General features: G+C 67.4%; 57 protein-coding genes and 1 pseudogene (2 of these 58 running past the window's edge). 24 read left to right on the forward strand and 34 right to left on the reverse strand.

All coding sequences use genetic code 11. The features are described from left to right. The 6 genes from tmk to AC1DFC_RS08395 form a co-directional block, all read left to right on the forward strand. Positions 1 to 152 carry the 3' portion of a dTMP kinase gene (gene tmk / locus AC1DFC_RS08370; RefSeq protein ID WP_413332652.1) on the forward strand. Its footprint begins 505 nt before the window's first position, so the window shows 152 of its 657 coding nt (coding positions 506–657); its start codon lies off the left edge, out of view; its stop codon occupies positions 150 to 152. Next, positions 149 to 1,162 (forward strand): DNA polymerase, encoded by a 1,014-nt coding sequence (locus AC1DFC_RS08375; RefSeq protein ID WP_056518515.1) that lies wholly within the window; start codon positions 149 to 151, stop codon positions 1,160 to 1,162. Before tmk ends, AC1DFC_RS08375 begins: the two co-directional genes overlap by 4 nt. After that, on the forward strand, positions 1,159 to 1,539 hold the full coding sequence (locus tag AC1DFC_RS08380) for a PilZ domain-containing protein (RefSeq protein ID WP_007827708.1): 381 nt from the start codon (positions 1,159 to 1,161) through the stop codon (positions 1,537 to 1,539). The genes AC1DFC_RS08375 and AC1DFC_RS08380 overlap by 4 nt, the downstream gene beginning before the upstream one ends. Positions 1,540 to 1,623: 84 nt before the next feature. Next, positions 1,624 to 2,430 carry a TatD family hydrolase gene (locus AC1DFC_RS08385; protein ID WP_007827710.1) on the forward strand — a complete coding sequence of 269 codons (807 nt, stop codon included), beginning with the start codon at positions 1,624 to 1,626 and terminating at the stop codon, positions 2,428 to 2,430. Beyond that, entirely contained in the window at positions 2,427 to 3,107 is a 681-nt protein-coding gene (locus AC1DFC_RS08390; protein ID WP_007827713.1) for an ankyrin repeat domain-containing protein, read from the forward strand. Before AC1DFC_RS08385 ends, AC1DFC_RS08390 begins: the two co-directional genes overlap by 4 nt. Beyond that, positions 3,101 to 3,313: a DUF4124 domain-containing protein gene (locus AC1DFC_RS08395; protein ID WP_007827714.1), complete on the forward strand. Its 213-nt coding sequence runs from the start codon at positions 3,101 to 3,103 to the stop codon at positions 3,311 to 3,313. The genes AC1DFC_RS08390 and AC1DFC_RS08395 overlap by 7 nt, the downstream gene beginning before the upstream one ends. Before the next feature lie 116 nt (positions 3,314 to 3,429). Here AC1DFC_RS08395 and AC1DFC_RS08400 read toward each other — a convergent pair whose 3' ends face one another. The 4 genes from AC1DFC_RS08400 to AC1DFC_RS08415 form a co-directional block, all read right to left on the reverse strand. Then, complete coding sequence (locus AC1DFC_RS08400; protein ID WP_478178959.1) at positions 3,430 to 4,155, reverse strand: hypothetical protein; 726 nt, start codon at positions 4,153 to 4,155, stop codon at positions 3,430 to 3,432. Between the two features lie 174 nt (positions 4,156 to 4,329). Next, on the reverse strand, positions 4,330 to 4,863 hold the full coding sequence (locus AC1DFC_RS08405; RefSeq protein ID WP_478178960.1) for an NUDIX hydrolase: 534 nt from the start codon (positions 4,861 to 4,863) through the stop codon (positions 4,330 to 4,332). Positions 4,864 to 4,873: 10 nt separating this feature from the next. Beyond that, positions 4,874 to 6,316 (reverse strand): trypsin-like peptidase domain-containing protein, encoded by a 1,443-nt coding sequence (locus tag AC1DFC_RS08410; protein ID WP_007827720.1) that lies wholly within the window; start codon positions 6,314 to 6,316, stop codon positions 4,874 to 4,876. Beyond that, on the reverse strand, positions 6,317 to 6,739 hold the full coding sequence (locus AC1DFC_RS08415; RefSeq protein ID WP_007827722.1) for a universal stress protein: 423 nt from the start codon (positions 6,737 to 6,739) through the stop codon (positions 6,317 to 6,319). Between the two features lie 194 nt (positions 6,740 to 6,933). On the opposite strand from AC1DFC_RS08415, the gene AC1DFC_RS08420 reads away from it, so the two are divergent. The 3 genes from AC1DFC_RS08420 (at position 6,934) to AC1DFC_RS08430 (ending at position 9,406) form a co-directional block, all read left to right on the forward strand. Next, positions 6,934 to 7,461, forward strand: coding sequence for a flavodoxin family protein (locus tag AC1DFC_RS08420; protein WP_478178961.1), 528 nt, complete (start codon positions 6,934 to 6,936; stop codon positions 7,459 to 7,461). A 229-nt stretch (positions 7,462 to 7,690) separates the two neighbouring features. Then, positions 7,691 to 8,980 (forward strand): trypsin-like peptidase domain-containing protein, encoded by a 1,290-nt coding sequence (locus AC1DFC_RS08425; RefSeq protein ID WP_007827726.1) that lies wholly within the window; start codon positions 7,691 to 7,693, stop codon positions 8,978 to 8,980. Between the two features lie 51 nt (positions 8,981 to 9,031). Then, complete coding sequence (locus AC1DFC_RS08430; RefSeq protein WP_007827728.1) at positions 9,032 to 9,406, forward strand: TraR/DksA family transcriptional regulator; 375 nt, start codon at positions 9,032 to 9,034, stop codon at positions 9,404 to 9,406. Between the two features lie 257 nt (positions 9,407 to 9,663). Here the strand turns inward: AC1DFC_RS08430 and AC1DFC_RS08435 are convergent, their stop codons facing one another. Continuing rightward, the gene (locus AC1DFC_RS08435; protein WP_413311937.1) at positions 9,664 to 10,248 is read right to left on the reverse strand and encodes a hemerythrin domain-containing protein; all 585 of its coding nucleotides are present in this window, start codon (positions 10,246 to 10,248) and stop codon (positions 9,664 to 9,666) included. 166 nt (positions 10,249 to 10,414) lie between these two features. Between AC1DFC_RS08435 and AC1DFC_RS08440 the strand changes: the two genes are divergently transcribed. Continuing rightward, positions 10,415 to 10,921, forward strand: a complete 507-nt coding sequence (locus AC1DFC_RS08440; RefSeq protein WP_413311936.1) for a universal stress protein — start codon at positions 10,415 to 10,417, stop codon at positions 10,919 to 10,921. Positions 10,922 to 10,925: 4 nt separating this feature from the next. On the opposite strand, the gene AC1DFC_RS08445 is transcribed toward AC1DFC_RS08440, so the two are convergent. From AC1DFC_RS08445 to AC1DFC_RS08485, 9 genes are all read right to left on the reverse strand, one after another. Further along, positions 10,926 to 12,464: a bifunctional aminoglycoside phosphotransferase/ATP-binding protein gene (locus AC1DFC_RS08445; RefSeq protein ID WP_478178962.1), complete on the reverse strand. Its 1,539-nt coding sequence runs from the start codon at positions 12,462 to 12,464 to the stop codon at positions 10,926 to 10,928. 16 nt (positions 12,465 to 12,480) lie between these two features. Continuing rightward, positions 12,481 to 14,958, reverse strand: a complete 2,478-nt coding sequence (locus AC1DFC_RS08450) for a cation-translocating P-type ATPase (protein ID WP_478178963.1) — start codon at positions 14,956 to 14,958, stop codon at positions 12,481 to 12,483. 59 nt (positions 14,959 to 15,017) lie between these two features. Beyond that, on the reverse strand, positions 15,018 to 15,860 hold the full coding sequence (locus AC1DFC_RS08455) for a universal stress protein (RefSeq protein WP_413334487.1): 843 nt from the start codon (positions 15,858 to 15,860) through the stop codon (positions 15,018 to 15,020). Positions 15,861 to 15,970: 110 nt separating this feature from the next. Further along, positions 15,971 to 17,332 carry an FAD-binding oxidoreductase gene (locus tag AC1DFC_RS08460; protein WP_478178964.1) on the reverse strand — a complete coding sequence of 454 codons (1,362 nt, stop codon included), beginning with the start codon at positions 17,330 to 17,332 and terminating at the stop codon, positions 15,971 to 15,973. Continuing rightward, positions 17,316 to 18,539, reverse strand: coding sequence for a class I SAM-dependent methyltransferase (locus tag AC1DFC_RS08465; RefSeq protein ID WP_478178965.1), 1,224 nt, complete (start codon positions 18,537 to 18,539; stop codon positions 17,316 to 17,318). The genes AC1DFC_RS08460 and AC1DFC_RS08465 overlap by 17 nt, the downstream gene beginning before the upstream one ends. A gap of 7 nt (positions 18,540 to 18,546) precedes the next feature. Continuing rightward, on the reverse strand, positions 18,547 to 18,705 hold the full coding sequence (locus AC1DFC_RS08470; protein WP_478178966.1) for a hypothetical protein: 159 nt from the start codon (positions 18,703 to 18,705) through the stop codon (positions 18,547 to 18,549). A gap of 124 nt (positions 18,706 to 18,829) precedes the next feature. Continuing rightward, positions 18,830 to 19,498 (reverse strand): PRC-barrel domain-containing protein, encoded by a 669-nt coding sequence (locus AC1DFC_RS08475; RefSeq protein ID WP_413334493.1) that lies wholly within the window; start codon positions 19,496 to 19,498, stop codon positions 18,830 to 18,832. 16 nt (positions 19,499 to 19,514) lie between these two features. After that, the gene (locus tag AC1DFC_RS08480; protein ID WP_413334495.1) at positions 19,515 to 19,892 is read right to left on the reverse strand and encodes a hypothetical protein; all 378 of its coding nucleotides are present in this window, start codon (positions 19,890 to 19,892) and stop codon (positions 19,515 to 19,517) included. A 64-nt stretch (positions 19,893 to 19,956) separates the two neighbouring features. Further along, on the reverse strand, positions 19,957 to 20,994 hold the full coding sequence (locus tag AC1DFC_RS08485) for a zinc-dependent alcohol dehydrogenase family protein (RefSeq protein ID WP_478178967.1): 1,038 nt from the start codon (positions 20,992 to 20,994) through the stop codon (positions 19,957 to 19,959). A 110-nt stretch (positions 20,995 to 21,104) separates the two neighbouring features. Between AC1DFC_RS08485 and AC1DFC_RS08490 the strand changes: the two genes are divergently transcribed. Then, a complete protein-coding gene (locus AC1DFC_RS08490) occupies positions 21,105 to 22,361 on the forward strand; it encodes an MgtC/SapB family protein (protein WP_478178968.1) in 1,257 nt (418 codons plus the stop codon). Between the two features lie 42 nt (positions 22,362 to 22,403). Here the strand turns inward: AC1DFC_RS08490 and AC1DFC_RS08495 are convergent. Beyond that, a pseudogene (locus AC1DFC_RS08495) lies at positions 22,404 to 22,586 on the reverse strand (hypothetical protein); the annotation flags it as partial. Positions 22,587 to 22,676: 90 nt separating this feature from the next. Between AC1DFC_RS08495 and AC1DFC_RS08500 the strand changes: the two are divergent. After that, entirely contained in the window at positions 22,677 to 23,510 is an 834-nt protein-coding gene (locus AC1DFC_RS08500) for a universal stress protein (RefSeq protein WP_478178969.1), read from the forward strand. A gap of 288 nt (positions 23,511 to 23,798) precedes the next feature. Here the strand turns inward: AC1DFC_RS08500 and AC1DFC_RS08505 are convergent, their stop codons facing one another. The 3 genes from AC1DFC_RS08505 to AC1DFC_RS08515 all read right to left on the reverse strand — a co-directional run bounded on the left by AC1DFC_RS08505 (position 23,799) and on the right by AC1DFC_RS08515 (position 25,881). Continuing rightward, the gene (locus tag AC1DFC_RS08505; RefSeq protein WP_007827752.1) at positions 23,799 to 24,185 is read right to left on the reverse strand and encodes an RT0821/Lpp0805 family surface protein; all 387 of its coding nucleotides are present in this window, start codon (positions 24,183 to 24,185) and stop codon (positions 23,799 to 23,801) included. Between the two features lie 25 nt (positions 24,186 to 24,210). After that, a complete protein-coding gene (locus AC1DFC_RS08510) occupies positions 24,211 to 25,395 on the reverse strand; it encodes a DesA family fatty acid desaturase (protein ID WP_007827753.1) in 1,185 nt (394 codons plus the stop codon). Between the two features lie 63 nt (positions 25,396 to 25,458). After that, positions 25,459 to 25,881, reverse strand: a complete 423-nt coding sequence (locus AC1DFC_RS08515) for a hypothetical protein (RefSeq protein WP_413334505.1) — start codon at positions 25,879 to 25,881, stop codon at positions 25,459 to 25,461. Positions 25,882 to 26,072: 191 nt separating this feature from the next. Between AC1DFC_RS08515 and AC1DFC_RS08520 the strand changes: the two genes are divergently transcribed. The 3 genes from AC1DFC_RS08520 to AC1DFC_RS08530 all read left to right on the forward strand — a co-directional run bounded on the left by AC1DFC_RS08520 (position 26,073) and on the right by AC1DFC_RS08530 (position 31,384). Beyond that, positions 26,073 to 28,445 carry a phosphoketolase family protein gene (locus AC1DFC_RS08520; protein WP_478178970.1) on the forward strand — a complete coding sequence of 791 codons (2,373 nt, stop codon included), beginning with the start codon at positions 26,073 to 26,075 and terminating at the stop codon, positions 28,443 to 28,445. Between the two features lie 103 nt (positions 28,446 to 28,548). Then, positions 28,549 to 29,277, forward strand: a complete 729-nt coding sequence (locus tag AC1DFC_RS08525; RefSeq protein WP_007831983.1) for a response regulator — start codon at positions 28,549 to 28,551, stop codon at positions 29,275 to 29,277. After that, positions 29,270 to 31,384, forward strand: coding sequence for a PAS domain S-box protein (locus AC1DFC_RS08530; RefSeq protein WP_007831984.1), 2,115 nt, complete (start codon positions 29,270 to 29,272; stop codon positions 31,382 to 31,384). The genes AC1DFC_RS08525 and AC1DFC_RS08530 overlap by 8 nt, the downstream gene beginning before the upstream one ends. 33 nt (positions 31,385 to 31,417) lie before the next feature. On the opposite strand, the gene AC1DFC_RS08535 is transcribed toward AC1DFC_RS08530, so the two are convergent. Further along, positions 31,418 to 32,185, reverse strand: a complete 768-nt coding sequence (locus AC1DFC_RS08535; RefSeq protein WP_413334511.1) for a Crp/Fnr family transcriptional regulator — start codon at positions 32,183 to 32,185, stop codon at positions 31,418 to 31,420. A gap of 236 nt (positions 32,186 to 32,421) precedes the next feature. On the opposite strand from AC1DFC_RS08535, the gene AC1DFC_RS08540 reads away from it, so the two are divergent. The 4 genes from AC1DFC_RS08540 (at position 32,422) to AC1DFC_RS08555 (ending at position 34,981) form a co-directional block, all read left to right on the forward strand. After that, positions 32,422 to 32,925 carry a Rossmann-fold NAD(P)-binding domain-containing protein gene (locus AC1DFC_RS08540; RefSeq protein ID WP_478178971.1) on the forward strand — a complete coding sequence of 168 codons (504 nt, stop codon included), beginning with the start codon at positions 32,422 to 32,424 and terminating at the stop codon, positions 32,923 to 32,925. Positions 32,926 to 33,062: 137 nt separating this feature from the next. After that, the gene (locus AC1DFC_RS08545) at positions 33,063 to 33,716 is read left to right on the forward strand and encodes a BON domain-containing protein (protein ID WP_478178972.1); all 654 of its coding nucleotides are present in this window, start codon (positions 33,063 to 33,065) and stop codon (positions 33,714 to 33,716) included. Between the two features lie 2 nt (positions 33,717 to 33,718). Further along, positions 33,719 to 33,892 carry a hypothetical protein gene (locus AC1DFC_RS08550; RefSeq protein WP_413311904.1) on the forward strand — a complete coding sequence of 58 codons (174 nt, stop codon included), beginning with the start codon at positions 33,719 to 33,721 and terminating at the stop codon, positions 33,890 to 33,892. Between the two features lie 99 nt (positions 33,893 to 33,991). Beyond that, positions 33,992 to 34,981 carry a zinc-dependent alcohol dehydrogenase family protein gene (locus AC1DFC_RS08555; RefSeq protein ID WP_478179124.1) on the forward strand — a complete coding sequence of 330 codons (990 nt, stop codon included), beginning with the start codon at positions 33,992 to 33,994 and terminating at the stop codon, positions 34,979 to 34,981. Positions 34,982 to 35,005: 24 nt separating this feature from the next. Here AC1DFC_RS08555 and AC1DFC_RS08560 read toward each other — a convergent pair whose 3' ends face one another. From AC1DFC_RS08560 to AC1DFC_RS08570, 3 genes are all read right to left on the reverse strand, one after another. Then, entirely contained in the window at positions 35,006 to 36,358 is a 1,353-nt protein-coding gene (locus AC1DFC_RS08560) for an MBL fold metallo-hydrolase RNA specificity domain-containing protein (RefSeq protein WP_478178973.1), read from the reverse strand. Between the two features lie 8 nt (positions 36,359 to 36,366). Then, positions 36,367 to 37,191, reverse strand: coding sequence for a universal stress protein (locus AC1DFC_RS08565; RefSeq protein WP_478178974.1), 825 nt, complete (start codon positions 37,189 to 37,191; stop codon positions 36,367 to 36,369). A 284-nt stretch (positions 37,192 to 37,475) separates the two neighbouring features. Continuing rightward, the gene (locus tag AC1DFC_RS08570) at positions 37,476 to 37,784 is read right to left on the reverse strand and encodes a high-potential iron-sulfur protein (RefSeq protein WP_478178975.1); all 309 of its coding nucleotides are present in this window, start codon (positions 37,782 to 37,784) and stop codon (positions 37,476 to 37,478) included. Between the two features lie 471 nt (positions 37,785 to 38,255). Here AC1DFC_RS08570 and AC1DFC_RS08575 point away from each other — a divergent pair, with 471 nt between their 5' ends. Next, positions 38,256 to 38,489 (forward strand): BON domain-containing protein, encoded by a 234-nt coding sequence (locus AC1DFC_RS08575; RefSeq protein ID WP_007832005.1) that lies wholly within the window; start codon positions 38,256 to 38,258, stop codon positions 38,487 to 38,489. A gap of 110 nt (positions 38,490 to 38,599) precedes the next feature. Continuing rightward, complete coding sequence (locus AC1DFC_RS08580; RefSeq protein ID WP_413334518.1) at positions 38,600 to 40,180, forward strand: oleate hydratase; 1,581 nt, start codon at positions 38,600 to 38,602, stop codon at positions 40,178 to 40,180. Between the two features lie 28 nt (positions 40,181 to 40,208). Here the strand turns inward: AC1DFC_RS08580 and AC1DFC_RS08585 are convergent, their stop codons facing one another. The 11 genes from AC1DFC_RS08585 to AC1DFC_RS08635 all read right to left on the reverse strand — a co-directional run bounded on the left by AC1DFC_RS08585 (position 40,209) and on the right by AC1DFC_RS08635 (position 50,018). Then, positions 40,209 to 40,895: a sulfite exporter TauE/SafE family protein gene (locus AC1DFC_RS08585; RefSeq protein ID WP_478178976.1), complete on the reverse strand. Its 687-nt coding sequence runs from the start codon at positions 40,893 to 40,895 to the stop codon at positions 40,209 to 40,211. Between the two features lie 2 nt (positions 40,896 to 40,897). Beyond that, a complete protein-coding gene (hemN, locus tag AC1DFC_RS08590; RefSeq protein WP_042673209.1) occupies positions 40,898 to 42,271 on the reverse strand; it encodes an oxygen-independent coproporphyrinogen III oxidase in 1,374 nt (457 codons plus the stop codon). Positions 42,272 to 42,311: 40 nt separating this feature from the next. Continuing rightward, complete coding sequence (locus tag AC1DFC_RS08595) at positions 42,312 to 42,563, reverse strand: hypothetical protein (RefSeq protein WP_007832032.1); 252 nt, start codon at positions 42,561 to 42,563, stop codon at positions 42,312 to 42,314. Further along, entirely contained in the window at positions 42,560 to 42,844 is a 285-nt protein-coding gene (locus tag AC1DFC_RS08600) for a FixH family protein (RefSeq protein ID WP_413311885.1), read from the reverse strand. The genes AC1DFC_RS08595 and AC1DFC_RS08600 overlap by 4 nt, the downstream gene beginning before the upstream one ends. An 11-nt stretch (positions 42,845 to 42,855) precedes the next feature. After that, positions 42,856 to 44,295, reverse strand: a complete 1,440-nt coding sequence (ccoG, locus tag AC1DFC_RS08605; RefSeq protein ID WP_007832036.1) for a cytochrome c oxidase accessory protein CcoG — start codon at positions 44,293 to 44,295, stop codon at positions 42,856 to 42,858. Positions 44,296 to 44,317: 22 nt separating this feature from the next. After that, positions 44,318 to 45,232 (reverse strand): cytochrome-c oxidase, cbb3-type subunit III, encoded by a 915-nt coding sequence (ccoP, locus tag AC1DFC_RS08610; protein ID WP_478178977.1) that lies wholly within the window; start codon positions 45,230 to 45,232, stop codon positions 44,318 to 44,320. A gap of 13 nt (positions 45,233 to 45,245) precedes the next feature. Then, positions 45,246 to 45,386, reverse strand: coding sequence for a cbb3-type cytochrome oxidase subunit 3 (locus AC1DFC_RS08615; protein WP_007832039.1), 141 nt, complete (start codon positions 45,384 to 45,386; stop codon positions 45,246 to 45,248). A 14-nt stretch (positions 45,387 to 45,400) separates the two neighbouring features. Further along, the gene (ccoO, locus tag AC1DFC_RS08620) at positions 45,401 to 46,039 is read right to left on the reverse strand and encodes a cytochrome-c oxidase, cbb3-type subunit II (RefSeq protein WP_007832040.1); all 639 of its coding nucleotides are present in this window, start codon (positions 46,037 to 46,039) and stop codon (positions 45,401 to 45,403) included. Positions 46,040 to 46,048: 9 nt separating this feature from the next. Beyond that, positions 46,049 to 47,488, reverse strand: coding sequence for a cytochrome-c oxidase, cbb3-type subunit I (gene ccoN, locus AC1DFC_RS08625; protein WP_007832041.1), 1,440 nt, complete (start codon positions 47,486 to 47,488; stop codon positions 46,049 to 46,051). Between the two features lie 65 nt (positions 47,489 to 47,553). Next, on the reverse strand, positions 47,554 to 47,691 hold the full coding sequence (gene ccoS / locus AC1DFC_RS08630; protein WP_007832042.1) for a cbb3-type cytochrome oxidase assembly protein CcoS: 138 nt from the start codon (positions 47,689 to 47,691) through the stop codon (positions 47,554 to 47,556). After that, complete coding sequence (locus AC1DFC_RS08635) at positions 47,691 to 50,018, reverse strand: heavy metal translocating P-type ATPase (RefSeq protein ID WP_478178978.1); 2,328 nt, start codon at positions 50,016 to 50,018, stop codon at positions 47,691 to 47,693. The genes ccoS and AC1DFC_RS08635 overlap by 1 nt, the downstream gene beginning before the upstream one ends. A gap of 101 nt (positions 50,019 to 50,119) precedes the next feature. Here AC1DFC_RS08635 and AC1DFC_RS08640 point away from each other — a divergent pair, with 101 nt between their 5' ends. Further along, positions 50,120 to 50,563, forward strand: a complete 444-nt coding sequence (locus AC1DFC_RS08640; RefSeq protein WP_413334980.1) for a universal stress protein — start codon at positions 50,120 to 50,122, stop codon at positions 50,561 to 50,563. Positions 50,564 to 50,807: 244 nt separating this feature from the next. Here AC1DFC_RS08640 and AC1DFC_RS08645 read toward each other — a convergent pair whose 3' ends face one another. Then, a complete protein-coding gene (locus AC1DFC_RS08645) occupies positions 50,808 to 51,500 on the reverse strand; it encodes a GntR family transcriptional regulator (RefSeq protein ID WP_007832047.1) in 693 nt (230 codons plus the stop codon). Between the two features lie 94 nt (positions 51,501 to 51,594). On the opposite strand from AC1DFC_RS08645, the gene araD reads away from it, so the two are divergent. Further along, positions 51,595 to 53,322 carry an L-arabinonate dehydratase gene (araD, locus tag AC1DFC_RS08650; RefSeq protein ID WP_478178979.1) on the forward strand — a complete coding sequence of 576 codons (1,728 nt, stop codon included), beginning with the start codon at positions 51,595 to 51,597 and terminating at the stop codon, positions 53,320 to 53,322. A 46-nt stretch (positions 53,323 to 53,368) separates the two neighbouring features. Beyond that, positions 53,369 to 53,654, forward strand: the 5' portion of a protein-coding gene (locus AC1DFC_RS08655) for a ribonuclease activity regulator RraA (RefSeq protein ID WP_007832051.1). It continues 425 nt past the right edge of the window; only the first 286 of its 711 coding nucleotides appear in the window; the start codon lies at positions 53,369 to 53,371; its stop codon lies beyond the right edge, outside the window.

A 53,654-nucleotide genomic window follows, 5' to 3' on the forward strand; every position in this document is an offset into this window, starting at 1 on the left:
GCCGCGTCGCCCAGGGCTACGCGGCCCGCGCGGCCGCAGATGCGAACCGCTTCGTGCGCATCGATGCCAGCCAGGCCCGCGACCAGGTGTGGCAGCAGGTCGAAACGGCATTGGTGGCGCGTGGCGTGCTGAACCGAGGAACGGCCCGATGAGCGTGCCGGCCCTGTCCCCCTGGCTGCGCCAGCCGCTCACGGAGTTGCTGCGCCAGCGCGGCCATGCCTGGCTGCTTCAAGGTCCCTCCGGCATCGGCCAGTACGAACTCGCGCTGGCGCTCGCGTCCGCATGGCTGTGCGAGCAGCCGACGCAGGAGGGCACAGCCTGCGGCCACTGCGCCAGCTGCCATGCCATCGAGGTTCGCACCCATGCCGACCTGTGCGTGCTGATGCCCGAAGTCGCCATGCAGGAACTGAACTGGCCGCTCGACGAGAAGGCGCAGGCCGACATCGACGACAAGAAACGCAAGGCGAGCCGCGAGATCCGCGTCGAGGCGATGCGCGATGCGGTCGGTTTCGCGCAGCGAACCAGCGCGCGCGGCCGTGGCAAGGTGGTGCTGGTGTATCCGGCCGAGCGCATGAACACCATCACCGCGAACGCGCTGCTGAAGACGCTCGAAGAGCCCGTCGGCGATGTGCGCTTCGTGCTCGCCAGCGAGGCCGCGTGGCAACTGCTGCCCACCATCCGCAGCCGCTGCCTGGGCTTCACGCTGCCCTGGCCTGAAACCGCCGAGGCCGAAGCCTGGCTGGCCGCGCAGGACGTGCCCGCCGCCGATGCGGCCGCATTGCTGCGCGCCGCCGGCGGCCGGCCGAGCGACGCCTTGCGGCTCGCGCGCTCGGGTCAGTCGCCCAAGGCCTGGTCCTTGCTTCCCAAGGCCATGACGCGTGGCGACGTGGGCGCGCTGGCCGATCACGCGCCGGCGCAGGCCGTCGGTGCGCTGCAGAAGCTTTGCCACGACCTGATGGCTGTCGGCAATGGCGCCGCGCCCCGGTTCTTCGATGCCGCCGACCTGCCAGCCGCGCCGTCGCGGCTGGCGCTGGCGCGCTGGTCGAAGTCGTTGGCAAGTGCCGCCAGAACCGCGGAACACCCGTTCAATGCGGGCCTCATGCTGGAAGCGCTTGTGAGCGAAGCGCGAACCACCCTAAACTCTGCCGCTCGTCGCCCATGAACCAACCTGTCGCCTCCGCCGTTCCCAACGCCACGCCCGCCCGGCCGAGCGTCATCCAACTCGCCATCAAGGAAAAGGGCGCGTTGTACGCGGCTTACATCCCTTTGTTCGCAGAAGGCGGCATCTTCATTCCGACCACGCGCGAATACCGGCTCGGCGACGATGTCTATGTGCTGCTGACGCTGCCCGAAGACCCGCAGCGCTATCCGGTGGCAGGCAAGGTCGCCTGGATCACGCCATCGCGTGCGGCAGGCAACCGGGCACCGGGCGTGGGCATCCGGTTTCCGTCCGACGAAAAATCGCGCCAGCTCAAGGCACGCATCGAGGCTGCGCTGGGCGGTTCGATGGCCTCCGACCGTCCCACGCAAACCATCTGAGTTTTCCGCCGTCCCCGTGACGCGGAACTCCGTCGACGGCGCCACCTCCCACCAGGGAGTGCGCCGCGCACTTCACCATTTCCGATGTTCACCGATTCCCACTGCCACCTCACGTTCCCCGAGTTCGCGGACCAGATGCCGCAGATCCGCGCCGCCATGGCCGCCGCGCAGGTCGACCGGGCGCTTTGCATCTGCACCAAGCTTGAAGAGTTCGACGACGTGCAGGCGCTGGCCGCCAGCTACGACAACTTCTGGGCCAGCGTCGGCGTGCACCCCGACAACGAGGACATCGCCGAGCCCAGCGTGGAAGACCTGGTGCGGCTGTCGGCCAGGCCCCGCGTGGTCGCCATCGGCGAAACCGGCCTCGACTACTACCAGATGGAGGAACGCAAGGGCGGACGCAGCATCTCCGACATGGAATGGCAGCGCGACCGCTTTCGGGTGCACATCCGCGCCGCTCAACAGACCCGCAAGCCGCTGATCATCCACACCCGCGAGGCCTCGTCCGACACGCTGGCGATCCTCAAGGAGGAGGGCGAGGATGGCGCCGGCAATGCGGCCGGCGGCGTGTTCCATTGCTTCACCGAAACCGCCGAGGTGGCGCGCGCGGCGCTCGATCTGGGTTTCTACATCTCGTTCTCCGGCATCCTGACCTTCAAGAAGGCCCAGGATCTGCGCGACGTAGCCGCTTTCGTGCCGCTGGACCGCATGCTGATCGAGACCGACAGCCCTTACCTCGCGCCCGTGCCGTACCGCGGCAAGACCAACAATCCGTCGTACGTGCCATTCGTGGCACGGCAGATCGCCGAACTGCGAAAAGTGCCCGTGGAGGCCATCGCCAAAGCCACGAGCGACAACTTCGAAACGTTGTTCAGGGACGTTAAATCATGAAGAACTACATCAAAAAATCTCTTTATCTCATTGTTTTTGCTGCATCTTTTTCAGTGCATGCCGGTTCGTTCGAAGACTTCTTCCGGGCCGTGCGTGGCGACAACGCCAGCGGCGTGCGCACGCTGCTGCAGCGCGGTTTTGATCCGAACACGCGCGACGAACACGGCCAGACGGGTTTGCTGATCGCATTGCGTGAGCCTTCGCCGAAAGTCATCCAGGTGCTGATCGAGTCGCCTCAGACCAATGTGGACCTGGCCAACGCCAAGGACGAAACCCCGCTGATGCTGGCCGCGATCAAGGGCCAGCAGGACCTGGTCACGCAACTGCTGAAGCGCGACGCTGCGGTCAACAAAACGGGCTGGACGCCGCTGCATTACGCCGCGACCAGCGGCCAGTTGACCATCATGAAGGTGCTGCTCGACAACTACGCATTCATCGACGCGCAATCGCCCAATGGCACCACGCCGCTGATGATGGCTGCGATGTACGGCTCGAGCGAGGCGGTGAAGCTGCTGCTGGCCGAGGGCGCGGACACCACGATGAAGAACCAGCTGGGCATGACGGCCGTCGACTTTGCCAACAAGGCGAACCGTCCGGAAGCGGCGTCGTTGATCACTGCGGCGGCGGCAGCCAAAGCCAATGCGCCCAAGGCGATTCCGAAGGACGGCAAATGGTGAAGCCGGCGGGCGCCATGTTGCTGGCGTTTGGACTGATGGGTTTCGCGTCCGGCGCGATGGCGCAGCACTCGATCTACAAGTGCGTACATGGCGGCAAGGTCGCTTATTCGAACGAGCCGTGCCCGGACGCGAAGAAGGTCGAGGTCAAGCAGACGAAGGGCGTGAACTACGAGGGCCGGGGTTCGGGGAGCGCGCTGAAGCGTTGATACCGGCTGGGGGCCTCGTTGTGTTCATCTGAAATAGACACAATGTGCATTATGTTAAATCATAACGGCCGATCGCCATGAGTTCGTCGTCAACGCCCTATCGCCATGGGCGTCCGTCATTCCACCGCGAACCAGTTGAAAAAGTGTTCCGCTGAGCAGTACGCGACGAGCGGCTGCAGCGGAAAGGCCCGCCACGGAAAATCAACGGTACTCGGCTGAAGTGCGTCAAGTACAAGATCGGCGACCCCGGGCTTCAACTGATGGCGATGATTCAAGACCTGTCCCCAGATGGAACTTCCGTTCAAATGGAGCGGCCCCTCTGCGGGTACGAGCGACTCGACATACGCCGGCGGGAAGAGCCGCGTATAGGCTTGAGTGTGATAGAGCCACGAGAAGCCGAGAACCTGTTGAACGTCGGGGTGCTGCCGACGAACTTCTGCGAACAGTGCTCGCAACTCCGCATGACGCTCGTGCGTACTACTGCTAGCAAGAGGGCTGCTGCGCCGATGGCGTGGATCCGGCATGAAGTGAAGTCGCAGTGTCCTGTCTGCACCGCCGGGGTCGTAGCTGAAGCATCCGAATGGTGATTGCCGGACTGTGGGCGCGGCGCTTGCAGCGCTCAGCGTCAGGCGCAAGAGATCGCGATGTTGCGCGCAGGACGGAATCTCTTGCAAGAATGCAGCCCAAGCGCGATCGCCCGCGGGCCCCCAAAGACCGAATCTCCGACGCAAATTCGTGCATTTGCCGATCGCGTCTGCAACTGGGACATCGGTCAGCGCGCAATAGCGTTCGGCGAACCGCAACTGCAGGTCAAGGTAAGCCTCCAACGGACTGATCGTCATGACGCGATTATTGGCTCGACCGTTGGATTGGACTGCGGGGGGACAAAGTAGTTGGCCGGCACCCAACCAGCTTGCGCACCGCTCGTCAACACGGGATTGCTGCTTGCTTACGGGCTCCGTTCAAAGTGATGTTCATGGGACGACCCCGTGATGGGCGGATGGGATGGCCTGCGGTCATTCTTGGGCGAGCGGCTGCGACCGACCTTGCGCAGGATCAATCCCGAGCCCCCCGCGCGGCGCAAGCACTGCATCGACCGGCCTCACTTCGTAGAGCAGTTGCCCATGGATTCCGGCCAAAGAAAGCTCTTGCGTCAGCACTGTGACAAGACTGGGTGCGCAAAACTGGGGCAACTGCTCGAATGCGGCCCAGCGGAACCCGTCCATCTCGGGGCGACGTCGTCCACGGCGGTCCATGTAGAAGCTGGAACACACGCAGGATTTCGCCCCGAAATGCCTCACCAGCACCGCAAAGAGCCGAAGCTCTTTGTCCCGGCGGTAGGGAAAAAGTCCAATCTCCCTCAGCTGAGCAGGCAGCAACCGGAGGCCGCATTCCTCGAACGCCTCACGCACGGCGGTCTGCGCGCCCTGCTCCTGCCCATCGCTTGCGCCCTTGGGGATGTCCCAATACCGGCTGTCGGTCGCATGGCAAAGCAGCAGTTGCCCTGCTGCATCGAACACCAGAACGCCACAGCTGGTCGACTTTTCCATTGCACAAGCCTCACGGCATCCGTACGGTGGCATCGCTCGCGCCTCGCGCCACGGGGGCACGTTGCGGACCGCGCGGAAGAATCGGCACGTAGCTGCGGGCCGAGCCGCGCATGACCAGCAAAGCGACGGTGTCGCTCTCTCTGATGGACTGGATCGCCGCATCGAAATCCGCCAGGCCGGCCACTTGCACATCGTTGACCGCGATCAGCATGTCGCCGTAGCGCAATCCCGCCCGCTGAGCCGAACCCGAGGCCGATTGCACAACGAGACCGGGATCCAGAAGGCTGATGCCCAGCACACCCTTTCGCTCCGAGAGTTCGAGCCCGAAGCGCGTCTCTTGCGGCAAGGCACGTGCGGCCAGCCGGGGCGCGAGGTCCGGTGGGATTTCGGCCACGCCTACCTGCATCGTCAACGGCGTCTTGTGGCGCCAGACTTTCAGTGCGAGCAGGCTGCCCTTGCGGGCTCCGGCTACACGATCCTGTATGTCGGCATAGGGCATTGCGGCAGCGCCATCGACGGCCAGCACCACGTCGCCGCTGCGAAGCCCTGCCAGCTCGGCGGGGCTGTCCGGGTCGACGCGCACCACCAGCGCCCCCAATGCGGTATCGAGCCCGAAGGCCGGCGCGAGTTCGACGGTCAGGGGCTGGATACGGGCACCGATATGCCCCCGCATCACCCGCCCGGTGATACGAAGCTCGTCCGCAATGTGCATCGCCGTGTCGATCGGCAGGCTGAACGACATGCCGGAGTACCCACCGCCGGGCGAGTAGGCCATCGAGTTCATGCCGACCACCCTGCCCCGTTCGTCGAACAACGGCCCGCCCGAGTTGCCCGGGTTGAGCGCGACGTCGGTCTGTATCAGCGGCACCCCGCTCCCACCTGACACGTAACGCGGATTGGCGCTCACCACGCCGGCGGTCACGCTGCGCTCGAAGCCGAAGGGGGCGCCCATCGCGGCGACCCATTCGCCCGGGCAGAGCTCGCTGCTGCGGCCCACGGTGACGACCGGCAAGTCGGACGCCGCGACCCGCAGCAGCGCCACGTCGGTGCGGCGGTCGATGCCAACCACCTCGGCATCGAAGCGGCGCTGGTCCTCGGTGACGATGGAGATCGCCTGGGCACCGGTCACCGCGTGCGCACTGGTCAGGATGTAGCCGTCGCGGCGGAAGATGAACCCCGACGCGAAACCGCGCTCCACGCCGCGGCCCCATTGCGTCGGTGCGCGCTGATCGCTGGCGGCAACCCAGTCGTTGCCCGTGCCCGCGACTGTCACGCTCACCACCGCAGGCGACTGACGCGCCGCGGCCGCCACGAAATCAGAGCCTTGCAGTCCCGACGACGTGCGCTCAAGGCACGACGATCGCGTCTGCGACCAGGTGCTCGTTCCGCCCGCCAGCGCGAATGCACCGAAGGCGGCCACGATCACGCCCCGTGCCAGGGTTGCGGCACTCATTCAACGCACCAGCAAGACCGGCACCGTGCACGCAGCCAGCACCTTGGTGGCAACCGACCCCAGCACCAGGTTGGTCAAGGTGCCATGGCCCCGCGAACCCATCATCACAAGATCGAACTGCCCCTTCTGCGCGAACGAAGCTATCTCCTCGGCGGGGTGGCCGATGCGGTGCTCGAAGCGGGCTTCGATGCCGTTCCTGGCCAGCAACGCGCGCACAGGCTCGAGCACCACCCGCGCATCGTCTTCGTAGTACCCGTGCACGATGTCCGGCCCTGCGAAGGCCGCGGCACGGTGCGGCACCGGCAGCACCGCATGGAAGACCGTGAAGGTGTGGCCCGCATTCGCCCAATCCTTGTGCGTGGTCAGGTAGGACAGCATGCGATTCGTGTAGTCGCTGCCATCGACGGCAAGCAGGATTTTCATGATGGTTCCTTCGGCGGAGACGTTCCCCGGTGCAAGGATGGTCCTCGCGCACCCGGCGCCTCGCCTTGCGCCAAATCAAGAAATCCGATGGCTCGCAGCACCTCGGCGCGACACCGCCGGTACTTGATGCAGCGCAAGGTCGCGGCTTCCGACGCTGCCTACATTGACTGTCCATGAACGCAGCAGAGGCAAGCATGAACAACGTCCTGGTGATCGTCTATTCCTACACGGGCACTTCCCGCCGGGTCGCGGAGCTCCTGTGCAGCCAGCAGAACTGGCACATCGCGAACGTCACCGAGGTGCGCCCTCGCAGCGGCGCCCTCGGCAGCTTGCGTTGCGTGCTCGACTCGTTCTTCCGGCGACAGCCCGCCATTCGCTACGACGGTCCGCCGCCCAGCGACTTCGATGCCGTCGTGCTGGTGTCGCCGATCTGGATGCTGCAACTCGCCGGCCCCATGCGCAGTTTCGTCGCGCGCCAACGCCAGCGGCTGCCCGATGTCGCCGTGCTCTCGGTCATGGGTGGACAGGGAGCACCGAACGCTGCAGCCGAGATCGGCAAGCTCCTGGGCCGCGCGCCGATCCTGAGCTCCTCGCTCACGATGCGCGAGGTCGACGACGGCAGTTGTGCGGCCCGCCTGCAGGCCTTCGGCAGCGCTGTGAGCAGTGCCGAAGATTCGCAGGCAGTGGTGCGCCCCGTGATGCTGTCGCCGCAATCGATCTGAAGGCCGAGTCCGGATCGACGTGGCCAATTTTCTCTTTCAGACAGGTGTGATACATCGCACCGCCCACCTCGCGTGGACGCTTGCCGCTGGCACTTCGCTGCTCTGTGCCTGCGCCGCGCCCAGACCTGTGCCTCCTTCGGCCCCTCGCGGACAGATAGCGGCCGCGACCGAGCCTGTTGCGGCGGGCACGAGTGGCTTCTCGTCCCTGGTTGCAAGTCGCAGCAAGTCGGTGGTCGATATCAGCACCCTGCGCATCGGACGCGACGAGACCCCGGAAGACATCGAACTGGAAATCGCCCCGGAGCACGACTTCGCCGACCGGCTGGCCTGGCCCCTGCCGGCGAGCGCGCGGATCAGCCAGATCCGCGACCTCGCCTCGGGCGTGATCATCCGCAGCGACGGCCTGATCCTCACGAGCGCCCACGTGGTCACGAACATCGACGAGGCCCAGGTCCAGCTGGACGACGGGCGCCGCTTCACGGCGCGCGTGGTCGGCGTCGACAAGCGCACCGACGTCGGCCTCCTGAAGATCGATGCGAGCGCCCTGCCCGTGGCCGTCATCGGCGACTCCTCGACACTCAGCCCCGGCGACTGGGTGGCTGCGATCAGCTCGCCTTTCGGATTTCACGGCAGCGTGACGGCGGGCGTCGTCAGCGCTGTCGGGCGCGTCATGGGCGGCGCTGGCGAAATCCCCTTCATCCAGACCGACGTCGCCATCAATCCGGGCAGCTCGGGCAGCCCGCTGTTCAACAGCCGCGGCGAGGTCGTGGGCGTCAACTCGATGATCTACAGCGGCAGCGGCGGCTACATGGGCCTGTCTTTCGCGGTGCCGATCAACCTGTCGATGCGCATCGCCAACCAGCTGCAGGAACACGGAGCGGTGCTGCGGGCCTACCTGGGCGCCGAATTCCAGGAGATGACGCCCGCGCTGGCCCAGTCCTTCGGCCTGCCTGCTTCAACAACGGCCGGCGCCCTGGTGGTCCGCGTCGAGGCGGGCAGCCCCGCGGAAGCTGCGGGCCTGGCGCAGGGAGACGCGGTGCTGGCCCTCGACGGCAAGCCTCTATTGCACTTCATCGATCTTCCGCAGCAGATTGCGCAACACGCGCCCGGCAGTCGGCTGCAGCTCGAGGTGTGGCGACGCGGCGCTGCCCGCGTGCTCCAGGTCGCGCTGGTCGTCCAACCCGCCGTCGCCGGCACCTCTTTCGCGGCCGCGGCGCCCGAATGGAACGACGGCCTGGGCTTGAGCGTGGGCGATCTCTCCCCCGCGCAGCGGCTGCAGTTGCGCATCGACAGCGGCCTGATGGTGCGTGAGGCCGGCGGCCTCGCGCGCAGCGAAGGCATCCGTGCCGGAGACGTGGTCGTGGCCATGAACACAACGAAGCTCTATCGCCCGGAGGACTTCAAGCAAAGCCTTGCGCGGGTGCCTCCCGGAGACACGGTCGCGCTGCTGGTGATGCGCGACCGCCGGCTCGCCTATGTGGCGATCCGCCTTCCGGCCTCGCGCCGTGGCCGCCTCTGACCGCGGCGCAACACCTCCATCGCAGCCATCGCATCTCAAGGACGACACACCATGAAACACCTCGACGCAGCCGACCGCCGCTCGCTTCATCTGCAGCTCGACATGCTGAAGCGGCAGGTTCTCGACGAACTCCGCGCCTCGGTGCCCACGGCCCAGCTCCTGGAATCCGGAGGCGGTCGCGAAGTGACGACCCATGCCGACGAAGCCGAAGCGGAGCGCGCAGCCGACGTGCATCTGGCCGAGATCGAGATCGATCGCACCAGGCTCGAAGCGATCGAACTGGCGCTCGCACGCCTGGCGGACGGACGCTACGGCGTCTGCGAAGACTGCGGTGCCGAGATTCCGCGTGCGCGGCTGTTCGCGCAGCCCACCGCCGTCCGGTGCGCGGCCTGCCAGACGAGCGTGGAAACAGGCCACCGGCACTGAAGGGGCGAAGATCCATCACTCGCCGTCGTTCTGGCGGCGGGTTCTGGCCTTCATTCCTTCTTTGACTTCTTTGCTTTCGTGCCCTTCTCCTTCCGGTCAGACAACGGCTTTCCTTCCTTGGCCTGCTGGCGGTGTACACCGTGGAGCAGCGACTTCTTGACGCCCCCGGTCCCGGCTGGGTGCGCCGCGGCGCGGCATGCCGCCGTTGTGCGACGCGCCGGGCACCTACGTGCTGGTGCGTTGAGCCGGCAACCGGCTCAGAGGGCCGGTCCCAGGCCGATGGGCGCGGGAACGATGTTCACGATGCGCGTGAAGAGCGCGTTGTATTCGAGATCGGGCACGTGTCCGGTCATCGGGTCGCGGTTCTGGGCGAAGGCTTCGTCCAGGTCGCGCCAGTCGTTCTCGGTCAGCACGCGCTCGGCCAGCGGCAGGATCTCGCGCTCCTCCAGCGCCATGTGGCTCAGGTAGAAGTCGACATACTCGCCGACCGTTTTCTCGAATTCTTCGCGCCGCGACTCACCCAGCATCTCGAACGCGAGCAGCGCGTGCTCGACGTTGCGGATCCTGCGCTCACCCTTGGCATGGTCGCCGTCGAGCTTGTCGAGCAGATCCCGCGAGATCGGCGTCCTGGCGCGCAGCTTGGGAAACAGCAACTCGGTTTCCTTGCGGTGGTGGCGCTTCTCCGGAAACTCGTCCACGTAGAAGAGCATGGCTCGCAGCGTCGCGAAATCGGGCAAAGTGCCCTGCTTGCGGTGTTGCTCGAGCAGCATGACGATGGAGCGGAGCATGGCGGCGAGCGCGGCGTGCTCCTGGCGAATGATGCGAACGGTGGCGTGGGTCATGAGGGTTGTCCTGTGCATGCCTCAAGGGTGGCGCTTTCGTTCGCGCGCAGGCTTGTTCCAGATCAAGCCCTGGCCGTCGGCAGGCCCCGCGCTTGATCAATGTCAAGCCGCGCGGAGCGCCCGTGCGGATACTGGACCGATCCACACCACAAACCGGAGTCGTGCCATGTACCAGCGAATTCTTGTTCCCATTGACGGCAGTTCCACATCCAGCCATGGCCTGGCCGAAGCCATCAAGCTGGCAAAGCTCACGGGCGGGCGCCTGCGCCTGGCGCACGTCATCGACGAGTTGTCCTTCGCGCTGGCCATGGATGCCTACGCGGGCCATGCCGGCAATTGGCTCGAAGAACTGCGCGGCAACGCCACGAAGCTGCTCGAGGCCGCGCGGGCCAAGGCAGTCGAGGAAGGCGTCGAAGCCGACACCGTATTGCTCGACAGCTTCAAGGGCACCGTGTACGACCAGGTGATCGCCGAGGCGGAAGCATCGAAGGCCGAGCTGATCGTGATCGGCACTCACGGCCGTCGAGGACTCGGCCGCTGGGTCATGGGCAGCAGCGCGGAGCACATCCTGCGCCTGTCGCCCGTGCCGGTGCTGCTGGTGCGTGCGCCCGAAAGCGCGAAGACCGAACACGAGCGTTTCACACTGCCGAGCGGAACGCTCGCCAGCCAGTGAGGGTTCAGCGGTTCGCGGTCGCGGCGCGCCAGCGCGCTGCGACCAGCGCGATGTCTACGGTGTCTTCGGTGGAGACCTCGATGGCCAGCGCGCGCTCGTTGGCTGCCAGCGGGTCTTGCCATTCGAACTGACGCTCCAGCACTGCGAGACCGGCTTCCGAGGCGTCCGTGCCTGCCGTGTCGCGCTCGGCCACGCGGCGGCGCAGCGTGGCCGGGCTTGCGCGGCAATCCAGGATCGTGAAAGGCACGCGGAGCTCGGTTGCCAGGGCTTCGAAGCTGCGTCGCTCGGCGCCGCGCAGGAAGGCCGCGTCCACGATCACCGGATAGCCCGCAAGCAGTGCATCGCGGGCGCAGGCGCGCAGCCTTTCGAAAGTCTGCCGCGTTGCCTGCGCGCCGTAGATGTCGAGCCCAAGGGCGGCGGAGCGCGCCAGCGGATCGAGGCCATACAGCCGCTTGCGCTCCACGTCCGATCGCACGCGGACAGCGCCCGCGGCGCCCAACAGTTGCAAGGCGACGCTGGATTTTCCTGAGCCCGACAAGCCGTGCGTGATCATCAGGCGGGCGCCCTCCTCCGGCTGCACCGTCATCCGCGTTGCGCAGGCCAGGTAGTCGGGCCGGGCCTCGCCATCCGGGGGCCTTGGACCCAGTCCCGTGGCCATGGCCCGCACCAGCGCCCGATAAACCTCGTAGAAGCGCCACACCTGCAGGGCCGAGTAGTCACCGCTGTGCTGCATCCAGGCGTCCAGGAAGCGGAGTGCGAGATCGTCGCGGCCGTGGGCCTTCAGGTCCATGGTGAGGAATGCAAGGTCGCTCATCACGTCGATCCAGCGCAGCGCCGGGTCGAACTCGATGCAGTCGAAAGGCATGAGCGCACCGTCGACCAGGACCACGTTGGCCATGTGCAGATCGCCATGGCATTCGCGTATCGAGCCGCCCTGCTGGCGGGCGATCCATGCCATGCGCAGCACCTGGCCTTGCTCCCGAACCCACGTCTCCAGTGCTGCAAGGGGGGCGAGGCGGCTTTCGCCGCCCTGCGCCCGCAACGCGGCCAGCGCATCCGTAGCTGCTCGAACGATCGAGTCAGGACTGCCGAAGCCTGACACCGGCGTCGCTCGCTCCGCTGCCGCGTGCAGGGCCGCCAGCCGCTGCGCGAAGCCGTCGAGCAGCGCGGGCTGCAGCCGGTCTTCCACCAGCAGGTCGCGCAGCAGCGACGACCCCGGGAATCGCAGCATGCGTACCACGTGGTCGATCACCGTGCCGGCGCCGCCGATGCGCGGCGACTCGCGCGTGCCGCAGACCGGTGCCACGTCGATGTAGAGCGAAGGAGCAAAGCGTCGGTTGAGGCGCAGCTCCTCCTCGCAGAAGTGCTTTCGGGCCTCGACGCTGCCGAAGTCCAGGAACGGCAGGCGTACCGGCTTCTTGAGCTTGAAGGCCTGCGTCCGCGTCAGCAGCACCCAGGAAATGTGCGTTTCGACCAAGACCACGGGTTGCCCGGTCTCCCGCTGGAGTTGCTCTCGCAGTGCGTTGACCAGTGTGGTGTCCATATGGCTTGTTTGCGATTCAATGACGTTTGGAGATGGCGAAAAGGCGCCAAAGCGACCAGCCCGCAGGAAGCACGACCCACAAGGCCCACGGCGAAGACGTATCCGGCAGGCCGAACAGGGCCCCCACGCCAGGCACCGCCGTCAGCATCCCCCAGACCACGCACACGCCAACCAATAGAGCATTGAACACCGTGTTGGTGTGCGTGAGCCGGACACTGGCGCCGCGAAACCACACGAGCAGCAGCAGGTTGCCGAGCACGATCGACCCGAGGCTGGCCGTGCGCAGTTCCTCGTGCGTGGCCCCCAGCGCGCGGCAGCCCCATTGCACCAGCGCCACGCCAACGAAGACCAGGGCCCCCATCGCGAACGCGCGGGCCGCCGAAGCCATCGAGAACAGCGCGTCGTCCCGGGGACGCGGCGGCACCGTCATGCTGTCGTCGGGCGCCGGCTCGGCCTCGAACACCAGCGAGCAGGCCGGGTCGATCAACAGTTCCAGCAGCACCACGTGCAGCGGCAGCAACAGCACCGGGCCGCCCATCACGACAGGGATCAGCGCCACGCCGACGATCGGCACATGCACCGCGAAGAGATAGCCCAGCGCCTTGCGCAGGTTCGCGAAGATGCGCCTGCCGGCGCGCACTGCCTCGACCAGCGAAGCGAAGTTGTCGTCCAGCAGCACCAGCGAGGCAGCTTCGCGCGCAACATCGGTGCCGCGCAGGCCCATCGCGACGCCGATGTCGGCAGCCTTGAGCGCCGGTGCGTCGTTGACGCCGTCGCCGGTCATCGCCACGATGTCCCCCTGCCGTTGCAGAGCCCGCACGATGCGCAGCTTCTGCGCGGGATCGACCCGCGCAAAGACCTGCACGTCGCGTACGCAGCGGCGCAGTGCCTCGTCGTCCATCGTGGCCAGCGCCTTGCCACTCATCACCTGCCACTCGCTTCCATCGATCAGCCCGGCTTGCTGCGCGATCGCGCGGGCTGTGAGGGCCGCGTCTCCGGTGATCATCACCACGCGAACGCCCGCGCGCCGGCATTCCTCGATGGCGCCGGGCACCTCCGCGCGCAATGGGTCCATGAAGCCGAGCAGGCCCAACGGCGCCAGGCGCAGCCCGCCGGGCAGCGCGGCGTCGTCGCCGGCTTGCGCCGCATGCCCCTCGGCCACTGCGAGCACCCGCAGGCCAGCCGCGCTCCATCGGTCGGCGGTTTCCCACAGCCGTTGCATCAGCGCCGGCTCGGCATCGCAGAGCCCGAGCACGGCCTCCGCTGCGCCCTTGACCGCCACCGTCTGCCCGGCTTCGCCGGGCGCCTGCCACCAGTGCACGACATAGGGCATGCCGTCGCGGATGCCGCGGCGCGGGCCGGGCGTCCAGCCTGCATCGCCGCCGGCCAGGCCCGCGGCTTGCGCGGTGGCGCGCACCGCGTGGTCCATGGGCTCGACGCCGCCCGTGCTGCTGGCGCGCAGCGCGCCCGCCAGCAGGCGATGAAAGCGCGCGGCCGGCTCGCCCGCGCCCGGGTTGCATTCCGCCTCCATGTCGTACAGCGCCGTGAGCGCCATGCGGTTGTGCGTCAGCGTTCCGGTCTTGTCCACGCAAAGTACCGTGGTGGTGCCGAGCGCCTCGATGGCCTGCGGCTGGCGGGTCAGCACGTTCGACCTTGCAAGGCGCCAACTGCCGAGCGCCAGCATCACACTCCACACGACCGCGAACTCCTCGGGGATCAGCGACATTGCCAGCGTCAGTCCTACCAGCAGGCCCTGCGTCCACGAGCCCTCGCGCAGCGCGAACACCGTTGCCGCGACGACGCAGGTGAAGGCCGCAAGCCAGGCGACGCGCCCCACCAGCTGGCGCAATTCCTCCTGCAGCCGGCTCGCACGGGACGCGAGCTGGGAGATCGAGCGGTGAATGGCCCCCAGTGCGGTGTGCGCGCCGGTGCCGGTCACCTCGGCCACGCCATCGCCGCGCACCACCAGGCTACCCGCGAAGAGCCGGCCGCCCTCGCCTTCGACGTTCGCGTGCTTGCCCTGCGGCATCGATTCGCCGGTGCGCAAGGACTCGTCGACCTGCAGCCCGACGGCCTCAACGATCCGCGCATCGGCGGACAACCGGTCGCCCTCGTTCACCAGAAGGCGATCTCCGCGCACCAGCTCGCGGCTCGCGATGTGCAGCGCGCGCCCCTGCCGCACGACCGTGCAGCGGGGGCTGGAGAGCTCCTTCAGCGCTTCGAGCACACGCTCGGTCCGTTGCTCCTGATAGATCGACAGCCCGCCCACCAGCAGCACCGAGAGCGCGAGCATGCCGGCGTCGCCCAGGCTGCCGAGCAGCGCATACAACGCGGCGGTCGCCAGCAGCAACAAGAACATCGGCTGCGTCAGCGCACTCCAGGCGATGCGGGCCAATCCCTTGCGGGAGACGGAGGGCAGCACGTTCGGACCGTCGCGGCGCAGGCGCTGCGCGGCCTCGGAATCGGTCAGGCCCTGAGGCGGGTTGTCGGTCACGATGGGTCCTGGGTGTCTTGCGTCAAGCGTGCCGCCATCGGCCGCCGCGGCCATCCGCGTCAGTGCGCCATCAGGACCGGCACCGTCATCTGCGCGAGGATCTGCCGCGTCACGCCGCCCAGGATCCGCTCGCGCAGGCGCGAATGGCTGTAGCCGCCCATCACCAGCAGGTCGGCGCTCAGGTCCGAAACCCGCGACAGCAACGCGTCTGCGACGTCGATTTCGGTCACCTCGGACTCGGCACGCGCCTGCACGCCGTGCCTCAGCAGGAACTGGATCATGTCCGATACCAGCAGCTGCTGCGTGTTGTCTTCGTCGCGCGGGTGGCGCAGCGACAGGAGCGTGACGCGTGTCCCGCGCCTCATCGCCGGCAATGCCGCCTGAAGGGCCATGGCGGCTTCACGCGAGCCGTCCCAGGCCGCAACGATGTTCTTCGGGATCCCCCCGAACGCACCGGCCGAAGGCACGACCAGCACCGGTCGCCCCACTTCCATCAGCACCTGCTCGGCAAGCCCGCGCACCGTGGTGTCCTTCCTGTTCGAGTCGTCTTCCTGTCCGAGCACCACGAGATCGCTCGCGCGCCCGTACCGCACAACGGCGTCCACCGTAGCGCCATCGACCAGCCGCACCTCGTACGACAAGGGCCCCGATCCGGCGATGCCTTCCCTGAACTCGCGCGCGATAGCCTCGGCTCGCCGATGCAGATAGTCGGCCGACTCGACGATGTAGTCGGTCATGCCGGTGGCGATGGCGTCGGCGGGAATCACGCCGTCGTACAGGCCCGTGGGCACCAGCCCGACCAGGTGGCTCTCGTGCGCCCGGGACCACTGGGCCGCCATCGCGGCGCACACTGAGCTGCGGACCGAATGGTCCAGGTGAACGAGGATGGTTTTGAAGTTCATGGATGCCCCGCAAGGTGGTGCGCCGCGTCCTGGCGCAGGAAATGGACGTCAGACAGATGTTTGTGCCCCGGGAGCGCGCGGGGGTTGACGGCGATCAAACCAACGCCGGGTCAGTGCTTCAGCACGCACTTGTCGTACAGATGCGGTGCGCGGCCTTCGGGGTCGTAGCGGCGCTTGAGCATGGTGTAGGTGCCCATGCCGTAGGCGCTGTCGAATTCCTCGCGGGTGAAGAAGCTGTCCGAGTAGAGCGACTTGATGCCCCCCAGGCGCAGCACTTCCTGTTCGACCAGGCGGTTGAAGTGCCCCGCTTCATGCGCTTCGCGGCGCTCGACCACGTCCCAGAAGCCGAAATTGACGTGCAGCGTGCCCGCATCGAGCGGGTACAGCGCAAAGCAGGCGCCAGGGTCCGGCACATGCAACGGGCAGATCCAGACCGGCAGGATGCCGATCTCGCGCTGCAGGAAGTCGAGGAAGGCCGGCGCCGAGCGGATCGGGACGTCGACGTCCTGGATCACGGATTCGGTGTGCAGCCCGTGACATGCTGCCAGGCGCCTTGTCACGCTCCAGCGGGCATTCAGGCGCATGAGCCGCGTGTAGGTACGGGAGTTGAGGTGCTCACGGCCGAACAGGCGACGCACCAGCGGGTTCTGCGCGCCGAAGTTGCGCGAACACCAGAACCAGTCCGTATCCCAGCGCCACAGGTAGTCGTGCACGCTGAGGTAGTCGACCGGCATCTCCAGCAGCGAGCGGTAGTAGATGCGCTCGAACTCGTAGTTGCTCAGCCAGGGGGCGGTGTTCTCGAAGCGAGCGATGTTCAGCACCATCGACCGGGGGCCGAACACTACGCCGTCGACAAAGTCGGCATCGCCCTCGCAGGCCTCGGCCAGCGCCGCGAAGAATTCCTCGGGATGCTCGTATGCGATGTGCTCCACGCGCACATAGGGCTGCACGGGCAGCGTGCGCAGCACCAGCCGCAGTGCGTAGCCGAGCGAACCGTAGGAATTCGGAAAGCCGAAGAACAGGTCGCGATGCGCGTTGTCGGGGGTGCAGTGGACGATGCGGCCGTCCGGCAGCAGCACGTCGAGTTCCAGCACCGAGTGGTGGACCAGCCCCTGGCGCATCGATGTCGCCTCGATGCCCACGCCCGCTACCGCCCCGCCCACGGTGATGGTCTTGAGCTGGGGCACCACCGCCGGCATCATGCCGTGCCGCAGCGTTGCAGCCACCAGAGCCTCGTAGGTGGCCATGCCTTCGACCTCGACCGTGCTGCATGCGGTATCGATGCCGATGACATGGTTGAAATCGCCGAGGTCGATGAGGCGCCTCGGACCGGCCTGGCGGTCGCGGAACAGGTTCGACGTTCGCTTGGCCAGCGCGATCGGCGGCGCCGGCCCCACGCCGTCTTCGCGCATGGCCGCCATGAGGTGGCTCCTGCGTTCCGCGTGAGCCAGCGCCTCAGTGCTGCGGTTCATACAGGTGCTCCCTGCCCATCGGGTAGCTCTGCGGTGTCACATTGCCCTTGCTGAAGACGATCTGGAACAGGTGCGTGTAGCCCGCCTGCGAGCGGAACATCTCGGCGCAGCCGATCAGGTAGGTGCGCCAGATGCGCCGGAAGCGTTCGTCGAAGCGCTGCGGGTCGAGGATCTGTATGGCAGGCCAATGCGTCTCGAAGCGTTCGGCCCAGGCATCGAGCGTGGGTGCGTAGTGCCGGCGCAGGTTCTCGATGTCGAGCACCTCCAGGCCGCTGCGCTCCATTTCCACGATCACGTCGGCCAGACTGGGAATCCAGCCGCCGGGAAATACGTGCTTGCGTATGAAGAGCTCCGTCTCGAAGCGCCCGACGTGGCCGATGAAGTGCAGGATGCCGAGCCCGCCGGGCTTGAGGAACTGCGCGTGCGCCCGGATCACCTCGGGCAGCTGGTCGCGGCCCGCGTGCTCCAGCGTGCCGATGGATACGACCTTGTCGTACTGCTCGTCGACGTCGCGGAAGTCGGCTTCGCGCACCTGCAGCGAGGCTTCCAGTCCGCGCCGCTCGATCTCGTCGCGCAGCCATTCGACCTGCTCGGTGGTGGTGTTGAGGCCGACGCCGGTGGTGCCGATCTTTTCCCGCGCGCGGAACATGAAACCGCCGAAGCCGCAGCCGATGTCGATGAAGCGGTCTTCGGGCTTCAGCATGATCTTGCGGCACACGTGGTCGATCTTGCGGCGTTGCGCTTCCTCCAGGCTGCGGGTGCCCTCGGGCCAGTAGCCGCAGGTGTACATCATCAGTGGATCGTCGAGCCACGGCCGGTAGAAGCCGGTGCCGAGGCCATAGTGCGCGCGTGCGTTGGCCTTGGCATGGGCCGGGTCCCGGTTGGAGTGGCGCAACTCGTGCAGGCTGTTCTCGATGCCGTTGAGCGCACCGGCCTGCTGGTCGAAGCCGGCGGTCATGCCGGCCGCCAGGGCGGCACCGAAATCGCCCTCGACGTCCACTTCCTGGTCGAAGTAGGCGTCCATCAAGCCGATGTGGCCGCGCGTCGCCGTGGCGAACAACGCGGCCTCGGTATGGAAGGTGATGGTGAAGACCGGTGGGCCCTCGCCCACGCCATGGCGACTGCCGTCGGGCATCACAACGGCGAAGCGCGTCGCGGCGCGCTGGCCGATGCCGTCGAGCATGTTGCGCAGTGGAAGGGACAGCATCGCGCGCCTAGCCGTCCAGCGGTACGCCGCCGCCGAAGCGGCAGATCCACTGGTCCGTGAGTTCGCGCTGCACTGCGCCCATCGAGCGCTGCCAGGCCGCCAGCATTTCCCATTGCTCGCGCTGTGCCAGCAACATGCTCTTGCCGACGGCCATCTGCCAATTCATCACGGATTGAAGGTAGCCGGCTCCGAATGCAGTCGGGACCGTCGGAGTTATGGAAAAGGCGTCGTTGGGCATGAGAAATGTCTCCATGAGCTGAAAGTTCGTTCTGGGCGCGGGCGATGCTTCGTCAGGCCGGTGCGCCGCGGATCGCACTGCGCAGGCGCGCCGAGGCCTGGCCGACTTCGGCTTCCACGGCCTGCCATTGCGCCGCGTCCGCGGCCTCCATTTCGGCCATCTTGTCTTCCACCACCTGCTGGCGCTGCCTCAGCTCGAGGATCTGCAGTTCCAGGTCGACCCTGCTTTCCGCACTGCGATGGGCGGAGATGCGCTCCAGCCGGGCGATGGTCTGCCGGGCCCTGTCCACATCCTTCTGCGCCTGCTCGACGATAGTGCTCTGCGTGCGGGTGATGGGGGCATGAACAAAGGCTGGCTGCGCAGCCAGCGACAGCCGGTCCGTATCCGGAAGCACAAGGCGGCTTCCGTGCACCTGCAGTTGCGCCGCGGGAACGGCGACGAGGCGCCTGGATGCCCCGAGGGGATTGCCCGTGACGACGATCAGGAAGGTCACGTGCTTGTCGGTGCCGACGATCAGGTCGAGCGCCTTGCCAAGCGTATCGCCCGACGCGTTGTACACGGGCCGTCCGAGGATGCTCTGCTTCGCGCTCCATCCAGCGATCACCTGCTCGGTTTCGGCGGTCGTGGAGCCCAGCCGCCTGGTACCGGCCACCTGCGCGCCCGCAGTACTGGCGAGCGCGAGCGCCATGCCCAGAACGGCGATGTTTCCAGCTCTCTTCATGGGAGCTCCCGGCTCATCAGGTCTTCATGGGCGTTGCCATGCCCGCATGCAGCGAGAAGTAGCGACGCGCCAGCGCGATCAGTTCGTTGGTGCTCATGTGCCCCACCGTCTCCCAGCCAACGATGTGCTGCGCCAGTTTGGGACGGTGCTTCTCGACGTAGTGGCGGAAGTCGGTTTGCGCTGTATGGGAGCCGGCAACCAGTACTTCGGCGACCCCCTTCATCGCATCGCACACCTCGCCGAAGAACTCGTGCTCGCTGCGCACGTTGCTGCCATGCTGCCGCGTGCAGTGGACATGCTCCCTGACCTGCTGCGCAAGAACCTGCGAAGCGTCGAACTGAAGGACTTGCGCTGCGTGGTGATCGACCCAGGCGACTGCATGAAAAAGCGACATTGAAGAACCCGTTGGAAAGAGGAAATGGAAGAGGCGGAAGAAAAGTCCGGCAGGCGCAAGGGCCCTACGCTTCGATGATCACTTTGAGCGCATGCGTCTCGGCGGCGCGCCCGAAGGTGTCGTAGGCATCCAGCACCTGGTCCAGCGTGAAGCGGTGCGTGATCAGCCGGGCCGGGTCCACCTTGTGGGACTGCACCGTCTTCAGCAGCATCGGCGTGGACACGGTGTCGACCAGCCGCGTGGTGATCGCGATGTTCTGCGACCACAGCCGCTCCAGGTGAAGCTCGGCCGGGTGCCCGTGAACGCCGATGTTCGCGATGGTGCCGCCGGGCGCCACGATGTCCTGGCACAGCACGAAGGTGGCCGGTATGCCGACCGCCTCGATCGACACGTCGACGCCGCGGCCGCCGGTCAGCGCGAGCACCGCCTCGGCCGCCTTGCCGTCGGTGCTGTTGATCGTGTGCGTCGCGCCGAAGCGGCGCGCAACCTCCAGCCGGCCGTCGTCCAGGTCGATCAGGATGATCTGCGACGGCGAATAGAACTGGGCCGTGAGCAGCGTGGCCAGTCCGATCGGCCCGGCGCCCACGATGGCCACCGTGCTGCCGGGCGCGACCTTGCCGTTGAGCACGCCGCACTCGAAACCGGTCGGCAGGATGTCGCTGAGCATCACCAGCGCCTCTTCGTCCGAGCCAGGCGGAACGGGATACAGGCCGGTGTCCGCATGCGGAATGCGCACGTACTCGGCCTGCGTGCCGTCGATGGTGTTGCCGAGAATCCAGCCACCGGTGGCGCAATGCGAATACATGCCGCGGCGGCAGTTCTCGCACTTGCCGCACGAAGAGATGCACGAGATCAGCACATGGTCGCCAGCCCTGAAGGCCGTGACGCCGGCGCCGACGCTCTCGATCACACCCACACCCTCGTGCCCGAGGATGCGGCCCGGCGTGCAGGTCGGCACATCGCCCTTGAGGATGTGCAGGTCGGTGCCGCAGATGGTCGTCTTGAGTATCTTGACGATGGCGTCGCCCGGCGCCTGGATCTCCGGCTTGGGATGGTCTTCGAGCGATTTGAGGCCGGGGCCCCTGTATACGAGTGCTTTCATGCCACCACGTTATGCGTCCCCGTTCGCGCGCCCCTTGAGATAGCGCAAGGAATGCCTGCGTCGCCGTGCAGATGCCTTGACGCGCCGCCACGCCGGAGGACACTGAATGCATGAACACCTTCAGCCCATCGGCTGCGATCGTCGGACTGGCCGTGGCGCTGGGCATCGGCATGATGGTCGGCATCGAACGCGAACGCCGGAAGGGCGACGGCGACCGGCGCGCGGCCGCGGGGCTGCGCACCTTCGCCGTCGTGGCGCTGGCGGGTGCTGTCGCGCAGATTCTTCCCGTCCCGGCGCTTGTTCCCATCGGGGGAGCGCTCGTCGCCACGCTGGCGGCTGTGTCGCACTGGAAGAGCCGCTCGCAAGATCCGGGCATGACCACCGAGATCGCCCTGTTCGCTACTTACCTGGTCGGCGTGCTGTGCATCATCGAGCCATCGCTTGGCGCGGCCTGCGGGACCGGCCTGGCACTGCTGCTGGCGGCGCGCCGCAGGCTGCATCGCTTTGCAACCGAGTTGCTCAGCGAGCAGGAACTGCACGACGGCATCCTGCTGGCGGCGCTCGCCCTCATCGCGCTGCCGCTCATTCCTTCCCGGCCCATCGAGATGCTCGGCGGCATCAATCCCCGGCCGCTGGCCTCCATGGTGCTGCTGATCATGGCGATACAGGCCGCGGGACAGGCAGCGGTGCGATGGCTCGGCGTGCGTGGCGGCCTGCTGGGCGCGGGCTTTGCATCAGGGTTCGTGTCGAGCACGGCCACCGTGGCCTCGTTCGGCAACCGTGCGCGCGAACAGCCACTGCACACCGGCCTGCTGGCCGGTGCTGCGGCCTTGTCTGCGGTGGCCACCTGGGTGCTTGCGCTGGCAATGACCACCGCCTTGTCGCCGCCGGCCGGGCTCGCGCTCTTGCCGGTGGCACTTGCCGGCGCGGCAGGCGCGGCGGCCGTGGGCCTGCTGCCGCTTCTGTCTTCCCGGCCATCAGCGGCGATCGAGGCGCCCGCCAGCACGCGCACCGCGCTGCGCCCGCGCGAAGCGTTCACCGTCGCGCTCGCACTGGCGCTGGTTGCGCTGCTGGTGGGCACGGCGCAGCGGCACTTCGGCGACACCGGCCTGCAGGTCGGCATCGCGCTCGCGGCGCTGGTCGACGCGCACGCGCCCGTGGCCTCGCTCGCCTCGCTGCACGCGGCCGGCACCTTGTCCGCGGATCAGTTCGTCCGCGGCGTGCTCGTGGCGGTCGGAACCAACACGCTCACACGCTGCATGGTGGCCCTGGCTGCCGGCGGCAGGGCTTATGCGCTGCGCGTGGCGGCGGCACTGGTGGCAAGCCTGGCCTGCGCATGCGCCGTCGCGGTCTGGCTCAAGGGGTGAGCCGCTTCATACGAACGCGAGCCCGGGCGCCGCCTGCGGGCCACGGTACAGCCTGAGCGCAGGGTCCTCGACCACGTACTCCTTCACCCCGCCCTCCGGCAGTCGCTTGCGTCGCGTGAAGGTCCAGGCGTAGGCCGGCTCGATGCTGTGGCTCGCGTTGTCCGAAAGGGCAAGGCTGATGGTGCCGGCAGGCGCAATCGACAGCAGGTGCGAGTTGCGCATGCCGAGATGCCCTCGCTGCGCCTTGATCCAGCGCAAGACGCCGGGCCCGGCGGACTTCTAGAGTTCTCCTCATTCACCACATCCGTTCCTGAAATGAACACGCTGCGCTCAATCCTCGTCCACCTGGATGGCACCGAACGTGCCGAGGTGCGGCTGCGGCTCGCGCACCGGCTCGCGGCCATGCACGAGTCGGCATTGACCGCGCTCTTCGCGGTGTCCCCGTCCGTGCTGGCGGTGCTACCGCTGATGGGTGGGATTCCGTCAATGCCGATGGCCGGAGAGGTCGATCCCGATCACCGCGCCCATGCCGCAGCCGTGTTCGAGCGCCTTCTGCAAGACCATGCCAACCGTAGCGACTGGCGCGAACTGCGCGGCGAACCCGTCGTCGAGAGCTTCATCCAGCGCGCGCTCACCTGCGACCTCATGGTGCTGGGGCAGCGCAACCCGCGGGACGTGGCCGGTTTCGATGTGCCCGGCGACTTTGTCGAGGCAGTCATGCTCGGCAGCGGCAAGCCTGCATTGATCGTTCCTTTTGCCGGCAGGGTGTCCCCGAAGCCGGAGAAGGTGTTGGTCGCCTGGCGTTCGACACGCGAGTCCGCCCACGCACTTACCACTGCCCTGCCCATGCTGCAGGCGGCGAAGGAGGTCCACCTGGAGGCCTGCGCAGACAGCGAAGACCCCGTGCCGCCGATGTCCCGGCTGCGGGATTACCTGCGCCTGCACGGCATTGGGCAGGTGCAGGAGCACCTGGCCCTGGAAGACAGCAGGCACGCCGGCCAAGCGCTGCTGTCGCTGGCGGGGAAGATCGGCGCCGGACTGATCGTCATGGGCGGCTATGGCCACAGCCGTGCGCGCGAACTCGTGCTCGGAGGCGCCACCCGCACGATGCTGGAGTCGGCCACGGTCCCGGTCTGGATGGCGCACTGAGCGGCGGCGCCCGCCAAAACCTCATCCGGCGGCTTTCCAGAGACGGACAAGGGCTTCGCGCGCTGGTCTCCTCCTTGTGCGCACGTGCCGCCTTCCGAGCCGCATTGGGCGGCGCGCTGCAGCGCCTCCTCGACGCGGCCGGGCAGCGCGATGTCGCGCTTGAGCCCCGTCACGAACTCAGCCGGTCCGGGCTCGTGCAACCGCCATTGCACGACTGCGCAGAGGCCGTCGGCGTCGCTGTTGCAGACATCGAATCGCCGGACCAGGCTCGGCCTCTGTCACCGTGCCTCAGCCCGGGATGCGCCAGGCCCCATCGGCCTGCCGGCATGCGCTGCCGCCGATGCTGTCGGACCGCCCGCCGACCGACACTTCCAGCTTGAAGTTGCGGCACCGGGCGCCGCGCTGGTCGAAGCTGCGCGTGGGCGTGAAAACGAAGCTGTCGCCCGTCTCGCGATTGCGCCAGACAGAGGACTCGCCGTTCGCCAGCGTTTCCAATGCACTCGCCGCGCGGCGGCGGTCGTTGTCGTCCATCGCCCTGGCCGCCACACTGCCGGGCGCCGTACCCGCGAGAGATCCGGTGAGCATGCTGCCGGCTGGTGTGCGCCCGGGAAAGCTGCCGCAGCCGGTCAGCGCCAGTGCAACGTACGAAGCGGAAATAACCGGTGCAAGCTTCATTCGCATCTCCTGGACGCTCGGCCGTTCAGGCGTAGGAACGCAGGCGCCGCGAAAAATCGGCCAGCGGCGCGATGCCGCTCGCCTCGGCGCGCTGGCACCAGTCCTGCAACTGCCGGGCGAGCTGCTCGCCGGTGGCCGTGGAACGGCTCCATAAGGCGGTCAGTTCCCCGCGCATCGCGTACATCGTAGCCAGCGCCTGCGATGCATTCAATGCCTGCAACACCTGCTGGTAACGCGACGGGCCGAGCAGGCCCTGGTCCTTGCCCAGCAATGGTTTCACCGCCTTGAGGGCGCGTGCGGCTTCCGGCGACATGCGACGCAGCCGGTCGAGTTCCGCGACGCAGGCCTTCTTCAGCGAGCGCGTGTAGTTCGACAGCACGTCGTAATGGCAGCGGATGACTGCCTGCACCGTGGCGAGATCGACATTCGCCTTGGGCGCAACGAGGCGCGGCGTCGGCGCCACGTGCTTCACCGTCGCGAGCCCCAGGGCCTGCAACGTGCGGATGTAGAGCCAGCCGATGTCGAACTCGAACCACTTGCTGGAGAGCTTGGCCGAGCTGGGAAAGGCGTGATGGTTGTTGTGCAGCTCTTCCCCGCCGATCAGGATGCCGATCGGAAAGATGTTCGTGCTGGCGTCACGGGCGGGCCAGTTGCGGTAACCCCAGTAGTGGCCAATGCCGTTGACCACGCCGGCCGCCCAGAATGGAATCCACGCGATCTGCGTGAGCAGTATCAGGCTGCCCGGCACGACGCCGAAGAGCACCATATCCACGATACCCATCAGCACGATGCCGAGGATCTTGTGCTTCGAGTAGAGATTGCGCTCCAGCCAGTCGTCGGGCGTGCCGTGGCCGTAGCGCTCGAGGGTTTCCGCATGCCCCGCTTCACGCACGTAGAGGAACACGCCGCCCCAGAGCACCCTGTTGAGCCCGTACACCTGCGGGCTGTGCGGGTCTTCGGGTGTTTCGCACTTGGCGTGGTGCTTGCGGTGCACTGCGGCCCACTGCTTGGTCACCATGCCGGTGGTCAACCATAACCAGAAGCGGAAGAAATGGCTCACCGCCGGGTGCAGGTCGAGCGCGCGATGCGCCTGGTGGCGGTGCAGGAAGATGGTCACCGAAGCGATGGTGACGTGCGTGAGCACCAGCGCGACCAGCACAGCGCCCCACCAGGGAAGATCGAGAGCGCCGGAATAAAGCAGGGTTTGCATTCGTACCTCGTGAATAGTGCGGACGATTCTGCGGACTGCACTGGCTCCGGGCTTTGATGCAGGTCAACACGCCAGCCTCTGGCCATTCACCTGCGAGATCACTCGCCGGGTCTTGCCGCTGCGCCCGCAATGCGCACTTTCGCCGCCATGGCAATGGGATATGGATGCCTCTGCCGCGGCCAATGCCCCGTGGAGGGTGCGCAAGGCGTCGTTCACCACAGCCCGTCGGGACGGTGAGGCCTCGACGGCTACCGGCGGCGTGTGCGAAATACCGTCCGTGTCCGAACGCCGGAACGCCTGCATCGGCGCCATGGCCAGAGCCGGCCAGTCCTCGGCCCGCATGACGGCATCCGTCTCGGCGCGGGTCAGTGCGATGCCGTCCTGCAGGATGCGCGATCCGATCGTCTCGAACATTTCGAGCGAGTGCAGCCAGATGCCGTACTGCGCCTTGCACAGCGCCAGCGGAAAAGTGAAGCCGGAGTTCATGGTGTGTCCTCTTGCCCGACGGGGCGTTCACACGAATGCTGACGCCGCACCGCCCTGCCCGGCTTGCGCGGGATCAAGGCAACACAAAGCCACGCCTCCTGTATCGGTTGTTACCGGTTTGAGCGACATCAACCCTGCGCACGCTCGCATGCCCATACTGGAATGTCCGTCCACCCAGAAAGCAGCTCGACATGCCCTTCTCCCCCGCACCGGCAATTCCGGACGACGACTTCGCGCTGCTCGATGCCTGGTGGCGCGCCGCCAACTACCTCTCGGCGGGCCAGATCTACCTGATGGACAACCCCCTGCTGCGCGAGAAGCTCTCGCTCTCGCACATCAAGCCGCGCCTGCTGGGGCATTGGGGAACGACGCCGGGCCTGAACTTCATCTATGCGCACATGAACCGCGCCATCAATGCGCGGGACCTCGATGCCATCTTCATCGCGGGCCCGGGCCACGGCGGGCCGGGCGTGGTCGCCAACACTTACCTCGAAGGGACCTACAGCGAGGTGTATCCCGCCATCGGGCAGGATGCCGAGGGCCTGCAGCGCCTGTTCACTCAGTTCTCGTTCCCGGGCGGCATTCCGAGCCACGTCGCGCCCGAGACGCCGGGCTCCATCCACGAGGGCGGCGAGCTGGGCTATTCGCTGCTGCACGCCTACGGCGCGGTGTTCGACAACCCTTCGCTGCTGGCCTGCTGCGTGATCGGCGACGGCGAGGCCGAGACCGGTGCGCTGGCGGCGAGCTGGCACTCCAACAAGTTCCTGAACCCGCAGCGCGACGGAGCGGTACTGCCGATCCTGCATCTGAACGGCTACAAGATCGCCGGCCCCACCGTGCTGGCGCGCATCGGCGAGGAAGAACTGACGCAGTTGCTGCGTGGCTACGGGCACGAGCCGTACTTCGTCGTGGGCGACGAGCCGGCCGGGATGCACAGGCAGATGGCGGCCGTGCTCGATACAGCGCTGGACAGCATTCGCGCCATCCAGGCCAGCGCCCGCAAGGACGGTTTTCACACGAGGCCGCGCTGGCCCATGATCGTGCTGCGATCTCCCAAGGGCTGGACCGGACCGCGCCAGGTTGACGGCCTGCAGGTCGAAGGCACCTTCCGCGCGCACCAGGTGCCGCTCACCGACTTTGCAGCCAAGCCCGGCCACGTCGAACTGCTCGAACAGTGGCTGCGCAGCTACCGGCCCGAGGAGCTGTTCGATGCGCGCGGCGCCCTGCGCCCCGAAATCGCGGCTCTCGCACCCGTGGGCCTTCGCCGCATGAGTGCCAATCCGCACGCCAACGGCGGACTGCTGTTGAAGGATCTGACGATGCCGCCCTTCCGCGCACACGCCGTGCCGGTGGCTGCGCCGGGCGCGGTCGATGCAGAGGCCACGCGCGTCGTGGGCAACTTTCTGCGCGAAGTCATGCGCGCCAATGCGCAAGATCGCAACTTCAGGGTGATGGGGCCTGACGAAACCGCGTCGAACCGGCTCGGCGCCCTGTTCGAGGTGACCGAACGTACAACGACCGCCCGGATATGGCCGGGCGACGACCACCTTTCGCCCGATGGCCGCGTGATGGAAGTGCTGAGCGAACACCTTTGCCAAGGCTGGCTCGAAGGCTACCTTCTGACCGGGCGGCACGGCTTCTTCTCGTGCTACGAGGCCTTCATCCACATCATCGACTCGATGTTCAACCAGCATGCCAAGTGGCTGAAGGTCGCGCGCGGCATCGGCTGGCGGCGGCCGATAGCGTCGCTGAACTACCTGCTCACGAGCCACGTCTGGCGGCAGGACCACAACGGCTTCAGCCACCAGGACCCGGGCTTTCTCGATCACGTGGTCAACAAGAAGGCCGAGGTCGTGCGCGTGTACCTGCCGCCGGACGCCAACACCCTGCTCTCGGTGACCGACCATTGCCTGCGCAGCCGCGACTACGTGAACGTCATCGTGGCGGGCAAGCAGCCCGCGCCCCAATGGCTGGACATCGATGCCGCGACGCGCCACTGCACCGCGGGCCTGGGCATCTGGGAATGGGCGAGCAACGACGAAGGCGGCACACCCGACGTGGTGATGGCCTGCGCCGGCGACGTGCCCACGCTGGAGACGATGGCAGCCGTCGACCTGCTGCGCGAAAAGGTGCCGGAGTTGAAGGTGCGGGTGGTGAACGTGGTCGACCTGATGGCGCTGCAGTCGCCTGCCGCGCACCCGCACGGCCTTTCCGATGCCGACTTCGACACCATCTTCACCACCGACAGGCCGGTGATCTTCGCGTTCCACGGCTACCCGGCGCTGATTCACCGGCTGATCTACAAGCGGCAAAACCACCCCGGCTTCCACGTCCACGGCTATTGCGAGGAAGGCACCACCACCACGCCATTCGACATGACGGTGCTCAACCGGCTGGACCGCTTTCATCTCGCCGCCGATGCCATCGCACGCGTGCCGCGCCTGTGCGACAGCACGGGGCATGTGCAGCAGCATCTGCGCGACAGGCTCCTGGAGCACCGGGCCTACATCACCCGCCACGGCCGGGACATGCCGGAGGTCGAGAACTGGCGCTGGACGCGATAGCCGGCGGCAGGGCTGCAAGCGGCGCCGCTGGCCAGGCGTGCGTGCTACGCTCATGCCGATCCAGGATGTTTACAACATTCGCGCCTTATTTCCTTGCCCACGCATGAAACCTGCCTCCCACATCGCGGTGCTCGACGACGAGGTTGACATCACCCTGCTGCTGGCCAACTACCTGCAGGGCCACGGTTTCCGTGTCACCCAGGTCCACAACGGCCGGGCCCTCATGACGCTGATGGACACCGACCCCGCAGACCTCGTGCTGCTTGACCTCGGTCTGCCCGGCGAAGACGGCTTCACCATTGCGCGCCGCGTGCGCGAAAGCTGGCGCTGCGGCCTCGTCATCGTCACGGGCCGGGGCGATGCGGTGGACAAGGTGGTGGGCCTCGAGGTGGGCGCCGACGACTACGTCACCAAGCCTTTCGACCTGCGCGAGTTGGTGGCGCGCGTGAAGGCGGTGCTGCGGCGGCTGACGCCCGAGGCGCCTGCAGCCGCGCCAACCGCAGCGGTTTCTCCCGACAAGCTGCTCTTCGCCGGCTGGCAGCTCGACACCGCCGCGCGCAGCCTCAGGAATCCGCAAGGCGAGCAAGTGCCCCTGACCGGCGGCGAGTTCGACCTGCTGCAGGCCTTTGCCCGCCATCCCGGCCGCGTGCTGTCGCGCGACTTCCTGCTCGGGCAGACACGCGGTCGCGAAGCCGCCCCCTTCGATCGCACGATCGATGTGCAGGTCGGCCGGCTGCGCAAGAAGATAGAGGCAGATGCGGACGATCCGCAGCTCATCAAGTCGGTGCGAGGCGCGGGCTACATCCTGGTGCCGTCGGTTTCCCATGGCTGACGCCGCGGACAACCCGCCCTTCCTGCCCGACGCGCCCATCCAGGGCTTGCCGTCGGGCATCGACGAAGGCAGCGTGTTCCGCCTGCTCTTCATCGCCTACCCCGATTCGCTGCTGCTGGTGGACCAGTCCGGCAGCATCATGCTCGCCAACCCTTCGGCAGCCGCGCTGCTGGGCTATGCGGTGAGCGAGCTGGTGGGCCTGAATGTCGACGTGCTGGTGCCCGACAGCATCCGCCCGCGCCATGCCTCGTACCGCGAGGCCTATGGCCGCGCGCCCCGCCCCCGTCCGATGGGCACGCACATGGAGCTGGTGGCCAAGCGCAAGGACGGCAGCGAGGTCATGGTCGAGATTGCGCTCAGCCCGCTGCAGAGCCACGGGCTGCCCTTCGTCGTGGCCGCCATCCGCGACATCGGCGCCTACCCGCGCGTGAAGCAGGCGCTGCAGCGCGCGCGCTACAGCGAACACCTGGCCCAGCTGGGGCGCCTGGCGGTCGACACGCGCGACCTGCAGGTGGTGCTCCAGCACGTGCCGGAAATCATCACCACGGCCTTGCAGGTCGAGGTTGCAATGGTATGGCTGCTCGACGGCAACCGCCTCGAGTTCCGGGTGGCCAGCGGCGTCGGTCTGGTCGCCGGCGAGGAGATAGGGGCGCGCATCGCCAACCGCCCCGACACCCCGCCGGGCTTCGTGTTCTCCCAGGGCCGGCCGGTCGTGGTGCCGGACTACCGCAGGGAAGACCGGTTTTCCGTGCCCAAGGCCTACCTCGACTCTGGCCTGGTCAGCGCGCTCGCGGTGCCGCTGACCGACCTGGGGCGCGTGATCGGCATGTTGTCGGTGCGCTCGAAGGAATCCAAGCGCTTCGGCGACGAGGAAGTCCGTTTTCTCGAATCGCTGTCCAGCCTGCTTGCCACCAGCCTGCAGCGCGTGCAGACAGAGGAGGCGCTCAACCATGCCCAGCGGCTCGAAAGCGTCGGCCAGCTCACGGGCGGCATCGCGCATGACTTCAACAACCTGCTGACCGTGATCCAGGGCAACCTCCAGGTTCTGGAAGAGTTGCCTGCCCTCGCGCAAAACGGCTACGTGCAACAGTTGCTGGGCGCTGCCAACCGGGCTTCGCGACGCGGGGCCGAACTCACCGGCAAGCTGCTGGCGTTTTCCCGGCGGCAGGTGCTGCAGCCGGTCGCCATCGATTCGCACGCGCTGCTGCACTCGCTGGCGGACATGCTGCGACGCACGCTGGACCAGCGCATCCGCATCGAGATCGACACCGCCCCCGGCTGCCCGCCCGTGATGGCGGACCCGGGCCAGCTGGAATCGGCGCTGCTCAACATCGCGATCAATGCACGCGACGCCATGCCTGAAGGAGGCACGCTGCGCTTTTGCACCGAACTGTGCCGCGCCTTGCCGATGGCGCTGCGCAGCCAGCGCAACGACCCTCGCGGCGATGCATCGGCGCGTTTCGTCGCGATCTCCATCGCCGACAGCGGCACGGGCATGTCCGAGGAGGTGAAGGAGCACGCCTTCGAGCCCTTCTTCACCACCAAGGAGGTCGGCCGCGGCACGGGCCTGGGGCTGAGCACGGTGTACGGCTTCGTCCACCAGTCCCGGGGCGCGGTCGCGATCGACAGCAAGATCGGCCACGGCACCACGGTCACGCTCTATCTGCCGCAACAGGAGGAAGTCCGCCCGCCCGCCGCGATGGAAGAACCCGCCGGCGAGGCCATTCCATCCGGCCTGCGCGTGATGCTGGTCGAGGACGATGTGGAAGTGCGCAAGGTCGCGAACACCTTCCTGACCACGCTGGGCTGCAAGGTCTTCACCGCCGCCACGGCCGAGCAGGCGTTGTCGGCGCTGGACGCGGGCGCCGGGCCCTTCGACCTGCTGCTGAGCGACATCGCGCTGGGCGCCGGCATGCGCGGCACGCGCCTGGCCTCGGAGATTCAGCAGCGCTTTCCGCAAATGGCCGTGCTGCTGATGTCAGGCTTTTCGTCGGAACTGCTCGATGCCGACCGTGAGGTGCCGCAAAGCTGGGAATTGCTGCCCAAGCCTTACACGCGCTCTGAACTGGCGCAAGCCATGGCGAAGGTGCTTGCCGGCGGCGCTTGAACGGGCGGGCGGCCGGCCGGCTTGCTGGATTGATTACTGGAGCATCGCGGGCGCGGGCGACAGGCAGCGCTGCACGAAGGCGGACAGCGCGCGCACGTCGGGAATCTGCACGTCGCGGCGCCCCTTGGTGGCAAAGCCGATGACGTTGTCGCGCGCCAGCCGCGAGAGCGCCCGGCTCACGCTCTCGAGCGTCATGCCCAAGTAGTTGCCGATCTCGGCGCGCGTCATGCGCAGCGTGATCTCGTCGGTGCGCATGCCGCGCTCGGCCAGCGTCTCCGCCCAGTAGCGCAGGAAGTCGGCCACGCGGGCATCGGCCGGCAGTGTGCAGACGGACATCAGCGAATCCCGGTCGTGCGCGATCTCGCGGCTCATGGCGGCGTGCAGCACCTGCAGCAGTATCGGGTGGCTGGCGCAGGCGGCCAGCAGGGCCTCGTACGACACGACCCAGATCTCGCCCGTGTCCATGGCCACGGCATCGCACGAATAGCGCCCGCCGGCGATGCCGTCGAAGCCGAGCCAGTCGCCACGGAACTTCAGGCCCACCACCTGCTCGCGCCCGTCGGCCGAGAGATTCACGATCTTGAAGAAGCCCGAATTCAGGATGTAGAGATTGCCGAAGCGCTCGCCCGCCTGGTAGATCGTGTCGCCCGTGTGCACCACGCGGCGCTGGGGGGTGAGTTGCTCGCACAGCAGCTTCAGCGTATCGGCGGTGTTCCGACCCTCGCACTCCCGGCCGATGCTCGGCAATGCCAGGCCGGCCGGGACCGGTGTGGTCTTCGAGGGAGTGACGGTATTGAGCATCTGGATTCCTTGGTGGTCTGTCGCGTGTCGATGGATGGATGCTAGGAAGCCTTCGGCAACGCAATGACAACGGCTGGAGTCGGTGGGTAACGCTCGGAGAATGCAATGTGTCCGGCGTGTATCAACGGCATGGGACGTGCCGCAAATCACATATGTGCACCCCCGTGCTTTGACTTGCATCAAGTCCGGGCCCATCGGGGTCCTTAGCCTTGGCAGGCCACATATCGACCATTTCCATGCCCCTCTCCCACAAGACTTGTGCCCCCGAGGCCGCGCCGCAGCTCTCGCCGCTGGAGGTGACGAGCCTGCTGTGCCGCGCGCAGCTGCTCCAGCGTGCCGCACTGGACGGGAGCACCCCGAGGCTGCTGCGCGGCAAGAATCTGGGGCTTCTGTGCGAAATGCCGTCCGACGAGGCACAGGCGCTTTTTCGCAGCGCTGCCGAGGAAATGGGCGCGCACGTGGCGGTCATGCGCCCGGGCCTGTCGCTCGCGAGCGCACAGCAGGAAGTGCAGAACACAGCCCGCATGCTCGGCCGTCTCTACGAAGCCGTGGAATGCCAGGGCCTGGACCCCGAACTCGTGCAGCGCATCGGCCAGTACGCCGGGATCCCCGTCTTCGACGGCGCTGCCACGAAAGCCCATCCAACCGGGCACCTTGCCGAGTTGCTCGGCGACAGGACCCCGCTGGCCGACAACCGGCGCTTCGTGCTCCAGGCCCTGCTGCTGGACGCCATCGCCTGAGCCGCCTGGCGCCCGCCGCGCGCACTTGATCCAGCGCAATGCGGCCGGGCCTCCCGGTTCCTACAGTGAACTCCACGGTCGCAAACGGTTTTCACGCGACGACCGCTCCTCCATTCACTCACTGCAAGGAATCTCCCATGAAGACCGATACCCAATTGCGCAACGACATCCAGGCCGAGTTGAACTGGGCACCCGACGTCAAGACCTCCGACATCGGGGTGATCGTCAAGGACGGCGTGGTCACCCTCACCGGCCACCTGGCCAGCTACGCCGAGAAATACGCCGTCGAGCGCGCTGTGCAGCGCGTGCATGGCGTCAAGGCGCTGGCCATCGAACTGAGCGTGAAGCTGCCTTTCGACAACCAGCGCACCGATGCCGACATCGCCATGGCGGCCGAACGCGCGCTCGAGTGGAACGTGCTCGTGCCCGACGACAAGATCCGCCCCATGGTGGAAAAAGGCTGGCTCACGCTGAACGGCGAAGTCGAGTGGGACTATCAGCGCAGCGCCGCCGAAAGCGCGGTATGCAACCTGATGGGCGTGACCGGCGTGTCGAACCTCGTGAAAGTCAAGCCGAAGGTGAGCCCCGCCGATATCGAGAAGAAGATTCACGACGCGCTTTCGCGCCAGGCCGACCGCGAAGCCCGCCAGCTTGCCATCACGGTCAGCGGCTCACAGGTCACGCTGCGCGGCACGGTCCATTCCTGGACCGAGCGCGACGCGGTGCAGGGCGCCGCATGGGCCACCCCGGGCGTTACGGTGGTGGTGAACGATCTGCTCGTGGACGCCTGAGCATGCGCGTCGCGCTCGTCACCGGCGGCAGCAGCGGCATCCTGTCGGCCATTCCGGCCGGCCGCCTGGCCACGCCGGGGGAGATCGCGCGCGGCGCGGCGTCCCTCGGCGCCGACGAGTCCGCGTTCGTCAACGGCATCACACTGTCGATCAACGGCGGCAAGTACATGGCCTGAGGCGGCAACGCCCGGGCGTTTTTTTCAGCGAGACCTGCCATGCATGCCATCTCCGGGACACAAGCCACTCTCGATCCCTGCGTACGGAGCGAGCCGACCATGTGCGCCATGGTGCTGAACGCAGCGCTGCTGCCGCTCGAACTGGAGCAACGCAACATCCCAAAGCCTGGGCCCGGCGAGCTTCGCCTTCGCGTTCTGGCCTGCGCGGTCTGCCGTACTGACCTGCACATCGTCGATGGCGAGTTGCCGCTGCCCGTGCTGCCGATCGTGCCGGGTCACGAGATCGTGGGCGTGGTGGAAGAGACCGGCTCCGGGGGAACAGACTATCGCGTGGGTGACCTCGTCGGCGTGCCCTGGTTGGGCCACACCTGCGACTGCTGTGCCTTCTGCGCGGAGGGCCGCGAGAACCTCTGCGACACGCCGCGCTTCACCGGCTACCACCGCGATGGCGGCTTCGCGAGCCATGTGATTGCCGAGGCCGCGTTCTGCCTTCCACTGGCCATGCCCAAAGCCGATGCCGCCCGCATTGCCCCCCTGCTCTGCGCGGGCCTGATCGGCTGGCGCAGCCTGAAGGCAGCCGGCGAAGGCGTGCGCCGGCTGGGCATCTTCGGTTTCGGCGCCGCGGCGCACCTGGTAGCGCAAGCGGCCATTGCGCAGGGTCGCGAGGTCTTCGCATTCACCCGGCCCGCGGACCTTGCGACGCAGGCCTTCGCCCGCAGCCTCGGCGCCGTGTGGGCTGGCGGCTCGAACGAGCGGCCGCCCGAGCCGCTGAACGCGGCCATCATCTTCGCGCCCGTCGGCGAGCTGGTGCCGGCCGCGCTGCGTGTCGTGCGCAAGGGCGGCCGGGTTGTGTGCGGCGGCATCCACATGAGCGACATCCCGGCCTTCCCGTACCGGCTGCTGTGGGAGGAACGCAGCGTTGTCTCGGTGGCGAACCTCACGCGCGCCGATGCGAAGGAGTTCCTGGCATTCGCGCAGGCGCATCCGCTACAGGTGCACACCAGAACCTATCCGCTCGCGCAGGCCAACGAAGCGCTGGCCGATCTGCGCGCGGGCCGCATCGAGGGCGCCGCGGTGCTGGTGCCCTGAACGGGAGCCCGCGCGCCGGGCGCTTCAGAGCTCCCGCGATTCGCGGTAGTCGGGCACCGTGCACGGCCAGCCGTGGCGCTCCTCGATGGCCAGCCGCAATGCATCGGCAGCCACCGGCTCTCCGTGGGTCACGAACACCCGGCGCGGCGCGCGCTGTGCATCGAGCCAGGCGAGCAGCTCGTCGCGGTCGGCATGGGCCGACAGGGTCTCGAGGTTCGCGACCTCCGCGCGTACCGGCACGTAGGCGCCGTGGATCTTGATCGCGTCGGCGCCGGCCACCATGGCCGCGCCGCGCGTGCCGGCGGCCTGGAAGCCTGCGAAAAGGATGGTGTTCCTGGCGTCGGGTGCGTAGGCCTTCAGGTGGTGCAGCACGCGCCCGCCGGTGGCCATGCCGCTGGCCGACACGATGATCGAAGGAAGGCCCAGGGTGTTCAACCGCCGGGACTCCTCGATCGTGTTGACGATAGTGGTTTTCCCCTGCATGGCGGCGCATTGTTCGGCGCTCAAGCGGTGTTCGTCCAGGTGCTTGCCATAGATGCGCGTGGCATCCGCCGCCATCGGGCTGTTGAGGTATACCGGCATGTCGGGAATGCGCCGCGCCTGCTTGAGCAGCTGGATGCAATGCAGCAGCGTCTGCGCGCGTCCGACGGCAAAGGCCGGAATCACCACGATGCCTCCGCGCGCGGCCGTGCGGTTGATCACGCCCGCCAGTTCGGCCAGCGTGTCCGACGCCGGATGCCTGCGATTGCCATAGGTCGACTCCACCACCACGTAGTCTGCCGGTTCGGCGACTTCGGGCGGGCGCATCAGCAGGTCCTGGCTGCGTCCCAGGTCGCCCGAGAACAGGATGCTCGAGCCTTCCCAGCCGACGCGCAGGCTGCCGGCGCCCAGGATGTGGCCCGCCCTGTGCAGTTGCCAGGTCCAGCCGGGCCAAGGGGAGCACTCCTGGCCGAACGGGACGACCTCGAAGCGCTTGAGGGCCGCGCGCGCGTCCTGCTCGATGTAAAGCGGCAAGGCGGGCTTGTGCTTCGAATGGCCGTGACGGTTGGCGAAGTCGGCGTCTTCCTCCTGCAGGCGGCCCGAGTCGGGCAGCAGCAGTTCGCAAAGCTCACGGGTGGCCGAGGTGCAATACACCCGGCCCTTGAAGCCGAGCTGCACCAGCCGCGGCACGAAGCCGCTGTGGTCCATGTGCGCGTGCGTCAGCAGCACGGCATCGATCGCGGCTGCGTCGACCGGCAGCGCTTCCCAGTTGCGAAGGCGCAGCTGCTTCAGCCCCTGGAAGAGGCCGCAATCGACAAGCAGCCGCCGGCCTTCGTGCGTCAGCAGGTACTTCGAGCCGGTGACGGTGCCCGTGCCGCCGAGAAAGTCGATGCGCATGGTGTGCCTCAGTGCGACATGAGCACGGGCAAGGTCATCCACTGGAGCATGGACAGCGTGGCGCCGCCCATCACCCATTCGCGCGCCCGGCTGTGGCCATAGCAGCCCATTACCAGCATGTCCGAACTCAGATCCGCGGCAAAGGACAGCAGCTTGTTGCCGACGTCGTCGTCGTTGTCGCCGCCGGGATGCAGCGTGATGTTCTGGACGCCTTGCGTCCGCAGGTAGTCCTGCAGGCGCTGCAGCGAAGCCTCGGCGTCTTCGCCGTAGGCCACGACATGCACCCGGGCCGCCTTTCGCAGCCATGGCAGCGCGGCGGTCACGGCGCGCGCGGACTCGGGGGTTTCCTTCCACGCCACCAGTACGTTGCGGCCGATGGAGCCAACCGGTCCCGCATACGGCAGCACCAGTGCCGGCCGGCCGCTCTGCACCAGCACGCTGGGCAGGAAATCGCCGGGCAGTTCGCCGTCCATCGGATCGTTCCGGTCGCGCTGACCGAGGATCATCAGGTCGGCATAGAGCGCGCGCCGCGCGAAGCCCCAGGGTCCATCGCTCTCCGGCTCGGCCCAGTGCAGGCGCTGCGAACCTGCGCTGTGCTCGATGAAGGCGGCGTGCATCCTGTCGCGCGCGTCCTTGTCGATCTCCTGCATGATCGCGACCGCCTCCGCCGCGGCCTCGATGGCGTACGGGTAGCGCATGAGTGCGGAAAGGGTGCACGGCCGGGCGGTCACTTCGGCATCGAAAGTCTCCGCGAGCTGGCGCGCCAGCTTGATGCGCTCCACCGCACGGGCCGAGCCGTCAAGGTGAAGCAGGATGGATTTCGGGGTCTGCATGAGGGCTCCTTGGACTGACGGGCTTTGGATGGGACGACCTTAGACCTGCTCGAATCGCACAGCCTTGCGCTGAATCAATCGCCCGCGAACTAACTTCCACGCGACAGCGCCGATGCTTGATCGAGCGCAAGACCGGGCCGGCACGCATGCCTAGCCTCGCACGGCCGCAAGGGCATCAAGCGGCCGCTGCTTGGCAGCGAGACGCAGCAATGCGTCATGCGATTTTGGCCGCCGCAGCTCAACGCGTCTGAAGGAACTCTCCGATCCCTTGGCGACAAGAGGCGCTAGGCCTTTTTTGCCCAGGCGCTGCACCAGCCCTTTGCGCTCACGGGCTTCCCCGGAAACAACGCGCAATTGCCAGTGGCATCTGTCGGCTTGGACTGCCAGAGTGCGCAGCCGTTGCACAGCTGGGCGTTGTCGTGCTTCGGAAACCTCTTCGCGTCGGCCTTCGCTGAATCGGCAACATATCCCAGGGCCGCGGCCTGTGGGTCTTTTTCGTCGAGTCGGGCTTCTGCGAACACGCCGGTGGCAGAGACGGCTGCCCCCGTTGCGGCCAGCGTGAGCATGAAAGTTCGGCGGCTGGAGGATTTCATCGTGAGTCTTTCGTGGTGTGTGAAGTGGGTGTCGAGCCGTCCTGCGCGGGACTGCGCTCGTTCAAACCCGCGAGCACGAGAACGCTTGTGGCCAGAAGCGTGGCGACGCAGAACCCCAGAAATTGCAGGGTTCCGTTCAATGTAATGTTCATGGGACGACCTCGTGATGGGCGAGTGGGATTGCCTGCGGTCATTCTCGAGCGAGCGGCTGCAAGCGGCCTTGCGCAGGATCAATCCCGGAGCGGTTACCCAGCATGTTCATCAGTCCTTGTTCGCGATGCGCGGATCAGGAACGCGCGCATTGCATCGAAGCTTGCGCTGGCGCAAGGTGTTCTTCTTCTCGATCGGCAAGATCGCGTCATCCCCAAGAAGGACACAAGACATGAACGCACCCCCCATGTGCCGTTGCGCCTTCCGACCTATGCACCGCCGGAAACTCTCGCCTCCCTCCGTTTTCCAGAAAGGATTGCCATGAACCCGGACATTCAGCTCAGACACGATGTCTTCGCCCAGCTCAACTGGGATCCGGCCGTCAACGCCTGCGATGTCGACGTGCGCGTGACCAATGGCGTGGTGACCCTGGTTGGCAGGGTGGCCGACGAGGCCCAGCGGGCAGCCGCGGAACGCGCCGCACGCCGCACTGAGGGCCTGACGACACTGCTGAACGGACTTACCGTCCGGCCTGCAGCGGTGATCGCGCGGTGATCGCGGCCACCGGCCGGGGGCTGCTGCGCTGCATCAAGCCGCGGCCCCGCCAGTGGCTTTAGCCTTGTGCCGCCCCCACGGTGCTTCATCGCTTTCCCGAGGAATATTCCATGCCCCCTTTCAACCAGGCCTACATCGTCGGCAGCGGTATCGGCGCGCTGAGTGCGGCCGTGCTGCTGATACGCGACGCAGGCATGCATGGTTCACGCATCCGCATCCTCGAGGAATCGCCGTTGCCCGGCGGCGCACTCGACGGCGCGGGCAACGCGAGCCAAGGCTACGTGACGCGCGGCGGCCGCATGTTCACGGACGAGACTTACACCTGCCTGTGGAACGTGCTGGACAGCATCCCCTCGCTGGACACGCCTTCGCGCACGGTGCACGAGGAGGTCCGCGCCTTCAACCAGCAACTGCTTTCGCATGCGCGTGCGCGGCTGATCGACCGACACCACCGCATCATCGATGCCAGCGACCTCGGCTTCGACCTGCAGGACCGGCTGGAGCTGATGCGCCTGCTGGCCACGCCGGAACGCGCGCTGGGTGCAAAGCCCATCGAGGAATACTTCTCGCCGCACTTTCTCGACACCAACTTCTGGGCCATGTGGCGCACCACCTTCGCATTCCAGAACTGGCACAGCGCGGTCGAGCTCAGGCGCTACATGCTGCGCTTCCTTCAGGAGCTGCCGCGCATCCACACCCTGGGTGGCGTTCGCCGCACCACGCTCAACCAGTACGACACCATCGTGCGACCCATGGTGAAGTGGCTGCTGGCGCACGGTGTGCTTTTCGAGTTCGGCACGCGCGTGGTCGATGTGGACTTCGCCGACGCCAGCAGCGGCCTGCGGCTTCAGACGCTGCACGCCCTTCGCGACGGCCGCCCGCTGTCCTACCACCTGGGGCCGGACGACTGCGCCCTTCTCACGCTCGGCTCCATGACAGCCGATTCGCGCAACGGCAACGACCACCAAGCGCCCGAACTCGTGCGCGACCAGCGCGATGGCGCCTGGACGCTCTGGAAGAACATGGCCCGCAAGGCACCCGGCCTCGGCCGGCCCGAAACTTTTTGCGGCCACGTCGACGAGAGCAAGTGGGCATCGTTCACGCTGACCATGAGCAGCCCGCTTCTGCTGCAGCGCATCCAGGCCTTCTCGGGCAACGAGCCCGGCACCGGCGGCCTCATGACCTTCAAGGACTCCAGCTGGCTGATGTCGATCGTGGTTCCGCATTCGCCGCACTTCGACGAACAGCCAGACGGGGTGTATACGCTCTGGGGCTACGGCCTGCTGCAGGAAACCCAGGGCAACTTCATCGACCGGACGATGGCACAGGCGACCGGACAGGACATACTGACCGAGCTCATGCATCACCTGGGCTTCGAGGACATCCTCGAAGAGGTGCGGCAAACCACCACCGTGGTGCCCGTGATGATGCCGTACATCACCAGCGAATTCGAATGCCGGTCCCTGTCGGACCGACCGCCCGTCCGTCCGCCCGGCGCCAGCAACTTCGCCCTGCTCGGCCAGTACGTGGAGATCCCGGAGGATGTGGTCTTCACGGTTGAGTATTCGGTGCGTGGCGCCATGCATGGCGTCTACGGGCTCATGGACGTGAAGAAGGAGGTGCCGCCCATCTACCACGGCATCGCCGATGCGAAGGTCGCGCTGGCCAGTCTGCGCACGCTGATGGGCTGAGCGCGCAGCAGGCTCGCCTCGACCTTGCTCAGCCGCACCAGGCCGCTACCTGCCGTGTGATGTCCGACCACAGCGCCTGCAGCGCCACCGCCGAAAGCAGCACTCCGGCCAGGCGCGCACCCCAGGTGCCACGGCCATTCCAGCGCAACCGCCGCCACAGCCAGGGCGCCAGCAGCAACGACAAGCCACTACCGGCCGCGAACGATGCCATCGCGCCGGCGCCCTGCAACGGGTCGCTGCCAAGGCTGGCCAGCATCAGCGCCGAATACAACAGCCCGCACGGCATGGCGAACCACAGTGCGCCCGTCGCCAGCACGCCCAGCGGGGTGCTGGCGGCCAGTGGCCGCAGCCGCGCCTCGAGCAGGCGGCCCGTGCGTCGCGCCCACAGTGGCTGTCGTCCCGTGACCGCCAACGTCGCTCCCCAGGCGAACACGAACACATGCAACAACACCCACAGCGGTTTCAACGCCGCGATATGGGTGCCCGCCAGGGCCAGGCTGTCGACGCTCGCCGCGGCGACCGCGCCCGCAGCGGCATAGCCGGCAATGCGCCCCAAATGAAACGCGGCAGGTGCCGACGATGCCAATGCGCCGCCGCCGGCCCTGGCCGGCACGATGCGGATCACAGCCGCAGACGCCGCACCGCACATGGCCACGCAGTGTGGGCCTCCGGCCAGGCCCATCAGCAGCGCAGCGCCGGCGAGTGCGGTCTGCATGGTCAGACCACGCGCGAAAAGCGCTCGCGATGGGCGCCGCAGTACTTGTCGAACACCATGGCGACGGCGCGCACGAGGAACCAGCCCCGCGGCGTCACCTTGATGTCGTGGTCGGTCAGGCGCACCAGCCCCTGTGCGACCAGCGGCCCGAGCGCGGCGAATTCGGCCGCGAAGCAATGGCGGAAATCGACCGTGTGTGCCTCGCCCATGGCGTCGAAGTCGACATGGCCGCGGCACATCAGCGCCATGATCACGTCGCGCCGAAGCAAGTCGTCGCGCGACAATGCCAGCCCCCGCACCACCGGCAGGCGGTGTTGATCAAGCAGGTCGTAGTAGTTCTCCAGCGTCTTGGCGTTCTGGCTGTAGGTGGCGCCCATGCGGCCGATGGCGGATACGCCCAGTGCGACCAGATCGCCATCCGGCTGGGTGCTGTAGCCCTGGAAATCTCGGTGCAACCGGCCGTTGCGCTTGGCTACGGCCAGCGGGTCGCCGGGCAACGCGAAGTGGTCCATGCCGATGTACACATAGCCCGCATCCCTCAGCACCTCGATGGCGCGCGCCAGCATCCGCACCCGGATGGGAGCGTCGGGCAGGTCTTCGGCCAGGATGCGTCGTTGCGGCTTGAAGCGCTCCGGCAGGTGCGCGTAGGCATATAGCGCGATGCGGTCCGGCCGCAACATGCACAGCTGCGCCAGCGTGCGCTCGAACGATGCGTCGTTCTGACGCGGCAGCCCGTAGATCAGGTCCACGTTGACCGACTCGAAACCCAACGCCCGCGCGTCGGCCATCAGCGCGAACACTTGCTCGGCAGGCTGGACGCGGTGCACCGCACGCTGCACGTCGGGGTCGAAATCCTGCACACCGAAGCTCAGGCGGTTGAATCCGAGCGACGCCAGGTGCGCCAGGCGGCCGGTGTCGACCGTGCGCGGATCGATTTCGATGGACTGCTCGCCGTCGGGCGCGAAGTCGAAGACGCCGCGCAGCATGGCCATGAGCCCGGTCAGTTCTGCGTCGTCGAGGAAGGTGGGCGAGCCACCGCCGAGGTGTAGCTGGCTCACGACCGTGCCCGGCCCGAGCTGCGCGGCCTGCAGCGCAGCCTCGCACGCGAGGTAGTCCAGGTAATGCCGCGCCTTCTCGTGATGCCGCGTGATGACCTTGTTGCAGGCGCAGTAGTAGCACAGCGATTCGCAAAACGGGATGTGCACGTACATCGACAGCGGTGCAGCCTGCGCGCCATCCGCGCGCCGCCGGCGCACGGCGCGCGCGTGGTCTTCGGCGCCGAAGGCCTCGACGAAGCGGTCGGCCGTGGGATAGGAGGTATAGCGCGGTCCGGGCACGTCGAACTGACGCAGCAGCTCGGCCGGCAACGAGGGCATGATGGGGTCGACGGTGGTGGAAATCATCTTGAACGCCAAGTCACAGGTCATGCCGGAGGGGGGCGCCACCGGTGGGCGGAGCCAGCAATGCGGTGCATGCACTCGACGCCGCCGCCATCAGCCAGAACACGAAGAACGAGGCCGTATAGATGCCCTGGCGCGACATGTGCAGCACATCGGCACCGCAATACACGCTGAGCGGATCGACCATCGCGAAGACCAGGACCTCCATGCCGCAGGCAACGAGGAAGGACGGCCACAGCACGGCCATGACCTGGCGCTGTGCGTTCATGGCGCCCTCTTTCTCGCTGGCGACGGCAGGTCGCTTGCCGGCGTGGCCGCATGGTTGCGCGCGGCGAGCGCGGGCATCGAGTCCTTGCCGGCCAGTGTCCGGTTGATCTCGATGCCCTCGCGATAGTAGTCCTCGGACACAAGGGCGTCGGGCCGGTGCCACGCGACCCAGAAGGTCGCGACGCTCGCGACCACCACCAGCGCGGGTCCGCCGATCACCATCCACACCAGCGGGTACCGCCACCACGCGGCGGCGACCGGTTCGTTCGTTGTTGCAATCATGTCGATACCTTTCAGCGCGGCACCAGGAAGACCGCTTTTTCGGAGACCTGCGCGCCGCCACCTTCTTCTCGTACGTCGAAGTACACGGTGTGCGAGCCCGAGGGCGTCACGCCGTAGGGCAACTGCAGGCGCACCGCCACCCAGCGCGACTGGGCGGCGTCCACCGTCACCGCCGGCTCGGACGCCACGGCCACTCCATCGAGACCGCGCGCGGAAATCGCATAGCGGCGCTGTTGCTCGGTGGCATTCATGATCTGCAGCCGATAGACGTTTTCCAGCCGACCTCCCTCGACGATGCGCGCCAGCGAAGCGCGGTCGCGCACCACGTCGACCTTGAACGGCGTGCGTGCGACCAGGCTGGCCAGAAGGCCGGACACCAGCACCGCGAGGATGGCCGTGTAGGCCAGCACGCGCGCCCGCAGCACGCGGCGCAGCAGCTGCGGGCGCGTCCAGCGGCCCTCCATGCCGTTCTGCGTGTCGTAGCGGATGAGGCGCGGCGGATACGCCATCTTTTGCATCACCGTATCGCAGGCATCCACGCACAGGCCGCAGCCGATGCACTCGTACTGCAGCCCCTGGCGGATGTCGATGCCGGTCGGGCAGACCTGCACGCACAGGCCGCAGTCGATGCAGTCGCCCAGCGCCAGCGTGCGCGGGTCGGGCCCCTTGCGGCGAGGCGCGCGCGGCTCGCCGCGCAGCGGGTCATAGGTGACGATGAGCGTGTCGCGGTCGAACATGGCGCTCTGGAAGCGCGCATAGGGGCACATGTACTTGCACACCTGCTCGCGCATGAAGCCGGCGTTGCCATAGGTCGCGAAGCCGTAGAAAAACACCCAGAACACCTCCCATGATCCCATCTGCGTCTGCAGGAAGGCCATGCCAAGTTCGCGAATGGGCGTGAAGTAGCCCACGAAGGTGAAGCCGGTCCACATCGCGATGCCGATCCACACGATGTGCTTGAACCATTTCTTCACCAGCTTCTCGAGCGACATCGGCTCGGCGTCCAGCCGCATGCGTGCGGTGCGGTTTCCCTCTATCCGGTGTTCCACCCACATGAATATCTCGGTGTAGACGGTTTGCGGACAGGCATAGCCGCACCACAGCCGCCCCGCCACGGCGGTGAACAGGAAGAGCGAGAGCGCGCTGATGACCAGCAGGCCCGAGAGGTAGATCAGGTCCTGCGGGTACAGCACCAGCCCGAAGACGTAGAAGCGCCGCGCGGCCAGGTCGAAGAGCACCATCTGGCGCTCGCCCCACTGCACCCATGGCAGGCCGTAGAAGACAAGCTGCGTGAGGAAGACCACGGCCCAGCGCCAGCGCGCGAACATGCCGTGCACGCTGCGGGGGTAGATTTTCTTCGAGGCCTCGTAGAGACCGACGCCTTCGCCGGGCCCTCCGGACTCGCCGGCTTCGTTGGCCACGGCGACGATGGGAATGATCTTGCGAGACATGAGGCAGCGGCTGCGGTGCCAGTCAGGGCGTGGCCGCCGGCGGGTTCGAGAAAGCCCACACGTACGAGGCGAGCAGCTTGATCTGCGCCTCGGTCAGGCGCCCTTCCTGCGCTGGCATCACGTTGTGCTTTCCCTCGTTGATCATCTGCACGATGGCCGCCTCGCCGTAGCCATGCAGCCAGATCTTGTCGTTCAGGCGGGGCGCGCCCAGGGCCTCGTTGCCCACGCCGCCGATGCCGTGGCAGGCCGCACAGGCGGTGAACTTCGGCTTGCCCAGCCCAGCCCGCAGCGAGTCGTGCGGCTCGCCCGACAGGCTCAGCACGTAGTTGGCGACGTTCTTCACGTCGTCCGGCGTGCCCACCGCCGCCGCCATGGGCGGCATCGTGCCGACCCGGCCCTTGGTGATGGTCTCGACAATCTTGTCGGGCGCACCGCCGTGCAGCCAGTCCTTGTCCGTGAGGTTCGGAAAGCCCTTGCTGCCGCGCGCGTCGGAGCCATGGCACTGCGCGCAGTTGTTCATGAACAGCCGCTCGCCGATGGCCCTGGCCTGCGGGTCTCGCGCAACCTCTTCCGCCGGCAGGGTCGCATACCTGTCGTACACCGGCGCCAGTTCGCGCGTGGCCCTGGCGACCTCGGTGTCGTACTCGGCGCGCGAGGTCCAGTCGAACTGCCCCTTGAAGCTGCCGAGTCCCGGAAAGATCGCCAGGTACGCCAGGCCGAACGCGATGGTCAGCACGAAGAGGCCCACCCACCACAGCGGCAGCGGGTTGTTGGCCTCGCGCAGATCCTCGTCCCACACGTGGCCCGTGGTGTTGTCCGCGTCGGCCGCTACGCGCTTGCGTGCCGTGAGCCACAACAGCAGCACGCAGCCGGCGATGCTCAGCAGCGAGAGCACCGCGACGTAGTCGGACCAGAAATGACTGATGAAGTCGCTCATCTCGGTTCTCCGTTCAGTCCTGCTCGAAAGGCAGGCGTGCGGCTTCCTCGAAGCCCTTCGCGTTGCGCCGTGCGCAGGCCCACGCGACGATGCCGATGAAGACGATGAAGCAGGCGACGGTGGCGCCGACGCGCAGGGTGGTGATGTCGATCATGTGTTCAGTCCTCGCTACTTGAGCGCCAGGCCCAGCGATTGCAGATAGGCCACGGTGGCCTCCATCTCGGTCTTGCCCTTCACCTCGTCTGAGGCCTTGGCGATCTCCTCGTCGGTGTAGGGCACGCCCACGCTGCGCAGCGCGCGCATGTGGCTGGGCAGTGCATCGGCGTCGATTGCACTCTTCTCCAGCCATGAATAGGCCGGCATGTTCGACTCGGGCACCAGGTCGCGCGGATTGTTCAGGTGGATGCGGTGCCACTCGTCGCTGTACTTTCCGCCCACGCGCTGCAGGTCGGGGCCGGTGCGCTTGCTGCCCCACTGGAACGGATGGTCGTAGACGAATTCGCCGGCCACCGAATAGTGGCCGTAGCGCAGCGTCTCCGAGCGGAAGGGCCGGATCATCTGCGAGTGGCAGTTGTAGCAGCCCTCGCGCAGGTAGACGTCGCGCCCGGCCAGCTGCAGTGGCGTGAGCGGCATCACGCCCTGCACCGCCTCGGTGGTCGACTTCTGGAAGAAGAGCGGCACGATCTCCACCAGGCCGCCCACGGCCACGACGAAGAGGATCAGCACAATCATCAGCAGGTTGTTGGTTTCGACCTTCTCGTGCGTGAAGCCGGTGGTCTTCGGTGTGTTCGGTGTGTTCGGATTCATCGTGCGTCCTCAGGCGTGGGCCATGGCGGCGGGCGGGATCTCGGCGCGCACCGAGCGGCCCGAGATGACAGTCATCCAGACGTTCCAGGCCATCACCAGCATCCCCGAGAGGTACAGCAGCCCGCCCAGCGCCCGCACCACGTAGAACGGGAAGGTCGCCTTCACGCTCTCCACGAAGGTGTAGGTGAGCGTGCCGTCGGGATTGATGGCGCGCCACATCAGGCCCTGCATCACGCCGGCGATCCACATGGCGGCGATGTACAGCACGATGCCGACGGTGGCGATCCAGAAGTGCGCCTCGATGGCCTTCACGCTGTACATGGTGGTGCGGCCGTACATGCGCGGGATCAGGTAGTACAGCGAGCCCATGGTGATGAAGCCCACCCAGCCCAGCGCCCCGGAGTGCACGTGGCCGATGGTCCAGTCGGTGTAGTGGCTCAGGGCGTTGACGGTCTTGATGGACATCATCGGCCCCTCGAAGGTCGACATGCCGTAGAACGACAGCGAGACGATCAGGAAACGCAGGATCGGGTCGGTGCGCAGCTTGTGCCAGGCGCCCGAGAGCGTCATCAGGCCGTTGATCATGCCGCCCCAGCTCGGCGCCAGCAGGATCAGCGAGAACACCATGCCCAGCGACTGCGTCCAGTCGGGCAGCGCGGTGTAGTGCAGGTGGTGCGGACCGGCCCACATGTAGGTGAAGATCAGCGCCCAGAAGTGCACGATCGAGAGCCGGTACGAGTACACCGGACGGCCCGCCTGCTTGGGGATGTAGTAGTACATCATTCCCAGGAAGCCGGCCGTGAGGAAGAAGCCCACCGCGTTGTGGCCGTACCACCACTGCACCATCGCGTCCTGCACGCCCGCGTAGGCCGAGTAGCTCTTCATCCAGCCGGCGGGCACCTCGGCGCTGTTGACGATGTGCAGCAGCGCCACCGCGATGATGAAGGCTCCGAAGAACCAGTTGGCCACGTAGATGTGGCGCACCTTGCGCATGCCGATGGTGCCGAAGAACACGATGGCGTAGGCCACCCAGACCACGGCGATCAGCAGGTCGATGGGCCATTCGAGTTCGGCGTATTCCTTGCCACTGGTGTAGCCCATGGGCAGGCTGATGGCGGCCGCCACGATGACCAGTTGCCAGCCCCAGAACACGAAGGACGCGAGCGCCGGCGCGAACAGCCGGACCTGGCAGGTGCGCTGCACCACGTGAAAGCTGGTGGCCATCAGGGCGCAGCCGCCGAACGCGAAGATCACCGCGTTGGTGTGCAGCGGGCGAAGCCGGCCGTAGCTCAGCCAGGGAATGCCGAGATTGAGCTCGGGCCAGGCCAGCTGCGACGCGATGACCACGCCGACCAGCATGCCGACCACTCCCCAGACCACCGACATGAGCGCGAACTGCCGCACGACGGTGTCGTCGTAGCTGGCCGCGGGTGGGTTCGTTGTTTGCATCGTGATGCCCTCGAATGATTTGCGGGCAGTGTCCCTGCGGGTCCGCCCGGTCGGGTTGATGCAGATCAATCGTTTCGCAGGATGCGGTCGCCTTCGACCTCGATGTCCTCGAACTGGCCGCGCTCGACGGCCCACCAAAGCCCGCCGAGGATGGCGAGCACCAGCACCACGGACAGCGGCACGAGGAGGAAGAGAATGTCCATCAGCCCACCGCCCTCTTCACGTCGGCACCCGGTGCGGCCAGCCGCGCCGCGTTCAGCACCACCACCAGCGAGCTCGCGGCCATACCCAGGCCGGCGAGCCACGCGGGCAGCCAGCCCGCCACCGCCAGCGGTACGCACAGCGCGTTGTAGGCCGCGGCCCAGAACAGGTTCTGCCGCACTACGCGCAGCGTGCGGCGAGCCTGCGCGATGGCCCTTGGCACAGCCGACAGCGCGCCGCCAGGCACCACGAAGTCGGCACGCGAGCGCGACAGCGGAACCGCATCGCCAAAGGCGAACGAGGCGTTGGCGCGCGCCAGGCTCGGGCCATCGTTGAGCCCGTCGCCGACCATGGCCACCTCGCGGCCCGCGGCTTGCAACTGCCAAAGCACTTCGAGCTTGTCTTCGGGCGTGCAGTCGCCCTGCGCCGCGGCAATGCCGGCATGCGCCGCAACGGCGCGCACCGCCGCGTCGCGGTCGCCCGACAGCAGGCGCACCGCGATGCCCTGTTCCTTGAGCGCCGCCACGGCTTCGGCGGCATCGGCGCGCAGTTCCTCCGCCAGGACGAAGCTCGCGAGCCAGCCCTGGTCGTCGCTCATGTGGATCTGCAGAGCATCGACCTGCAATGCGGGCACGTCGCAGAAGGCCGCGGCGCCGAGGCGCAGCGGATGCGCAGTGCGGTCGCTTCCGCTGCTGCGGACAACGTGGGCTTCGATGCCCTGCCCTGCCGTCTCCGCCAGGTGCAGCACCTTCCAGTCGGGCAGCGCGCGGAATTGGGCTTGCCATGCGCTGGCGAGCGCGCGCGCGGCCGGATGCAGCGACTGCGCCCCGAGCGCCGCGCCGATCTCCAGCGCATCGCCGGGCATCAGCCCGCGCCGGCAGTACACGCGCTCCAGCCGCGGCGTGCCGCCGGTGAGCGTGCCGGTCTTGTCGAACACCACCGTGTCGACGGAAGCCAGTGCTTCGAGCGCCTGCAGGTTCGAGGCCAGCACGCCGCCGCGCGCCAGCGCGCCCGCGCTCGCCAGCATGGCGGCCGGCGTGGCCAGCGACAGCGCGCAGGGGCAGGTAACGATCAGCACGGCCACGGCCACCATCAGCGCCCGTCCCGGGTCGATGTGCCACCACACCAGCGCGGCGGCCGCCGCAGCGGCCAGCACAGCCCAGAGGAAGGGCCGCGCCACGCGGTCGGCCAGTTGCGCGAGCCGCGGCTTGCCCAGGGCGGCTCCGTCCATCAGCCGCACGATCTGCGCGAAGCGCGTGCCCTCGCCCACCGACTCGATGCGCACCTGCACCAGGACCCCGAGGTTGTGGCTGCCCGCCAGCACGCGGCTGCCGCACGGACGAGGCACGGGACGAGACTCGCCTGTGAGCAGGGCCTCGTCGGCGCAGGTGTCGCCCTCGATCACCACGCCGTCGGCCGGAAAGGCCTCACCCGGTCGTACGCGCACCACGTCTCCCACGGCAAGGCGCCGCACCGTCACGCGCACCCATCCACCATTGGCCTCCAGGCGCTCCACGCTGTCGGGCAGCCGGTGCATCAGCGCTTCGAGCGCGCCCGCCGTTCGGTTGCGCAGCCGCGCCTCGAGCCAGCGGCCGGTGAGCAGGAAGAAGACGAACATCGTCAGCGAATCGAAATAGACCTCGTGCCCCAGCGGCCCCGCGCGATCGAAGGTTGCCGCGCTGCTGACGGCGAAGGTGATCAGCACGCCGAAGGCCACGGGCAGGTCCATGCCGATGCGGCCGATGCGCAGGTCGCGCCATGCGCTTCGGAAGAAGGGTCCGCAGGAGAAGAGCACCACCGGCAGCGTCAGCACCCAGGAGGCCCAGCGCAGGAGTTGCGCCGCATCGGCGCTCATGTCGCCGGGGCGCGCGATGTAGGCCGGGTAGGCGTACATCATCACCTGCATCATGCACAGGCCCGAGACCAGCCAGCGCCACAGGGCCAGCCGCGATTCGCGCTCGCGCAGGGCACTCGCGGACCGGTCGCCGCCCGGCAGCAGCGCGTAGCCTGCCTTCGCGCAGGCCTCGAACCAGCGGGACGGCCGGGTCACGGCCGGCGACCACACGATGCGCGCGCGCCGGCTCGCCGCGTTGACCTGCACGTCGCTCACGCCGGGCACCTGGCGCAGCGCGGCCTCGACGGTGAAGGCGCAGGCCGCGCAGTGCATGCCCTCGACCACCACCTGTGATTCCCAGCAGCCGTCGGCCGCGTCCAGTGGGCGGCCGAAGCCGGGCCATTCGCCGGGGTCGTCCAGCACCTGCCATGCCTCGTCGACAGGGGAAGGAAGCGATGGGATCGGGGCGTACTGGGGGGCGAGCGCGGCATTCATCGGGCGAGGCTAAGGGCGGTGCCTCGCAAGCCGTTTGATCTGCGTCAAGCCCGCCGGCCCGGGTGTGCCTAACCTCGGCAGCACGCCTCCCGGAGATTCCCATGTTCAAACGCATCCTCGTCGCCACCGACGGGTCCGCTCTTTCCAGGAAGGCCGTCAAGAGCGCGATCGCGCTGGCGGCCCAGAACGACGCGGACCTGGTCGCGCTGACCGTCGTTCCCCGCTATCCGAAGAGTTTCTTCGAGGGGTCGATGTCGTTCTCGGCCGAAGACATTGGCCGCATCGAGAAGCAGTGGGCGGACAAGGCGCAGGCGACGCTCGACGCCGTTCGCGACCGGGCGCTGGCACAGGGCGTGCGCATCAGGACGGCCCAGGCCAGCTCCGACCTCGTCGCCGAATCGATCATCGCGGCCGCGAAGAAGAACAGGAGCGATCTCATCGTGATGGCGTCGCACGGGCGCAAGGGCATCAGGCGCCTCTTGCTGGGAAGTGAAACCCAGCAAGTCCTGACGCGCTCGCTGCTGCCGGTGCTGGTGTTGCGGTAGCAGGCCCCGTGCCGATCGGCGAGGAGCCGAAAAAAGCCCGGCATGCCGGGCTTTTTCTCGATCGATGCTGCCGCTAGGCGGCCCGCCGAATCCGCCGATGCGCAGGGGCGATGCTCGCGCTGCGCTGCGGCGAGAAGGTCCAGTTCTTGTTCTTCCGAACCACGGAAGCGACTCCGGCTTCGTCCGCGTCCACGAGGATCGTGCCCGGCAGCCGGTCCACCACCTTGGCGGCCTTGAGCGCGGATCAGGACGTGGCCACGTAGTCCGGATATTGCCGGCAGATCTCGTCCACCGCGCTGAGCGTGCCCGACAGGTGCCGGCGCAATGCCGCTTGCGCCGCCGCCGGGTCCCTTGCCTCGATGCCGCGCACGATGGCGCGGTGGTCGCGCAGGATCGCCTCGGTCTTGCCGGCGGTGGGCAGGTGCAGGCGGCGCAGCCTGTCGACGTGGCCCGAGACACGCCCTACCAGTTCCCACAGGCTGGCGACGCCGCCGGCCTCGTACATCAGGTGATGGAAGGCGCGGTCGGCGCCGACGAAATCGCCATAGCGCTGTGCCGTCGACAACGCCGCCTGCTGCGCGATGACGGCCTTCATCTGCTCGACCAGCCCCGCCGGCGGCTCCAGCGCGAGCTGGTGCACCAGCTCCAGCTCGATCGAGCGGCGCAGGAAATGCGCCTCCCGGGCCGCCGCGATGTCGATGCGGCTGACCAGCGTGGCGTGCTGCGGGAACACGTCCACCAGCCCTTCCTCGTTGAGCCGCAGCAGCGCTTCGCGCACCGGGGTCTGGCTCACGCCGAAGCGGTCGGCCAGTTCCTGCCGCGCCAGCACGGTACCCGGCACCAGGTCCAGCGAGAGGATGGCGTCGCGCAGCTTCTCCGTCACCTGCGGCGCGGCGAGGCGGGTGCGGTCGAGTCGAAATTTGGGAAGTGCACTCATCGGGCCGGATTGTGGCATTGACGTACTAATATATTAGTGTTTTAATCCCGCCGACCTTGCCCAGCCGCGCCTTGCGCCCACAGAGACAACCCCCATGAAACGCCACTACGAATCCCTGCGCAGCGCACGCTGGTTCGCACCCGACGACTTCCGTTCCTTCGGCCACCGCTCGCGCGTGCTGCAGATGGGCTACAGCCACGCCGACTGGATGGGCAAGCCGCTCATCGCCATCGTCAACACCTGGAGCGATGCCAACCAGTGCCACTCGCACTTCAAGCAGCGGGTGGAGGACGTCAAGCGCGGCATCCTGCAGGCCGGTGGCTTCCCGCTCGAGCTGCCGGCTATCTCGCTGTCGGAAAGCATGGTCAAGCCCACCACCATGCTCTATCGCAACTTCCTGGCCATGGAAACGGAAGAGCTGCTGCGCAGCCACCCGGTGGACGGCGCGGTGCTGATGGGCGGCTGCGACAAGACCACGCCCGGCCTCACGATGGGCGCGATCAGCATGGGCATTCCCTTCATCTACCTGCCCGCCGGCCCCATGCTGCGCGGCAACTGGAAGGGCAAGGTGCTGGGCTCGGGCTCCGACGCCTTCAAGTACTGGGACGAGCGCCGCGCCGGCCGGCTGAGCGACCAGGCCTGGGCGGAGATGGAAGCAGGCATCGCGCGCAGCCACGGCACCTGCATGACCATGGGCACCGCGGCCACCATGATGGGCATCGCCGAGGCCGTCGGACTGACCCTGCCGGGCGCCTCCAGCATTCCCGCGGCCGACGCCAACCACATCCGCATGAGCGCCGACTGCGGCCGCCGCATCGTCGACATGGTGTGGGAAGACTGGACGCCCGCGAAGATGCTCACGCGCGCCAGCTTCGAGAACGGCATCGCCTGCGCGATGGCCATGGGCTGCAGCACCAACGCCATCGTCCACCTGATCGCGATGTCGCGCCGCGCCGGCCATGCAGTGAGCCTGGACGCCTTCGACGACTTCAGCCGCCGCGTGCCCGTCATCGCCAACATCCGCCCCAGCGGCGACGCCTACCTGATGGAAGACTTCTTCTACGCCGGCGGCCTGCCGGCGATGCTGGAGCGCATCCGCGGCCACCTGAAGACCGAGGCGCTGACGGTCAACGGCCGCACCCTCGGCGAGAACATCACGGGCGCCGAGGTCTACAACGACGACGTCATCCGGCCGCTCGCCAACCCCATCTACGCCGAAGGCGCGCTGGCCGTGCTGCGCGGCAACCTCGCGCCCGACGGCGTCGTGATCAAGCCCAGCGCCTGCGCGCCGCACCTGCTGCGGCACACCGGCCGCGCACTGGTGTTCGACGACTATCCGTCGCTCAAGAAGGCGGTCGACGACCCCGAACTCGACGTGACGGCCGACGACATCCTGGTGCTGCGCAATGCCGGCCCGCGTGGCGCCGGCATGCCCGAGTGGGGCATGCTGCCGATTCCCACCAAGCTGCTCAGGCAGGGCGTGACAGACATGCTGCGCCTGTCCGACGCACGCATGAGCGGCACCAGCTACGGCGGCTGCCTGCTGCACTGCTCGCCCGAGGCGGCCATCGGCGGCCCGCTGGCACTGGTGAAGACCGGCGACCGCATCACCGTGGATGTGCCCGCACGGCGCATCCACCTCGACGTCGACGACGCGGAACTGGCTCGCCGCAGGGCCGCATGGACGCCGCCGCCGCCGCGCTACGAGCGCGGCTACGGCTGGATGTTCGGCCGCCACATCAAGCAGGCCAACGAAGGCTGCGACTTCGACTTCCTCGAAACCGGCTTCGGCAAGCCGGTGCCCGAGCCCGACATCTTCTGATCCGACTGCCCTCCCCCTTTTTTAATTTCGAGAACGGAGACAACACGTGAATCCCGCCACCCGCGACCTGCTCATGAAGGTGAGCACCGCCACCCTGTGCACCGCCCTGTTCAAGCGCGGCCTGCGCAACCAGTTCATCCAGGAGGTGCGACCGCTCGACGCCGGCTTGCCGAACATGGTGGGCGAAGCCTTCACGCTGCGCTACATGCCGGCGCGCGAAGACCTGAACCAGATCAGCGTTTTTCTCGACCGCGACCATCCGCAGCGCAAGGCGGTGGAGCAATGCCCCGAAGGCGCCGTGCTGGTGATCGACAGCCGAAAAGATGCGCGTG

It is taken from the genome of Variovorax sp. 10L421, assembly GCF_056395365.1.

What these genes read in the sequence shown, in the direction of transcription:
- AC1DFC_RS08530 (WP_007831984.1), top strand. Translation starts at nt 29,270, where the DNA reads ATGGCTGACGCCGCGGACAACCCGCCCTTCCTGCCCGACGCGCCCATC.
- AC1DFC_RS08430 (WP_007827728.1), top strand. Translation starts at nt 9,032, where the DNA reads ATGAAACACCTCGACGCAGCCGACCGCCGCTCGCTTCATCTGCAGCTC.
- AC1DFC_RS08420 (WP_478178961.1), top strand. Translation starts at nt 6,934, where the DNA reads ATGAACAACGTCCTGGTGATCGTCTATTCCTACACGGGCACTTCCCGC.
- AC1DFC_RS08410 (WP_007827720.1), bottom strand. Translation starts at nt 6,316, where the DNA reads ATGAGTGCCGCAACCCTGGCACGGGGCGTGATCGTGGCCGCCTTCGGT.
- AC1DFC_RS08555 (WP_478179124.1), top strand. Translation starts at nt 33,992, where the DNA reads ATGTGCGCCATGGTGCTGAACGCAGCGCTGCTGCCGCTCGAACTGGAG.
- AC1DFC_RS08465 (WP_478178965.1), bottom strand. Translation starts at nt 18,539, where the DNA reads ATGCTGTCCCTTCCACTGCGCAACATGCTCGACGGCATCGGCCAGCGC.
- AC1DFC_RS08415 (WP_007827722.1), bottom strand. Translation starts at nt 6,739, where the DNA reads ATGAAAATCCTGCTTGCCGTCGATGGCAGCGACTACACGAATCGCATG.
- ccoO (WP_007832040.1), bottom strand. Translation starts at nt 46,039, where the DNA reads ATGAATCCGAACACACCGAACACACCGAAGACCACCGGCTTCACGCAC.
- AC1DFC_RS08500 (WP_478178969.1), top strand. Translation starts at nt 22,677, where the DNA reads ATGAACACGCTGCGCTCAATCCTCGTCCACCTGGATGGCACCGAACGT.
- AC1DFC_RS08385 (WP_007827710.1), top strand. Translation starts at nt 1,624, where the DNA reads ATGTTCACCGATTCCCACTGCCACCTCACGTTCCCCGAGTTCGCGGAC.
- AC1DFC_RS08390 (WP_007827713.1), top strand. Translation starts at nt 2,427, where the DNA reads ATGAAGAACTACATCAAAAAATCTCTTTATCTCATTGTTTTTGCTGCA.
- AC1DFC_RS08490 (WP_478178968.1), top strand. Translation starts at nt 21,105, where the DNA reads ATGAACACCTTCAGCCCATCGGCTGCGATCGTCGGACTGGCCGTGGCG.
- AC1DFC_RS08435 (WP_413311937.1), bottom strand. Translation starts at nt 10,248, where the DNA reads ATGACCCACGCCACCGTTCGCATCATTCGCCAGGAGCACGCCGCGCTC.
- AC1DFC_RS08565 (WP_478178974.1), bottom strand. Translation starts at nt 37,191, where the DNA reads ATGCAGACCCCGAAATCCATCCTGCTTCACCTTGACGGCTCGGCCCGT.
- AC1DFC_RS08525 (WP_007831983.1), top strand. Translation starts at nt 28,549, where the DNA reads ATGAAACCTGCCTCCCACATCGCGGTGCTCGACGACGAGGTTGACATC.
- ccoG (WP_007832036.1), bottom strand. Translation starts at nt 44,295, where the DNA reads ATGTCTCGCAAGATCATTCCCATCGTCGCCGTGGCCAACGAAGCCGGC.
- AC1DFC_RS08510 (WP_007827753.1), bottom strand. Translation starts at nt 25,395, where the DNA reads ATGCAAACCCTGCTTTATTCCGGCGCTCTCGATCTTCCCTGGTGGGGC.
- AC1DFC_RS08560 (WP_478178973.1), bottom strand. Translation starts at nt 36,358, where the DNA reads ATGCGCATCGACTTTCTCGGCGGCACGGGCACCGTCACCGGCTCGAAG.
- AC1DFC_RS08405 (WP_478178960.1), bottom strand. Translation starts at nt 4,863, where the DNA reads ATGGAAAAGTCGACCAGCTGTGGCGTTCTGGTGTTCGATGCAGCAGGG.
- AC1DFC_RS08380 (WP_007827708.1), top strand. Translation starts at nt 1,159, where the DNA reads ATGAACCAACCTGTCGCCTCCGCCGTTCCCAACGCCACGCCCGCCCGG.
- AC1DFC_RS08400 (WP_478178959.1), bottom strand. Translation starts at nt 4,155, where the DNA reads ATGACGATCAGTCCGTTGGAGGCTTACCTTGACCTGCAGTTGCGGTTC.
- AC1DFC_RS08545 (WP_478178972.1), top strand. Translation starts at nt 33,063, where the DNA reads ATGAAGACCGATACCCAATTGCGCAACGACATCCAGGCCGAGTTGAAC.
- ccoN (WP_007832041.1), bottom strand. Translation starts at nt 47,488, where the DNA reads ATGCAAACAACGAACCCACCCGCGGCCAGCTACGACGACACCGTCGTG.
- AC1DFC_RS08475 (WP_413334493.1), bottom strand. Translation starts at nt 19,498, where the DNA reads ATGAAGAGAGCTGGAAACATCGCCGTTCTGGGCATGGCGCTCGCGCTC.
- AC1DFC_RS08540 (WP_478178971.1), top strand. Translation starts at nt 32,422, where the DNA reads ATGCCCCTCTCCCACAAGACTTGTGCCCCCGAGGCCGCGCCGCAGCTC.
- AC1DFC_RS08480 (WP_413334495.1), bottom strand. Translation starts at nt 19,892, where the DNA reads ATGTCGCTTTTTCATGCAGTCGCCTGGGTCGATCACCACGCAGCGCAA.
- hemN (WP_042673209.1), bottom strand. Translation starts at nt 42,271, where the DNA reads ATGCCCTCGTTGCCGGCCGAGCTGCTGCGTCAGTTCGACGTGCCCGGA.
- AC1DFC_RS08470 (WP_478178966.1), bottom strand. Translation starts at nt 18,705, where the DNA reads ATGAATTGGCAGATGGCCGTCGGCAAGAGCATGTTGCTGGCACAGCGC.
- AC1DFC_RS08615 (WP_007832039.1), bottom strand. Translation starts at nt 45,386, where the DNA reads ATGATCGACATCACCACCCTGCGCGTCGGCGCCACCGTCGCCTGCTTC.
- AC1DFC_RS08585 (WP_478178976.1), bottom strand. Translation starts at nt 40,895, where the DNA reads ATGCAGACCGCACTCGCCGGCGCTGCGCTGCTGATGGGCCTGGCCGGA.
- AC1DFC_RS08535 (WP_413334511.1), bottom strand. Translation starts at nt 32,185, where the DNA reads ATGCTCAATACCGTCACTCCCTCGAAGACCACACCGGTCCCGGCCGGC.
- ccoS (WP_007832042.1), bottom strand. Translation starts at nt 47,691, where the DNA reads ATGGACATTCTCTTCCTCCTCGTGCCGCTGTCCGTGGTGCTGGTGCTC.
- AC1DFC_RS08505 (WP_007827752.1), bottom strand. Translation starts at nt 24,185, where the DNA reads ATGAAGCTTGCACCGGTTATTTCCGCTTCGTACGTTGCACTGGCGCTG.
- AC1DFC_RS08375 (WP_056518515.1), top strand. Translation starts at nt 149, where the DNA reads ATGAGCGTGCCGGCCCTGTCCCCCTGGCTGCGCCAGCCGCTCACGGAG.
- AC1DFC_RS08445 (WP_478178962.1), bottom strand. Translation starts at nt 12,464, where the DNA reads ATGGACACCACACTGGTCAACGCACTGCGAGAGCAACTCCAGCGGGAG.
- AC1DFC_RS08640 (WP_413334980.1), top strand. Translation starts at nt 50,120, where the DNA reads ATGTTCAAACGCATCCTCGTCGCCACCGACGGGTCCGCTCTTTCCAGG.
- AC1DFC_RS08575 (WP_007832005.1), top strand. Translation starts at nt 38,256, where the DNA reads ATGAACCCGGACATTCAGCTCAGACACGATGTCTTCGCCCAGCTCAAC.
- AC1DFC_RS08580 (WP_413334518.1), top strand. Translation starts at nt 38,600, where the DNA reads ATGCCCCCTTTCAACCAGGCCTACATCGTCGGCAGCGGTATCGGCGCG.
- AC1DFC_RS08645 (WP_007832047.1), bottom strand. Translation starts at nt 51,500, where the DNA reads ATGAGTGCACTTCCCAAATTTCGACTCGACCGCACCCGCCTCGCCGCG.
- AC1DFC_RS08600 (WP_413311885.1), bottom strand. Translation starts at nt 42,844, where the DNA reads ATGATTGCAACAACGAACGAACCGGTCGCCGCCGCGTGGTGGCGGTAC.
- AC1DFC_RS08550 (WP_413311904.1), top strand. Translation starts at nt 33,719, where the DNA reads ATGCGCGTCGCGCTCGTCACCGGCGGCAGCAGCGGCATCCTGTCGGCC.
- AC1DFC_RS08520 (WP_478178970.1), top strand. Translation starts at nt 26,073, where the DNA reads ATGCCCTTCTCCCCCGCACCGGCAATTCCGGACGACGACTTCGCGCTG.
- AC1DFC_RS08595 (WP_007832032.1), bottom strand. Translation starts at nt 42,563, where the DNA reads ATGAACGCACAGCGCCAGGTCATGGCCGTGCTGTGGCCGTCCTTCCTC.
- AC1DFC_RS08570 (WP_478178975.1), bottom strand. Translation starts at nt 37,784, where the DNA reads ATGAAATCCTCCAGCCGCCGAACTTTCATGCTCACGCTGGCCGCAACG.
- araD (WP_478178979.1), top strand. Translation starts at nt 51,595, where the DNA reads ATGAAACGCCACTACGAATCCCTGCGCAGCGCACGCTGGTTCGCACCC.
- AC1DFC_RS08460 (WP_478178964.1), bottom strand. Translation starts at nt 17,332, where the DNA reads ATGAACCGCAGCACTGAGGCGCTGGCTCACGCGGAACGCAGGAGCCAC.
- AC1DFC_RS08455 (WP_413334487.1), bottom strand. Translation starts at nt 15,860, where the DNA reads ATGAACTTCAAAACCATCCTCGTTCACCTGGACCATTCGGTCCGCAGC.
- AC1DFC_RS08485 (WP_478178967.1), bottom strand. Translation starts at nt 20,994, where the DNA reads ATGAAAGCACTCGTATACAGGGGCCCCGGCCTCAAATCGCTCGAAGAC.
- AC1DFC_RS08440 (WP_413311936.1), top strand. Translation starts at nt 10,415, where the DNA reads ATGTACCAGCGAATTCTTGTTCCCATTGACGGCAGTTCCACATCCAGC.
- AC1DFC_RS08515 (WP_413334505.1), bottom strand. Translation starts at nt 25,881, where the DNA reads ATGAACTCCGGCTTCACTTTTCCGCTGGCGCTGTGCAAGGCGCAGTAC.
- ccoP (WP_478178977.1), bottom strand. Translation starts at nt 45,232, where the DNA reads ATGAGCGACTTCATCAGTCATTTCTGGTCCGACTACGTCGCGGTGCTC.
- AC1DFC_RS08395 (WP_007827714.1), top strand. Translation starts at nt 3,101, where the DNA reads ATGGTGAAGCCGGCGGGCGCCATGTTGCTGGCGTTTGGACTGATGGGT.
- AC1DFC_RS08635 (WP_478178978.1), bottom strand. Translation starts at nt 50,018, where the DNA reads ATGAATGCCGCGCTCGCCCCCCAGTACGCCCCGATCCCATCGCTTCCT.